The organism is Aeromonas sp. 600479, assembly GCF_049175515.1.
GTDB classification, from domain to species: domain Bacteria; phylum Pseudomonadota; class Gammaproteobacteria; order Enterobacterales; family Aeromonadaceae; genus Aeromonas; species Aeromonas veronii_A.
In genome coordinates this window covers 115,344-157,851 of sequence record NZ_JAAKVF010000010.1, presented here as the reverse complement: position 1 = coordinate 157,851, position 42,508 = coordinate 115,344, and the positions used below count along the sequence as shown (strand labels likewise).

The 42,508-nt window shown below is 58.3% G+C and carries 35 protein-coding genes and 1 pseudogene (1 of these 36 running past the window's edge); 19 read left to right on the top strand and 17 right to left on the bottom strand.

All coding sequences use genetic code 11. The features are described from left to right. Positions 1-191: 191 nt before the first annotated feature. A complete protein-coding gene (gene adhE, locus G5149_RS12470) occupies positions 192-2,858 on the bottom strand; it encodes a bifunctional acetaldehyde-CoA/alcohol dehydrogenase (protein WP_421212525.1) in 2,667 nt (888 codons plus the stop codon). Between the two features lie 754 nt (positions 2,859-3,612). Here adhE and G5149_RS12465 point away from each other — a divergent pair. From G5149_RS12465 to G5149_RS12435, 7 genes are all read left to right on the top strand, one after another. Next, positions 3,613-4,248 (top strand): YchE family NAAT transporter, encoded by a 636-nt coding sequence (locus G5149_RS12465; RefSeq protein ID WP_005337678.1) that lies wholly within the window; start codon positions 3,613-3,615, stop codon positions 4,246-4,248. 279 nt (positions 4,249-4,527) lie between these two features. Further along, complete coding sequence (locus tag G5149_RS12460) at positions 4,528-6,147, top strand: ABC transporter substrate-binding protein (RefSeq protein ID WP_216978442.1); 1,620 nt, start codon at positions 4,528-4,530, stop codon at positions 6,145-6,147. 98 nt (positions 6,148-6,245) lie between these two features. Further along, a complete protein-coding gene (oppB, locus tag G5149_RS12455) occupies positions 6,246-7,166 on the top strand; it encodes an oligopeptide ABC transporter permease OppB (RefSeq protein ID WP_069555437.1) in 921 nt (306 codons plus the stop codon). Positions 7,167-7,180: 14 nt separating this feature from the next. After that, positions 7,181-8,092: an oligopeptide ABC transporter permease OppC gene (gene oppC, locus G5149_RS12450; RefSeq protein WP_236345225.1), complete on the top strand. Its 912-nt coding sequence runs from the start codon at positions 7,181-7,183 to the stop codon at positions 8,090-8,092. 54 nt (positions 8,093-8,146) lie between these two features. Continuing rightward, positions 8,147-9,127 carry an ABC transporter ATP-binding protein gene (locus G5149_RS12445; protein ID WP_216978443.1) on the top strand — a complete coding sequence of 327 codons (981 nt, stop codon included), beginning with the start codon at positions 8,147-8,149 and terminating at the stop codon, positions 9,125-9,127. Continuing rightward, positions 9,128-10,123 carry a murein tripeptide/oligopeptide ABC transporter ATP binding protein OppF gene (gene oppF, locus G5149_RS12440; RefSeq protein WP_005337666.1) on the top strand — a complete coding sequence of 332 codons (996 nt, stop codon included), beginning with the start codon at positions 9,128-9,130 and terminating at the stop codon, positions 10,121-10,123. Between the two features lie 303 nt (positions 10,124-10,426). Next, on the top strand, positions 10,427-11,371 hold the full coding sequence (locus tag G5149_RS12435) for a TerC family protein (protein ID WP_005353134.1): 945 nt from the start codon (positions 10,427-10,429) through the stop codon (positions 11,369-11,371). 64 nt (positions 11,372-11,435) lie between these two features. Here G5149_RS12435 and alr read toward each other — a convergent pair whose 3' ends face one another. Beyond that, a complete protein-coding gene (gene alr / locus G5149_RS12430; protein WP_337072780.1) occupies positions 11,436-12,662 on the bottom strand; it encodes an alanine racemase in 1,227 nt (408 codons plus the stop codon). Between the two features lie 172 nt (positions 12,663-12,834). Between alr and G5149_RS12425 the strand changes: the two are divergent. Then, positions 12,835-13,284: pseudogene (locus G5149_RS12425) on the top strand (methyltransferase family protein). A 94-nt stretch (positions 13,285-13,378) separates the two neighbouring features. Here G5149_RS12425 and tapW read toward each other — a convergent pair. Together tapW and G5149_RS12415 are read right to left on the bottom strand one after the other, a co-directional pair. Next, positions 13,379-14,518, bottom strand: coding sequence for a type IVa pilus ATPase TapW (gene tapW / locus G5149_RS12420; protein WP_337072779.1), 1,140 nt, complete (start codon positions 14,516-14,518; stop codon positions 13,379-13,381). A gap of 58 nt (positions 14,519-14,576) precedes the next feature. Next, positions 14,577-14,933 carry a DMT family protein gene (locus tag G5149_RS12415; protein ID WP_005353120.1) on the bottom strand — a complete coding sequence of 119 codons (357 nt, stop codon included), beginning with the start codon at positions 14,931-14,933 and terminating at the stop codon, positions 14,577-14,579. Positions 14,934-15,045: 112 nt separating this feature from the next. On the opposite strand from G5149_RS12415, the gene G5149_RS12410 reads away from it, so the two are divergent. From G5149_RS12410 to G5149_RS12400, 3 genes are all read left to right on the top strand, one after another. Continuing rightward, positions 15,046-15,777, top strand: coding sequence for a substrate-binding periplasmic protein (locus tag G5149_RS12410; RefSeq protein WP_421212524.1), 732 nt, complete (start codon positions 15,046-15,048; stop codon positions 15,775-15,777). 99 nt (positions 15,778-15,876) lie between these two features. Then, positions 15,877-16,884, top strand: a complete 1,008-nt coding sequence (btuC, locus tag G5149_RS12405; protein WP_337072777.1) for a vitamin B12 ABC transporter permease BtuC — start codon at positions 15,877-15,879, stop codon at positions 16,882-16,884. 53 nt (positions 16,885-16,937) lie between these two features. Then, complete coding sequence (locus G5149_RS12400; protein ID WP_337072776.1) at positions 16,938-17,735, top strand: ATP-binding cassette domain-containing protein; 798 nt, start codon at positions 16,938-16,940, stop codon at positions 17,733-17,735. Between the two features lie 22 nt (positions 17,736-17,757). Here the strand turns inward: G5149_RS12400 and aac(6') are convergent, their stop codons facing one another. Together aac(6') and G5149_RS12390 are read right to left on the bottom strand one after the other, a co-directional pair. Then, on the bottom strand, positions 17,758-18,216 hold the full coding sequence (gene aac(6'), locus G5149_RS12395; RefSeq protein WP_139464053.1) for an aminoglycoside 6'-N-acetyltransferase: 459 nt from the start codon (positions 18,214-18,216) through the stop codon (positions 17,758-17,760). Positions 18,217-18,222: 6 nt separating this feature from the next. Then, positions 18,223-19,287, bottom strand: a complete 1,065-nt coding sequence (locus tag G5149_RS12390) for a 3-deoxy-7-phosphoheptulonate synthase (protein ID WP_337072775.1) — start codon at positions 19,285-19,287, stop codon at positions 18,223-18,225. 144 nt (positions 19,288-19,431) lie between these two features. Here G5149_RS12390 and G5149_RS12385 point away from each other — a divergent pair, with 144 nt between their 5' ends. After that, positions 19,432-19,812, top strand: coding sequence for a diacylglycerol kinase (locus G5149_RS12385; RefSeq protein ID WP_005337641.1), 381 nt, complete (start codon positions 19,432-19,434; stop codon positions 19,810-19,812). 80 nt (positions 19,813-19,892) lie between these two features. Here the strand turns inward: G5149_RS12385 and serA are convergent, their stop codons facing one another. The 4 genes from serA to G5149_RS12365 all read right to left on the bottom strand — a co-directional run bounded on the left by serA (position 19,893) and on the right by G5149_RS12365 (position 24,408). Beyond that, positions 19,893-21,125: a phosphoglycerate dehydrogenase gene (gene serA, locus G5149_RS12380; protein WP_005337639.1), complete on the bottom strand. Its 1,233-nt coding sequence runs from the start codon at positions 21,123-21,125 to the stop codon at positions 19,893-19,895. A 324-nt stretch (positions 21,126-21,449) separates the two neighbouring features. Continuing rightward, positions 21,450-22,103, bottom strand: coding sequence for a ribose-5-phosphate isomerase RpiA (gene rpiA / locus G5149_RS12375; RefSeq protein WP_005353106.1), 654 nt, complete (start codon positions 22,101-22,103; stop codon positions 21,450-21,452). Between the two features lie 161 nt (positions 22,104-22,264). Further along, a complete protein-coding gene (locus G5149_RS12370) occupies positions 22,265-22,861 on the bottom strand; it encodes a 5-formyltetrahydrofolate cyclo-ligase (RefSeq protein ID WP_337072774.1) in 597 nt (198 codons plus the stop codon). Positions 22,862-23,073: 212 nt separating this feature from the next. Further along, entirely contained in the window at positions 23,074-24,408 is a 1,335-nt protein-coding gene (locus G5149_RS12365; RefSeq protein WP_421212523.1) for a Na+/H+ antiporter NhaC family protein, read from the bottom strand. A 333-nt stretch (positions 24,409-24,741) separates the two neighbouring features. Here G5149_RS12365 and dapB point away from each other — a divergent pair, with 333 nt between their 5' ends. The 4 genes from dapB (at position 24,742) to G5149_RS12345 (ending at position 32,058) form a co-directional block, all read left to right on the top strand. Continuing rightward, positions 24,742-25,554, top strand: a complete 813-nt coding sequence (gene dapB / locus G5149_RS12360; RefSeq protein WP_005347132.1) for a 4-hydroxy-tetrahydrodipicolinate reductase — start codon at positions 24,742-24,744, stop codon at positions 25,552-25,554. A gap of 669 nt (positions 25,555-26,223) precedes the next feature. Next, on the top strand, positions 26,224-27,360 hold the full coding sequence (gene carA / locus G5149_RS12355) for a glutamine-hydrolyzing carbamoyl-phosphate synthase small subunit (RefSeq protein ID WP_031227689.1): 1,137 nt from the start codon (positions 26,224-26,226) through the stop codon (positions 27,358-27,360). 20 nt (positions 27,361-27,380) lie between these two features. Then, entirely contained in the window at positions 27,381-30,605 is a 3,225-nt protein-coding gene (gene carB / locus G5149_RS12350; protein ID WP_216961925.1) for a carbamoyl-phosphate synthase large subunit, read from the top strand. A 301-nt stretch (positions 30,606-30,906) separates the two neighbouring features. After that, positions 30,907-32,058, top strand: coding sequence for a DUF1615 domain-containing protein (locus tag G5149_RS12345; RefSeq protein WP_040067843.1), 1,152 nt, complete (start codon positions 30,907-30,909; stop codon positions 32,056-32,058). A 65-nt stretch (positions 32,059-32,123) separates the two neighbouring features. Here G5149_RS12345 and G5149_RS12340 read toward each other — a convergent pair whose 3' ends face one another. Then, complete coding sequence (locus G5149_RS12340) at positions 32,124-32,996, bottom strand: nuclease-related domain-containing protein (protein WP_111899528.1); 873 nt, start codon at positions 32,994-32,996, stop codon at positions 32,124-32,126. Positions 32,997-33,253: 257 nt separating this feature from the next. On the opposite strand from G5149_RS12340, the gene katG reads away from it, so the two are divergent. Then, a complete protein-coding gene (gene katG, locus G5149_RS12335; protein WP_421212522.1) occupies positions 33,254-35,440 on the top strand; it encodes a catalase/peroxidase HPI in 2,187 nt (728 codons plus the stop codon). A 106-nt stretch (positions 35,441-35,546) separates the two neighbouring features. Here the strand turns inward: katG and G5149_RS12330 are convergent, their stop codons facing one another. Continuing rightward, positions 35,547-36,464 carry an autotransporter domain-containing protein gene (locus G5149_RS12330; protein ID WP_227343024.1) on the bottom strand — a complete coding sequence of 306 codons (918 nt, stop codon included), beginning with the start codon at positions 36,462-36,464 and terminating at the stop codon, positions 35,547-35,549. 292 nt (positions 36,465-36,756) lie between these two features. Here G5149_RS12330 and G5149_RS12325 point away from each other — a divergent pair, with 292 nt between their 5' ends. Together G5149_RS12325 and G5149_RS12320 are read left to right on the top strand one after the other, a co-directional pair. Next, complete coding sequence (locus tag G5149_RS12325) at positions 36,757-38,730, top strand: methyl-accepting chemotaxis protein (protein WP_421212521.1); 1,974 nt, start codon at positions 36,757-36,759, stop codon at positions 38,728-38,730. Positions 38,731-38,798: 68 nt separating this feature from the next. Further along, positions 38,799-39,674 carry a flagellar protein MotY gene (locus G5149_RS12320; RefSeq protein ID WP_005337611.1) on the top strand — a complete coding sequence of 292 codons (876 nt, stop codon included), beginning with the start codon at positions 38,799-38,801 and terminating at the stop codon, positions 39,672-39,674. A gap of 84 nt (positions 39,675-39,758) precedes the next feature. Here the strand turns inward: G5149_RS12320 and gloA are convergent, their stop codons facing one another. The 5 genes in view from gloA to rsxD are tightly spaced (at most 56 nt apart) and all read right to left on the bottom strand, a layout consistent with a single transcriptional unit that may run on beyond the window. Beyond that, positions 39,759-40,172 (bottom strand): lactoylglutathione lyase, encoded by a 414-nt coding sequence (gene gloA / locus G5149_RS12315; RefSeq protein ID WP_421212520.1) that lies wholly within the window; start codon positions 40,170-40,172, stop codon positions 39,759-39,761. A gap of 56 nt (positions 40,173-40,228) precedes the next feature. Continuing rightward, positions 40,229-40,870, bottom strand: a complete 642-nt coding sequence (gene nth, locus G5149_RS12310; protein WP_005337609.1) for an endonuclease III — start codon at positions 40,868-40,870, stop codon at positions 40,229-40,231. A gap of 13 nt (positions 40,871-40,883) precedes the next feature. Continuing rightward, the gene (locus G5149_RS12305) at positions 40,884-41,645 is read right to left on the bottom strand and encodes an electron transport complex subunit E (protein WP_421212519.1); all 762 of its coding nucleotides are present in this window, start codon (positions 41,643-41,645) and stop codon (positions 40,884-40,886) included. A gap of 15 nt (positions 41,646-41,660) precedes the next feature. Then, positions 41,661-42,293, bottom strand: coding sequence for an electron transport complex subunit RsxG (rsxG, locus tag G5149_RS12300; RefSeq protein WP_335862891.1), 633 nt, complete (start codon positions 42,291-42,293; stop codon positions 41,661-41,663). 43 nt (positions 42,294-42,336) lie between these two features. Then, on the bottom strand, positions 42,337-42,508 hold the end of the coding sequence (gene rsxD, locus G5149_RS12295; protein WP_005337606.1) for an electron transport complex subunit RsxD. It continues 881 nt past the right edge of the window; 172 of the gene's 1,053 nt are visible here — the last part of the coding sequence; the start codon falls outside the window, past its right edge — the gene reads right to left on this strand; its stop codon occupies positions 42,337-42,339.

Genomic DNA, 42,508 nt, shown 5'->3' with positions numbered 1-42,508 from the left:
TTGGTTGGTTGGTTGGTTGGTTGGTTGGTTGGTTGGTTGGTTGGTTGGTTGGTTGGTTGGTTGGTTGGTTGGTTGGTCCGGAAGATAGGTGCTGCACTAGCGCAATCGGTTGGAGAGAGGAGAGCAGTGAATAAGTGGCAGATAAAAAAAAGCCCGCGCACTGCGCGGGCTTGTTATTTCAGGACTGATTATCAGGCCTTGGATTTCTTCTTGCCTTCAACCTTGGCTTCAACCGGGGCAGCAGTTACCGGAACGGCTTCGGTGAACGGACGACCGTAGTAGGAGTCCAGCAGAACCTGCTTCAGCTCGCTGATCAGCGGGTAGCGCGGGTTGGCGCCGGTGCACTGGTCATCGAAAGCTTCGATAGCCAGCTGGTCAACCTTGGCCAGGAAGTCAGCTTCAGTCACGCCAGCTTCGCGGATAGAGGCCGGGATACCCAGGGTCGCCTTCAGCTCGTCCAGCCAGGTCAGCAGCTTCTCGATCTTGGCGGCGGTGCGGTCACCGGCAGCAGTCAGACCCAGGTGGTCAGCGACTTCGGCGTAACGACGACGAGCCTGCGGACGGTCGTACTGGGAGAACGCAGTCTGCTTGGTCGGGTTGTCGTTCGCGTTGTAGCGGATGACGTTGCTGATCAGCAGGGCGTTAGCCAGACCGTGCGGAATGTGGAACTCGGCACCCAGTTTGTGAGCCATGGAGTGGCACACACCCAGGAAGGCGTTGGCGAACGCGATACCGGCGATAGTGGCAGCATTGTGCACCTTCTCGCGAGCGATCGGGTCGTTGGCACCGTTCTGGTAGCTGGACGGCAGATACTCTTTCAGCATTTTCAGGGCTTGCAGCGCCTGGCCGTCGGAGTACTCGTTAGCCAGTACGGAAACATAGGCTTCCATGGCGTGAGTCACGGCATCGATACCACCGAATGCACACAGGGACTTCGGCATACCCATGACCAGGTTGGCATCAACGATGGCCATGTTCGGGGTCAGCTCGTAGTCAGCCAGCGGATACTTCTGACCAGACACTTCATCGGTTACTACCGCAAACGGAGTGACTTCAGAGCCGGTACCGGAAGTGGTGGTGATACAGACCAGTTCGGCCTTCACGCCCATTTTCGGGAACTTGTAGATACGCTTGCGGATGTCCATGAAGCGCATGGCCAGATCTTCGAACGCAGTGTTCGGGTGCTCGTACATTACCCACATGATCTTGGCCGCATCCATCGGTGAACCACCGCCCAGCGCCAGGATAACGTCCGGTTTGAAGGAGTTGGCCATCTCGGCACCCTTGCGAACCACAGCCAGGGTCGGGTCAGCTTCTACTTCGTAGAACACTTCCACTTCCATATTCTGTGCTTTCAGCAGGCTGACCAGCTCATCGGCGTAGCCGTTGTTGAACAGGAAGCGGTCGGTCACGACCATGGCACGCTTTTTACCTTCCAGGTCGCTCAGAGCGATCGGCAGGGAACCACGACGGAAGTAGATGGATTTCGGAAGTTTGTGCCACAGCATGTTTTCTGCCCGTTTTGCGACTGTCTTCTTGTTGATCAGGTGCTTCGGACCCACGTTTTCGGAGATGGAGTTACCACTCCAGGAGCCGCAACCCAGGGTCAGGGACGGTGCCATTGCGAAGTTGTACAGGTCACCGATACCGCCTTGAGTAGACGGAGTGTTGATCAGGATACGCGCGGTCTTCATCTTGTCGCCGAAGTACTTGATGCGGTCAGCGTTGCGGTCCTGGTCGGTGTACAGACCTGAGGTGTGGCCGATACCACCGATGTTGACCATGTCACAGGCCATATCAACGGCGTTTTCGAAGCTGCTTGCACGGAACATACCGAGCAGCGGGGACAATTTCTCGTGAGCAAACTCGTCTTCTGCACACAGCTTGACGCCTTCACCGATCAGGATCTTGGTATCAGCCGGTACAGTCACGCCTGCCATCTCGGCAATCTTGGTCGCCGGCTGGCCAACGATGTTGGCATTCAGGGCACCGTTGATCAGGATGACTTTACGAACCTTGTCAGCATCTTCTTTGGAGAGTACGTGACCCTTGTGGGATGCAAAGCGCTCTTTAACCTGGTCGTAGATGGCATCAACAACGATGACTGCCTGCTCGGAAGCACAGACCACGCCGTTATCGAAGGTCTTGGACATCAGGATGGAGGCAACGGCACGCTTCACGTCGGCGGTTTCGTCGATAACGATAGGCACGTTACCGGCACCTACACCGATAGCAGGCTTACCGGAAGAGTAGGCTGCTTTCACCATGCCCGGGCCACCGGTGGCCAAGATCAGGTTGATGTCGTCGTGTTTCATCAGAGCGTTGGAGAGCTCAACAGACGGTTGGTCGATCCAGCCGATGATGTCTTTCGGTGCACCGGCGGCAACAGCTGCATCCAGTACCAGCTTGGCAGCGGTATTGGTGGAGTTCTTGGCACGGGGGTGCGGGGAGAAGATGATGGCGTTGCGGGTCTTGAGCGCGATCATGGATTTGAAGATCGCAGTAGAAGTCGGGTTGGTGGTCGGAACGATACCACAGATGATACCTACCGGCTCGGCGATGGTGATGGTGCCCATCTGAGTGTCTTCACTCAGAATGCCGCAGGTCTTCTCTTCTTTGTACTTGTTGTAGATATATTCGGAGGCGAAGTGGTTCTTGATAACCTTGTCTTCGATGATACCCATACCGGACTCTTCCACGGCCATCTGGGCCAGGGGGATACGGGCGTTGTTGGCGGCCAGGGCGGCGGCACGGAAGATCTTGTCTACCTGCTCTTGAGAGAAGCTGGCGAATTCACGCTGTGCTTCCTTAACGCGGGCGACCAGTGCATCCAGTTCAGCCAAATTGGTTACTGCCATGTTTATCTCCTGATTATTTGAAAACTGTTTAGTAAGACGTTGGCAATGCCCGGCAATTATAGTCACCCTGTCAAGGCGGTATCGTTGCAACAGCTTTTTCACATGCCTTACTAAATCGCTTTCTGAGTCGATTATAGAGCGGGGCTGACTCAGAAAAACTTGATCTGGATCATGTGTAACAAAAGAACAAAAGAAATTTTATTTCATGATCCATGTTTGATGGATGTTATCGGAATGTGCATCCTGAAGGAAGCAAAGTAGATTGTAAATAGACGGTAATAATCGCTTTGTATCAAATGGTTAAATAATCTTTAGCCAGCTTGCAGGAGGTGAAACAGGCGCTTCAGGTTATAAAACATGAATGTTGTGGTTACGAAGTCACCATTCAACCTCTCCTGAAACCCCATTTGTTACGAAATTGCATGTTGTTTTAATCCATGACTAATCCAATTGATGGCTGTGACAGCGATCTTTGGGGCATGGCTGCTGGCCGTTCGATGCCATCTTTGCCATCGCAGCAAAGACGATAAGCCAGAATATGGGCGCATAGACAAGTGTTGGGTGGCAATCGAGCCCTTCTGCGCAAGTTGGCACCGGTTTATGCCACGTTGCGACCATGCATTAGCGAAACTAACTAAAAAACCCTGTAAATGGTGAGATTATTTGATTGGTGCCCGCTCTGGCTATGATGTAAATTTACGCACGAAATTAATGGACTGGCCCGCTGGGCCCGAAACTCTATTGGAAGGCGCCTATGGCAGCAATTGACGTCTCGTTGTATCTGAAGTTTTTTGTCGGTTTGTTCGCAATCATTAACCCGCTTGGTCTGCTGCCAGTCTTTGTCAGCCTGACCAGCCACCATACCCAGGCCGAGCGGATGAAAACCAACACCACCGCCAATATCGCGGTGATGGTGATCTTGCTGGTCTCCATGTATATGGGGCAACTGATCCTCGATGGGTTTGGTATTTCGCTGGCGTCGTTCCGGATCGCCGGTGGGTCGCTGATTACCCTGATTGCCTGGTCAATGCTGCAGGGCAAGCTGGGCGAGGTGAAGCACAACAAACAGGAGAAGGGTGAACTGGCGGTGCGCGAGTCTATCGCCGTGGTTCCGCTGGCACTTCCATTGATGGCAGGCCCCGGTGCCATTTCCTCGGTGATTGTCTATGCCAGCCAGAGCCACTGGCAGCAACTGCTTGGCATGTCAGTGGTTGTCGTGGTCTTCTCCTTCTGCTCCTGGCTTATCTTCCGCGCCGCACCGCTGCTGTTCAAGATCATGGGTAACACCGGTATCAACGTGGTGACCCGTATCATGGGCCTTATCATGATGTCGCTGGGTATCGAGATCATGGTGGCCGGTATCAAGGGCGTTTTCCCCAGTCTGATGTGAGCCAGCTCCACTTTATGAAAGCCGGTCCTCGTGACCGGCTTTTTATTGGTTGCTTTTTACCCTGTCTTTTCTAGAATCGGTCGTTTGTGTGAAAAATGAGCGAGTTGCTGGTGTTTTAATACTGAAAAAACGCACGTTAGCTGATTTTTTAACCAGGAAATGACAGTTACCCTAACAATATCTGTTGCATTATCAGAATTGGCAGGGAATTATGCTGGGAGCGGGTTTTATCACCGTCACTTTAAAAAACGCATGGAATGTTCTTGTTGGAGTAGGGAAATGACTCATAAAAAAACAATGATTAACACATTGCTGATGGCTGCACTGTTTGGTGGCGTCAATGTGGCTCAGGCTGCCGATGTCCCGGCGGGAACCAAGCTGGCGGATGTCCAGCAGTTGGTAAAAGGCAACGGTTCCGAGCCTGCGACCTTGGACCCACAGAAAGTTGAAGGAACGCCTGAGTCTGCAATTTTGCGCGACCTGTTTGAAGGTCTCGTGACATCCGGTTCGAAAGGGGAGGTTGTTCCCGGTGTCGCAGAGTCTTGGGAAACCAAGGATAACAAGCACTACGTCTTCCACCTGCGCAAAGATGCCAAGTGGTCCAACGGTGAACCGGTCACCGCACATGACTTTGTATATGCTTTCCAACGTGCAGTTGACCCCAAGACAGCCTCTCCTTACTCCTGGTATCTGGAGATGCCAACTATTGCCAATGCTACAGAGATCATTGCTGGCAAGAAGCCGGCTGATACGCTGGGTGTGAAGGCGACCGACGACTACACCTTCGAAGTTCAGCTCGAGAAGGCCATCCCTTATTTCGTAACCATGCTCTCTCATACCACCACTTATCCGGTACCGAAGAAGGTGATCGAGAAGTATGGTGAAAAATGGACCCAGCCGGGCAATATGGTAGGTAATGGTGCCTACGTATTGAAGGAGTGGGTTGTTAATGAGCGAATTGGTTTGGAGCGTAATAAAAACTATTGGAATGATGCGAAAACGGTGATCAACAAGGTTACCTATCTTCCGATCCAGTCCACCAACGCGGAGCTAAATCGCTTTTTGGCTGGTGAGATCGACATGACATGGAATGTGCCGATCGAACGCTTTAAGCAGTTGAAGAAAGATTATCCCGCGGATCTGAAGGTTGAAGGTCTGGTTTCTACTTATTACTACCAGTTCAACATCAAGAAAAAGCCGTTTGATGACGTGCGAGTGCGAACTGCTCTCTCTTATGCTGTCAATCGTGACGTGATTGCAGATAAAGTCATGGGACAAGGGCAAAAACCCGCATATGGGTTGACGCCTGACTATGTTGATGGTTTTAAACCGGTTGCTCCGGAGTGGTCAAAAATGACCCAGGCTGAACGTGACGCCAAGGCCAAGGCGCTGCTTGAAGAGGCAGGTTTCGATGCCAGCAAGCCGCTGAAGTTCGAGCTGCTCTACAACACCGATGACAACCACAAGAAAGTAGCTGTGGCCGTTGCCTCCATGTGGAAAAAACTGGGGGCAGAGGTCAGCTTGGTGAACCAGGAGTGGAAAACTTACCTCGAAACCAAGAAGCAGGGACAGTTTGACGTGGGTCGTGCCGGCTGGAGCGCCGACTACAATGAAGCCTCATCCATGCTGGATCTGATGCAGACCACTCACGGCAACAACGATGGCAAGTACTCCAATCCGGTGTTTGACAAGTTGATGACCGATTCTCGTGATCAGGTTGATGCGGACGCTCGCAACAAGCTCTATGTCCAGGCGGAAGAGATCCTGGCCAAGGACATGCCGATCATCCCGATATACCAATATGTTCAACCTCGGATGGTCAAAGCTTATGTTGGGGGTTACCCAAGCAACCCGCTGGATAACCTCTACAGCAAAGATATGTACATCATTGCTCACTGATTTAAAGCAACAAGTCGCATAACAAGCAGGGCCCGCCAGACGGCGGGCCTTTATTACAACCGCGACCCTTTGGAAGCAGTACAGGACAGGAAATGTCTATGTTGAAATTCATTTTTAAACGGCTATTGGAAGCGATCCCGACTCTGCTGGTCTTGATCACCGTCTCTTTCTTCATGATGCGTTTCGCCCCGGGTAACCCCTTTACCAGCGAACGTTCACTCCCCCCCGAAGTAATGGCCAACATCGAAGCCAAATACGGCCTCGACAAGCCGATCGGCATGCAATATCTCACTTACCTGGGCAACCTGGTACAGGGTGATTTGGGGCCCTCTTTCAAATACAAGGATTTCACCGTCAATGATCTGGTGAGTCAGGCGTTGCCTGTCTCCGCCAAGATCGGGACCACGGCCTTCTTCTTCGCCGTGTTGCTGGGGGTCACCTTCGGCACCATAGCGGCACTGAAACAGAACACCATTATCGACTATCTGCTGATGTCGTCGGCCATGGCCGGGGTGGTGATCCCGGGCTTTGTGCTGGCGCCCTTGCTGGTGCTGTTTTTCAGTATTCATCTGGGCTGGTTCCCTGCCGGTGGCTGGCAGGGTGGTGGCATCCAGTTTATGGTGCTGCCTGTGTTCGGCATGATGATGTACTACATCTCCGCTATCTCGCGGATCATGCGGGGCAGCATGATCGAGACCATGAACTCCAACTTTATCCGTACCGCCCGTGCCAAGGGCTTGCCGCTGCGCCACATCATCCTGAAACACGCGCTGCGTCCGGCCATGCTGCCGGTGGTCTCCTATCTGGGCCCGGCTTTTGTCGGCATCATCACAGGTTCCGTGGTGATCGAGACCATCTTCGGCCTGCCGGGGATCGGTCAGCTGTTCGTCAACGGTGCCCTTAACCGTGATTACTCCATGGTGCTCGGTCTGACCATTCTGGTCGGCGCCCTCACCATCACCTTTAACGCTGTGGTCGATATTCTCTACGCCTTTATCGATCCCAAGATCCGTTACTAATTCGGGAGTTCATCATGGTTGTTTCAACTGAAAAACGGGATGCCGTCGAGGCGTTCGCGCAAAAAGTAGAGGTGGTGGAGGGGCGCTCCCTGTGGAAGGATGCCCGTCGCCGTTTCCTGCGCAACAAGGCTGCTCTGACCAGCCTGATTATCCTGACCATCATCGGTCTGGCGGTCATCGTCGGCCCTCATCTGTCCCAATACACCTTTGACGATCCGGACTGGGGGGCCATGCAGTCGCCGCCGGATATGGAAGCGGGTCACTACTTCGGTACCGACAGTCTGGGGCGCGATCTGTTCGTGCGCACCCTGCTGGGCGGTCGCATCTCCCTGATGGTCGGCATCATGGGGGCCATGGTGGCGGTCATCATCGGCACTCTGTATGGCGCTGCCTCCGGCTTTATCGGCGGGCGGGTCGACAGCCTGATGATGCGGGTCCTTGAGATCCTCAACGCCTTCCCCTTCATGTTCTTCGTGATCATGCTGGTGACCTTCTTCGGCCGCAACCTGGCGCTCATTTTCATCGCCATCGGCGCGGTTAGCTGGCTCGACATGGCGCGGATCGTGCGAGGCCAGACCCTCAGCCTCAAGAGCAAGGAGTTTATCGAGGCGGCTCACGTCTGCGGCGTCTCCAAGTGGAAGATCATCACCCGTCACATCGTACCCAACGTGCTGGGGATCGTGGCGGTCTACGCCACCCTGCTGGTGCCCGGGATGATCATGTTCGAATCCTTCCTGAGCTTCCTTGGCCTGGGCGTGCAAGAGCCCATGACCAGCTGGGGTGCTTTGCTGGATGAAGGCTCCAAGTCGATGGAAGTGGCCATCTGGCAACTGCTGTTCCCCGCCGGTTTCATGGTGGTGACCCTGTTTTGCTTCAACTTCCTCGGGGATGGTCTGCGTGACGCCCTCGATCCGAAAGATCGTTAATAGCGCCTCGGATCGACAGGAAAACGTCACGAAAGATCGAGAAGGAGTTTTTATATGAAGTTACTGGATGTGAAAGATCTGCGGGTCGAGTTCAAGACCCCGGACGGCAATGTGGTGGCGGTCAACGACCTCAACTTCTCCCTCGCTGCGGGTGAAACCCTGGGGATCGTCGGCGAGTCCGGCTCCGGCAAATCCCAGACGGCCTTTGCCATCATGGGGCTGCTGGCCAAAAATGGCATTATTACCGGTTCCGCCAAGTTTCAGGGGGAGGAGATCCTCAACCTGCCGGAGTCCAAGCTCAACAAGATCCGCTCCGAGAAGATCGCCATGATCTTCCAGGACCCCATGACCTCGCTCAACCCCTACATGAAGGTGCAGGATCAGCTGATGGAAGTGCTGATGCTGCACAAAGGGGTGAGCAAGGCGGAAGCGTTCGAAGAGTCGGTACGGATGCTCGATGCGGTCAAAATTCCTGAAGCACGCAAGCGGATGGGCATGTATCCCCACGAGTTCTCCGGCGGCATGCGTCAGCGGGTGATGATCGCCATGGCACTGCTCTGCCGGCCGCAACTGCTGATCGCCGACGAACCGACTACCGCACTCGACGTGACCGTTCAGGCCCAGATCATGACTCTGATGAACGAGCTCAAGCGCGAGTTCAACACCGCCATCATCATGATCACCCATGACCTTGGCGTGGTCGCCGGTATCTGCAACAAGGTGCTGGTGATGTATGCCGGTCGTACCATGGAGTACGGCAAGGTAGACGATATCTTCTATCGCCCGAGCCACCCCTACACCGAAGGCCTGCTGCGCGCCATTCCCCGCCTCGATACCGAAGGGGAAGTGCTGCCCACCATCCCGGGCAATCCGCCCAACCTGCTGCGTCTGCCCACCGGCTGCCCCTTCCAGGAGCGTTGCCACCGTGTGAGCGAGATTTGCGGCCAGCAGTCACCGATCCTGACCCCGTTCAACGACGGTCGGGAGCGCGCTTGCCACTGGGTTTCGGATGCCATGAACAAGGGGGCCAACTAAATGGGTGCCGACAAAAAATTGCTGTTGGAAGTGTCTGATCTCAAGGTCCACTTCAGTATCAAGAGTGGCAAGGCGTGGCCCTGGGCCAAACCGTCCGATCTCAAGGCGGTCGATGGCGTGACCTTGCGTCTCTATGAGGGTGAAACCCTCGGTGTGGTGGGGGAGTCCGGTTGCGGCAAATCGACCTTTGCCCGCGCCATCATCGGTCTGGTACCGGCCACCGATGGCAAGGTGGTATGGCTGGGTGACGATCTCACCAAGCTCGATCAGAATGCCCTGCGCGAGAAGCGTAAAGAGATCCAGATGATCTTCCAGGACCCGCTGGCTTCTCTGAACCCGCGCATGACCATCGGCGACATCATCGCCGAGCCGCTCATCACCTTCTATCCCAACCTGCCACGGGAAGAGGTGAAAGAGAAGGTGCGCGCCATGATGAGCAAGGTGGGGTTGTTGCCCAACCTGGTCAACCGCTATCCGCACGAGTTCTCCGGTGGCCAGTGCCAGCGGATCGGGATTGCCCGGGCGCTGATCCTCGAGCCCAAGATGATCATCTGCGACGAGCCGGTGTCGGCGCTCGACGTCTCCATTCAGGCGCAGGTGGTTAACCTGCTCAAATCCCTGCAAAAGGAGATGGGGCTGTCGCTTATCTTCATCGCCCACGACCTGTCGGTGGTCAAGCATATCTCCGATCGGGTGCTGGTGATGTATCTGGGCAACGCCGTTGAGCTGGGGACTCGCAAGGAGATCTTCGCCAACCCGTTGCACCCCTATACCAAGGCGCTGATGTCAGCGGTGCCGATCCCGGACCCTGAGCTGGAGCGCAACAAGGTGATCCAGATCCTGGAGGGCGACTTGCCCTCACCGATGAACCCGCCGTCCGGTTGCGTGTTCCGCACCCGCTGCCCGGTGGCTGGCCCCGAGTGCGCCAAGACCCGTCCTGTGCTTGAGGGGAACTTTGATCACGCGGTCTCCTGCCTCAAGGTCGACCCGCTCTGATGGGGATGTGTTGAACCTGTTTGCGGGGCTCCTTGATGGGGCCCCGATTTATTTCTGGCGGTAGTGAAGATGCCTCTTGGCGTTATCTTTTACCGCTGCTACTATCCGCGCAACAAGGGGAGTAATTTCTCGCCGGTTTGTCGTCATTACGGTGCACCCATTTCCTGCAGTGCACCCGGCAGCCGGGCAGTCGATGCAAATCAGCTGTAAGTGAGACCTTGCCGAGAGGCAAGGTGTATCTGCTCCAAACGCAAACCCACTGCCTCCCGGTCGTGGGTTTTGTCGTTTTTGGGAGAAGTGAACATGGGTGAATGGTGGATGTGGACCGGTTTCTTCAGCATAGTGCTGGTCCTGTTATGGATAGACATACGCTTTGTCGGTGGCGGCAAGTCACACAAGGTATCTCTCAAAGAGGCGGGCGTCTGGTCCCTCATATGGATCAGTGTTGCCCTGCTCTTCAACCTGGCTATCTGGCTCTGGCTGGATCACAGCGCGGGCCGTGAAATCGCCAACCAGAAGGGGTTGGAGTTCCTCACCGGCTACCTCATCGAGAAAGCGCTGGCAGTGGACAACGTCTTCGTCTGGCTGATGCTGTTCGGCTACTTTGCCATTCCGGCCGAGCTACAGCGCCGGGTGCTGCTCTACGGGGTACTGGGTGCCATCGTGATGCGTGCCGGTATGGTGTTCGCGGGCAGCTGGCTCATCGAGCAGTTCCACTGGATCCTCTACCTGTTCGGCGCTTTCTTGCTGCTGACCGGTGCCAAAATGCTGTGGGCGGCCGACAAGGAGCCGGATCTCGCCAATAACCCGCTGCTGGGCTGGATGCGCCGTCGCTTCAAGGTGACCGAGACCCTGGAGGGGGAGAAGTTTTTCGTCTGGCGTGACGGTGTGCGCTATGCCACCCCGCTGCTGCTCATTCTGGTGCTGGTGGAGGTGAGCGATCTCATCTTCGCGGTGGACAGTATCCCGGCCATCTTCGCGGTGACCACGGATCCCTTCATCGTGCTGACCTCCAACATCTTCGCCATCATGGGTCTGCGTGCCATGTACTTCCTGCTGGCGGGTGTGGCTGATCGCTTCGCCCTGCTCAAATACGGTCTGGCGCTGATCCTGATGTTTATCGGGGTCAAGATGCTGCTGCTGGATATCTTCAAGATCCCGACCGGCATAGCACTGGGCGTAGTCGCGTTGATCCTGCTGGCATCCATGGGGCTGAGTCTGTTTGTGACCCGTAAAAAGGCCGCTTAAACGCAACATTATTTAATACCAAACAACAAGGGCTCCCGCGGGAGCCCTTTTTCATATCGCGTGATCAGCGTTTGATCTTTTTGGGGTTGGTGTAGCCCCAGATGGTGTACATGTCCGCCAGCAGGGCGCCGTTGTACTCCTCCAGATCCGCCTGTTTCACTTCGGCGTCACCCTGACGGCCAAACAGCACCACCTCGTCACCGGGTTTCACACCCTTCAGGTCGGTCACGTCCACCATGATGGTGTTCATGGAGGTCTTGCCGACCACCGGTACCTTCTGACCCTGGATCAGCACATAGGCTTTGTTGCTGAGGGCGCGGCGATAGCCATCGGAGTAGCCCAGCGGCAGGTTGGCGAGCCAGGAGTCACGCTTGAGAGTAAAGGTGCGGTCATAACCGACGGTGTTACCCGCTGCATAGTGGTTGACCGAGGCGACCTGGGTCTTGAATGCCATCACCCGCTTGTATTCGGTGTGGGAGGGGATGGAGTCACCGTAGAGCAGGCCGCCCGGGCGCACCATGTCGAAGTAGGCGTCCGGCACGGCCAGAGTGGCGAAGGAGTTGGCGGCGTGGATGGTGATCTTGCTGCGATCCAGCTTGCCCGCTTCCAGCAGCCACTGGGAGTCCAGTTTGAACTGGGCCAGTCCCATCTTGACGTCCTCTTTCTCCTCAACCGGGAAGTGGGTCATGATGCCGACCGGGGTGATCCCCTTTAGCTTGAGCATGGCCAGCGCATCCTGCTTGGCATCGGCCAGACGCAGGTCGATGCCGTTGCGGCTCATGCCGGCGGAGTTGAGTGCAATATGCACCGGAATGGTGGTGTGGTGGCGCTGGGCGATATCGGCGATACCCTGGGCACTGACCAGACTGCCGATCAGCTCCTCCATCTTGTAGGGCAGGGCCTGCTCTACTTCATCCGGGGTGGCAGCACGCACCCGCATCAGACGGCCGGTAAAGCCCTTCTCGCGGGCGACGCGCGCCTCTTCGTTGCTGGCGATGCCGATGCAGGGGATATTGGCCTTGACCACGGAGGGGACCAGCAGGTCGATGCCATGACCATAAGCATCGGCCTTCATGATGGCGCAGATCTGCGGGCCCTTGTCGCCGAGGCGATCCTTGAGGGTCTGGATATTGTGTTCAAAGGCGCCCAGATCCACTTCCAGCCAGGCGTTGCTGGCGGCTTGCTCCTGACCGTTGCGATGATCCGTCGCAAGGGGCAGGTAGGGTGCCGCAACGGCTTGGCCCGCGAGAAGGCCGAGGATCAGGGTGGCCAATAGCGTTTTCTTGTGCATGGTGATTCCTTTTGTTGTTCGCGTTGGATAGTGTGGATGAGAGCACCAACATTGGCTGTGCTTTAACGACAACCTGTTGTTATTATTATGATCTTTGTCACTTCAAACCGTCGCAGATCGATTGCGAGTCTACCGCAACATGGGTTCGGCCGACACTCGTCAGGGGAAGAAAATGGTCAATCTTGAGTTACGTTTGCCACCCCCACTGATTTTCCTGTTTTGCGTGGGACTCATGTGGTGGCTGAGATCGGAGAGCCAGCCCGGCACTTGGGTGATGGCGCTGACGGCTGCGCTGATCGTGGTGGGGGCTATCATGGGTTTTGGTGCCCTGCAACGGTTTCGCCACCACCAGACCACGGTCAGCCCCACCCGACCCCAGCACACCAGCCATCTGGTGACCTGTGGCGTCTATCGCTTCAGCCGTAATCCCATGTATTTGGGATTGCTCTGCTGGCTGGCCGCCTAGGGCTGTTATCTCGGTAGTATATGGGTCTGGGTTGGGCCGATCGTGCTGGTGGCCTGGCTGACACGCTTCCAGATCATGCCGGAGGAGCGGCTGCTGCGCGCCCGTTTCGGCGACGAGTATGTGGCGTATTGCCAACGCGTTCGCCGTTGGTGCTGAATGGCAGTGACCTATGTGAGCTGAGGGATAAGTCGGGCTAGCCGTACGGGGTAAAGAGAACCTCGGGCTGGCCCGAGGTTCTAGAGGGACAGGTTTAGAAAAAATCGTCTTTCTCGTCCTTGGTGGGTTCGAGACTCCAGCCGGTGGCATCACTGCTGCTGGCGATCTGCCCCTTCTCCTTCCACAGTTTGATCTTGAGACGCAGGTTGTTGGCAGAATCGGCGTTCTTCACGGCCTCCTCCTCGTCGATCACGCCTTCTACCACCAGATCAAACAGGGCACTGTCGAAGGTGACCATGCCGAGGGCTTTGGATTTTTCCATCACCTCTTTGAGGCCGCCAAATTCACCGCGCTTGATCATGTCGCGGATGGTGTGGGTGCCGAGCATGATCTCCACTGCGGCCCGGCGGCCGCCATCGGTGGTTTTCACCAGTCGCTGGGAGACAAAGGCCTTGAGGTTGTTGCCAAGGTCGTTGAGCAGCTGGGGGCGGCGCTCCTCGGGGAAGAAGTTGATGATGCGATCCAGCGCCTGGTTGGCGTTGTTGGCGTGCAGGGTGGAGATTGCAAGGTGGCCGGTTTCGGAGAAGGCCAGCGCATGTTCCATGGTCTCGCGATCACGGATCTCGCCGATAAGAATGACGTCTGGCGCCTGACGCAGGGTGTTTTTCAGGGCCGCATGGAAGCTGCGGGTATCCACGCCAACCTCCCGCTGGTTGATGATGCTCTTGCGATGGCGATGAACGAACTCCACCGGATCCTCGATGGTGATGATGTGGCCGCCGCTGTTGCGGTTGCGATGGTCGATGAGGGCCGCGAGCGAGGTGGACTTGCCCGAGCCGGTACCGCCGACAAACAGCACTAGGCCACGTTTCTCCATGATGGTGTCGAGCAGCACAGGCGGGAGTTTGAGATCTTCAAAGCGGGGGATGTCGGTCTTGATGTTGCGGGCCACCAGAGAGACTTCGTTGCGCTGCTTGAAGATGTTGACCCGAAAGCGACCGATCTGGGGTAGGGAGATGGCGAGGTTCATCTCCAGATCCTTCTCGAACTGCTGCTTCTGCTCGCCATCCATGATCTCGGCGGCGATCCGCGCCACTTCACCCGGTTCCAGCGGCGTTTCGTTGAGGGGGCGCAGGCCGCCGTTAAATTTGGCGCAGGGGGGGGCGCCGGTCGACAGATAGAGGTCTGAGCCATCCTGCTTGGCCAGGATCTGTAACATGTCTCGCAATTCCATTTTTTTGCCTCGTCGATCAATGAGATGCCATGAGCGGGATGATATTGAGTGTACAGCCTCAGGCGCCGGTCAGTTTCTCGCGAAAGACAAAAAAGACCGCACCGAGAATGCAGAGCCCTGCCCAGAGATAGTCCCATTTCAGATCTTCTTTGAGATAGAAGATAGAGAAGGGGACGAATACGGTGAGTGTGATCACTTCTTGCAGGATTTTAAGTTGGCCCACGCTCATCACCGTATGGCCGATGCGGTTGGCGGGCACTTGCAGCAGGTATTCGAACAGGGCGATACCCCAGCTCACCAGGGCGGCAATGATCCAGGGTTTGTGGTTCATGCTCTTGAGGTGAGCGTACCAGGCGAAGGTCATAAAGACGTTGCTGCACAGCAGCAGACCGATACTAGCGAAAATCGGGTTCATAGGGTTCTCCTTGAAAATCCGGCGCATTTTATCCCTGAACCACCGGTTTTCATACGTGGTGCGGGAGGGTATTTTTAACCAACAGGATAAGCCGTGCGAGGTATGCGACGGGATGGGCAAGTTATGCGGGATTGTGTTGTTACTGTTATTTGCCATGCCGGTGCGAGCGACCCCGACGCTGACGGTGGCCACCGACCTGTGGCCGCCATTTCGCATCCTGCAAGCGGATGGCCGGTTGCAGGGGCTCGACATGGACATCCTGCGCCGGTTGCAACAGGCGAGCGGCATTGAGTTGCAGGTACGGCGGATGCCGTGGGGCAGGGCGCTCAAGCAGATGCAGACCGGTCAGGTCGATCTGATGATTGGCCTCGCCTATACCGCCGAGCGTGCGCAGTTCATCGACTATCTGCAGCCTGCCTACTACCAGTGCTGGCCCGCGTTTTATGGTCAGCCGGTCAATGTGGCCCGGATCCACCAATACCGCGATCTGCAGTGGGTGAAGGTGGGCTATGTGCTCAATTCCGCCTACTTTGAGCCCTTCAACTCTGACAGTCGCCTCGACAAGCACGGAGTACCCACCGAAGATCAGCTGCTGCGCATGGTGCAGCGCGGTCACCTGCCGCTGATGATTGGCACCGACTGTCAGGTGGACTATGCCCTGAGTCAGGGAAATGCCAGCCGGATAGGCAAGGCGGACTACCGCCCCGCCACGCCGGTGACCCTCTATCTGGGGATGAGCAAGCACTCACCTCATCAGTCGTTGCGCCAGCCCTTGCTGGTAGCGCTGCAAAATCTGGTGGCCAGCGGCGAGATAAGCGTGATGGCAAAGCGTTACCAGCCTTGACCTTGGGTGGCAAGCCACTGTTATCATGCCCTTTTCCTGCTTCCCCCAGGCGCTGCGACAGGGCTGGGGATGTAGCCTTGTTATTGTTGGGGATCCTCCTTGTACCTCTCCCTTATCGCCCGCCAGCGGCGCTGGCAGCGGCGCTGGCTCTGTGGCCTTACGCTGCTGACCTTGCTGCTGTTTCTCTTCTCCCTCGTCTGGGGCGAGTTTGTGCTGCTACCCTGGCAGCCCCTTGGCGATCTCGAACAGCGCATCCTGCTGGAGCTGCGCCTGCCCCGCGCCTTGCTGGCCCTCTTGGCTGGTGCAGCGCTTGCCTGTGGCGGTGCCGTGCTACAGGTGATGCTGCACAACCCGGTGGCGGAGCCCGGGCTGCTTGGTGTCTCAAGCGGGGCAGGACTGGCTGCCATGGTAGCGATGGCGGTAGCCAAATCCCTCGGTGTCTATCTGCCCGGCTGGGGGCTGTCACTGGCGGCCTTCGGTGGCGCCCTGCTGGTGACCATGCTGCTCATTCGGCTGGCTCGCCGGGCGCGTCTCGGCCATGCCCGCTTGCTACTGTTTGGGGTGGCTATCGGTATTCTCACCAATGCCGCCATGACCTGGCTGATGTACTTTGCCGACGACGGCTCCTTGCGTGAATTCATGTTCTGGATGATGGGCAGCCTCTCTTATGGCAGCCAGCAGTTTGCCTGGTGGTGGCTGCTGTTGCCGCTCACCCTGGGCTGGCTCTGCTGGCAGGGCAAGGCGCTGCAACAGTTGCTGCTGGGGGAGACCCAGGCCCGCCTGATGGGGATGGATGTCGACAGGATGCGAGTACGGCTGGTGCTGGCGGTCTGTCTGCTGACCGGGGTGGCGGTATCCCTGTGCGGGGTGATCGGTTTTGTCGGGCTGGTGGTGCCCCATCTGCTGCGGCTCTGTGGCGGTAGCGATCAGCGTTTCCTGCTGCCTGCGTCGGCGCTCGGTGGCGGGGCCCTGCTGCTGGCAGCCGATCTGGTTGCTCGATCCACCCTGAGCGCGGGGGAGTTGCCTATCGGGGTCATCACCGCCTCGGTGGGGGCGCCGCTCTTTATCTATCTGCTATTGAGGCAAACTGCTGATGGTTCTGCATGATTTGGTCGGGGCGCGCAGTCACCTTATTTACCCGTTGTTGAGGCAAGATGCCGATGTCGCCCGCTGATCACATGCCGGTTTCTTCTGGTGCTACTGCGCCGCTGCTGGAGGCGCGCGAGCTCGCCATTGCCGGACGGCTCTCTCCTCTCGATCTTCGCTGGCATGACGGCCAGCTGGTGGCGCTGCTCGGCCCCAATGGCAGTGGCAAGTCGACCCTGCTCGGTGCGTTGGCGGGGATTTTGCCCGCTAAAGGCACAGTACTGCTGAGGGGGGAAGTGCTTACTGACCTGAGTTGGCCCGAGCTTGCCAAACGGCGCGCTATGTTGCCCCAGCGTCAGCCCCAGCTGTTTCATATTCCGGTGTTTCAGGTGTTGAGCCTGGGGCTCGATGAGGCGGTTTCGCCCGCCAGGCAGAGCGAGGCGATAAATGCACTGTGCGAGGCATTGGAGCTGGAAGCCTTGTTGGCCCGGGACTTCAGCCGTTTGTCGGGGGGCGAGCAGCAGCGGGTGCTGATCGCCCGCACCCTGCTGCAGGTGTGGCCGAGCCTCAATCCGACCGGCAAGGTGCTGCTGCTGGACGAGCCGCTGGCGGGGCTCGACCTGCATCATCAGCTGGCGCTATTACGGCTGCTGAAAAAGCTGGCCGGGCAGGGATTGCTGGTGGTACTTGCCATCCACGATATCAATCTGGCTATCGACTGGGCCGACCGCATTCTCTGCCTGCAAGGGGGCGCTGTGGTGCGCGAAGGGGGTGTCGAGCTGGTGGATGAGGCACTGCTGGCGCAGGTATTCCAGATCAGCACCGATCGCATCGAAGCGGCAGGCCGGGTGTGGTTTATGCCCAGTTTGTGAGAAACAAGAAAGGCCCTTGGCGTCAGCCGAGGGCCTTTTTGAAGAATACGACTCGCTCCGTTTCGGCAAAGCCGAGTTGTTGGTGCATCTGCTGCGAGTCAAGATTGTCGATGGCGGCATCGGAGGCCAGTTCCCGGCAACCCAGCTCGCGGCCCCACTGCGCCACCTGAGCGATCAAGGCTTGGGCCACCCCACGCTGGCGCGAGGCCGGTTGCACATAGACCCCTTCCAGATACATCACAGGGCTGCTGTTGCAGCCATTCACGTAATCGTGGCGCAGGGCTGCATCGGCAAAGCCTACCGCTTGACTCTGTTCATCCAGCGCCAGAAAGGCGTTGAGATGTGCATTGGCCAACATCTCAACCCCTTCCTGCAGGTGGGCCGAAAGTGCGTGGTGCGGCCACAGCTGCTGGCGCAGGGTTGCCCACTGCGCCAGCAGCGTCTCGTCGAGGGGGACTATCTGCCAGCCGATATTCGTCATCGGGGCTCAGGCTTGCCGCTTGGCAAGGCGTACCAGTGCTGCCTCTGCCAGCATCGCCAGCAGGGTTTCGGTGTCGCTCCATGACAGGCAGGCATCAGTGATGCTCTGGCCGAAGGTGGCGGCGCAGCCGTTCTCTACATCCTGACGCCCTTCCACCAGGAAACTTTCGGCCATGATGCCGGCGATGCCGGTACGGCCGCGGCGTAGCTGATCGCAGATATCTTGCGCCACAAGCAGCTGACGGCGGTGATCCTTCATGCTGTTGCCGTGGCTGAAATCGACCACCAGACGCTCCGGCAGACCCACATCGGCCAGCGCTTCGCACGCTTCGTCGATGCTGGCGGTATCGTAGTTGGGGCGGTGGCCGCCACGCAGGATCACATGACCAAAGGGGTTGCCGGCGGTGCGGTAGATGGTCATCTTGCCGTCCTTGTCCGGCGAATAGAAGATGTGGCTGTGACGGGCGGCGCGCACCGCATCGATGGCGATGCGGGTGTTGCCGTCGGTGCCGTTCTTGAAGCCGACCGGGCAGGAGAGGGCGGAGGCCATCTCGCGGTGTACCTGGGATTCGGTGGTACGCGCGCCGATGGCGCCCCAGGTGATGAGGTCGGCAATGTACTGGCCGGTTACCATGTCGAGGAACTCGGTGGCGGTGGGCATGCCGAGCTCATTGATATCGACCAGCAGCTTGCGCGCCAGTTTCAGACCTTCGTTGACATCGAAGCTGCCATCGAGGCGCGGATCATTGATTAGCCCTTTCCAGCCGACGATGGTGCGCGGCTTCTCGAAGTAGGTGCGCATCACGATGCAGAGGCTCTCTTTATACTGCTCGCGCAGGGCGTTGAGGCGCTGGGCATACTCGCGAGCAGCAGCGGGATCATGGATGGAACAGGGGCCGACGATGACCAGCAGGCGCTGATCGTCTCCAGCCAGAATGGCTTCCACTTCGCGACGGGCATCCAGCAGATTCTGGGCAATGGTATCGGTGATCGGAAACGCGTGTGCAAGCTCGCTCGGAGTGATCAGTGACTCCAGGCGACGGGTGCGCAATTCATCTGTGTGAATGGACATACAACTCAAGTCTCGAGTGGGTGGTGTCAGCCGCAAGGGGCGAAAAAGCAAAGGGATAAAATAAAGCAAAAGTCCACCGATTGAAACCTTGGGGGGCTCTGATAGGATGTGAGGCCAAAATCGATTCCAAATGAGGTAGATAGCGTGGCAAAGCCAGGGGCAACCGGGGTCACCCGCATCATCAATGCAACCGGTTACAGCATGAAGGGGCTCAAGTCAGCCTGGATTAACGAGGCGGCGTTTCGGCAGGAGCTGATGCTGATCCTGTTGCTGATGCCGCTGGCCTTCTGGCTGGGGGATTCTCTCAACCAGATCCTGCTGCTTATCGTCATCAGCTGGCTGGTGGTGATCGTCGAGATCCTCAACTCCGCCATTGAAGCTGTGGTAGACAGGGTTGGCTCCGAGCATCACGAGCTCTCCGGTCGTGCCAAGGATCTGGGCTCCGCCGCCGTCTTTATTGCGCTGGCCCTGAACGCTCTGGTATGGGGCGCGCTGGTAGGCCGCAATCTGTTGGGGTGGTGGTAAGCCATCACGCTGCTTTGAGGTCTGCTTCATACAAAAGCCCGTCATCACGACGGGCTTTTTGCTGCGCAGATAAGGGTCTATCAGTGGAGGATGCGGGCGCGGATGGTGCCGTTGATCTCCTTGAGCTTGGCGAGCGCCTTCTCGCTGTGCTCGGTCTCCACGTCGATCACCACGTAACCTATATGGCTGCTGGTCTGCAGGTATTGACCGGCGATGTTGATCCCCTCTTCGGCGAAGATCTGGTTGATCTGGTTCATCACACCCGGCTGGTTGCGGTGAATGTGCAGCAGGCGGCTGGAGCCCTTGTGGCCCGGCAGCGACACTTCCGGGAAGTTGACGGCGGAGAGGGTGGAGCCATTGTCGGAGTATTTGACCAGCTTGTTGGCTACTTCCAGCCCGATGTTCTCCTGCGCCTCATGGGTGGTGCCACCGATGTGCGGGGTCAGGATGACGTTCTCCAGCCCACGCAGCGGGCTTTGGAACTCCTCGTCATTGGACTTGGGCTCGACCGGGAAGACGTCGATGGCGGCACCGGCAATATGGCCGCTCTTGATGACGTCAGCCAGCGCATCAATATCCACCACGGTACCGCGGGCGGCGTTGATAAAGATGGCGCCCGGTTTCATCATCCGCAGCTGCTCGGCTCCGATCATGTTCTTGGTGGAGGCGGTCTCCGGCACGTGCAGGCTGATGACGTCAGACATATTGAGCAGCTCGACCATGCTCGGCACCTGAATGGCGTTACCCAGCGAGAGCTTGTTCTCGATATCGTAGTAATAAACCTTCATGCCGATGCTCTCGGCGATGATGCCGAGCTGGGTACCGATGTGGCCGTAGCCGATGATGCCGAGCTTCTTGCCGCGCGCTTCCACCGAGCGGTTGGCCAGTTTTTCCCACACGCCGCGATGACACTTGGCGTTTTTCTCGGGGATGCCGCGCAGCAGCAGCAGGATCTCGCCCAGTACCAGCTCGGCGACCGAACGGGTGTTGGAGAAGGGGGCGTTGAAGACCGGAATACCGCGGATCTGGGCCGCTTCCAGCTCGACCTGGTTGGTACCGATGCAGAAGCAGCCGATGGCGACCAGCTTGTTGGCGGCGTCGAGGACTTTCTCGGTGATCTGGGTGCGGGAGCGCAGCCCGATGAAATGGACGTCGCGGATCTGCTCGATCAGCTCCTCTTCGGAGAGCGAGGTCTTGAGATACTCCACACTGGTGTAACCTGCGGCACGAAAGGTCTCTACGGTGTTGGGGTGAACCCCCTCCAGCAGCAGAACCTTGATTTTATCCTTGTCCAACGAAAACTTGGCAGTCATGACGATCCCTCTGTATGTGCAAACGTAAGTGCAGATTTGGTGTGCGAAGAAAACCGTAAAGTAGCAAAAACGTTTGGGAGAGGGAATATTTGTGACGAAAGTCAAATTCTTTGAAGTTATCAACGAATGTTGTAAACATCCGTATGCAACTTGTTGAGGGATAAATAAAAACGGCGCCATCAGGCGCCGTCATTTATTCACAGTGCAATGTTTGGGTCATATCCCATCCCGGGGCTCAATCAACGCCGCTGCTGCGTCAGGGCTGGCAGAGTGGCGCTAGCGTGCGAGGGAGGATGCCGCTGCACTGTGCTGCCGGTGTCGGGATTACTGGGTAATCACGCCGTCCGGCGTACCGATCAGGACCACATCGGCGCCGCGGGCTGCGAACAGGCCGTTGGTGACCACGCCAACGATGGCGTTCAGTCGTACTTCCAGCGCCTTGGCGTCGGTAATGGCCATGCCTTTTACATCCAGAATGTGGTTGCCGTTGTCGGTGACCACGCCTTCACGCCACACCGGGTTGCCACCCAGTTTGCGGATTTCACGGGCCACGTATTCGCGGGCCATCGGGATCACTTCCACCGGCAGCGGGAACTGGCCCAGCACGTCGACGGTTTTGGTGTTGTCGATGATGCAGATGAACTTGTCTGCGACGGCGGCAACGATCTTCTCGCGGGTCAGGGCTGCGCCACCGCCCTTGATCATGTCGCGGGTTGCGTTGATCTCGTCGGCGCCATCCACATAGACGGAGAGGGCGTCGATCTCGTTGAGATCATATACGGTGATGCCGAAGCCCTTGAGGCGCTCGGTAGAGGCCACGGAGCTGGATACCGCCCCCTTGATCTCGTCCTTCATGGTCGCCAGCGCGTCGATAAAGTGGTTGACGGTAGAGCCGGTGCCCACCCCGACGATGGTGCCGGGAACCACATACTTGAGCGCAGCCCAACCGGCCGCCTTCTTCATTTCATCTTGAGTCATGATCGTTCCTTAAGAAAAAAGCGGGCGCATTATATCCAACCCGGTACCCCGTCGCGACCTTGTTGCTCACGTTCCGGGGCAAAAAGAGGGACTTTGTAAATCGTTTGCCTGTTTATTCTGCGTTTGCGCGCACAAAGCCGGGATTGCCGGCCAAAAACGGCCTATTCAAAGCGCCAGCAGTGGCTCGGGGTGATGATCTGGGGCAGCGGCACATCCCACACCTCTTGCGGGACCGCGTCTACCTGCTGGCAGTCGTGGGCAATGCCGAGTGGCTTGGGGCCCAGCTTGTGCTCATGCCAGATGGCGAGGGTACGATCATAGTAGCCACCCCCCATGCCAAGGCGATTGCCCTCGGCATCAAAGGCGACCAGCGGGGTGCAGATAAGATCGAGCGTACTGTGGGGCACCACCTGCAGGATATCCAGCTCCGGCTCTTCGATACCGTAGCGGTTGCGCACCATGGGGCTGGTGGCGGTGTAGCGCAAAAAGAGCAAGTGACCCGGGGTAAAGGGGTGAAGCACCGGCAGGTAGACCTCTTTGTGCTGGGCCCACAGCCAATGGATGGTGGGCAAGGGATTGATTTCCCCGTCATTGGCCAGATAGAGGGCAATCCGTTTGGCGGCGAGGATCTCGGGGTGCTGCTTGAACTGGGCCAGTAGCTGCTGAGCCGCTTCTTGTTGCTCGGCCGGACTCAGATTTTTGCGGCGTTGACGAACCAGTTGGCGCAGGGATTGACGTTCGGGTTGGGACTCATGCATGGGGAACCTCTGGTATAGCTGCGCATCGATGGCTTGAATGCGCTCTACCTTAGCACATTCACTCTTGACGTTAAGGGGGACAGGGGAACTCCCGCCCCGGACGGCTGATGCCCGGGACGGTGGGGTAAATGCTGGCGGATCCGATAGTGAGTCAACAAGGGCCAGGGTGTGGCCCCTGTTGACGGCATGTCGGCGCGTCAGCCTCTGGTCTGTTACTTGTCAGCCTTGCCGCGCATCTGGTGCTTCACAAACACTGCAATGAGTGCCGCTACCGCGAGTGCCATCGGGTAGAAACTCATGCTCACTACCGCCAGCGGTGACAGGGCGAAGATGGATCCCAGCAGCAGCGCCTGTGCGCCCCAGGGGATCAGACCCTGTACCACGCAGGAGAAAATATCGAGCATGGAGGCTGCGCGGCGCGGGGTGACACCGTGGTGTTCGGCCAGATCCCGGGCCACCTTGCTCGCAACGATAATGGCGACGGTATTGTTGGCAGTGCAGAGGTTGGTGAGGCTCACCACCCCGGCGATGCCGAGCTCGGCGGCTTTCTCGTTCTGTTCACCATTGTGCTCGCGAGTGAAACGGGCAATCAGGGCGCTGATGCGCTCGCTGATCCAGGCCAGTCCACCCTGACGCTCCATCAGGGCGCCGAGACCGCCGATCAGCATGGAGAGCATGAAGATCTCCTGCATGCCGGTAAAGCCCTGATAGATATCCTTGCTGAACTGACCGATGGCGTAGCCGTTGATCATGCCCACCACTCCGGCGGCCAGAATGCCGATCCCCAGCACCACAAACACATTCACTCCGGCGAGCGCCAGCCCAAGGATCAGCAGATAAGGCATCACCTTGAACAGCTCGATGGCACTGCTGTTGGCCGGGGATTCACCCACTGAGCCCAGGGTCAGATAGAGCAGGATCACCGCGATGGCAGCTGGGGCCGCAATCTTGAAGTTTTCGCGGAACTTGTCCTTCATCTCGCACCCCTGACTGCGGGTGGCTGCTATGGTGGTGTCGGAGATGATGGAGAGGTTATCGCCAAACATGGCGCCGGAGAGAATGGTGCCTGCCATCAGTACCGGATCGATACCGGCCGCCTGCGCCACGCCCAGCGCGACCGGCGCCACGGCACCTATGGTGCCCATGGAGGTGCCCATAGCGGTAGCAATAAAGGCAGAGATGAGGAACAGTCCGGGCAACAGCGCCCAGCCGGGAATGAGGGAGAGACCCAGCGCCACGGTGGCATCAACGCCGCCGGTGGCCTTGGCCACGCTGGCAAAGGCGCCCGCCAGCAGATAGATAAGGCACATCGCCATGATATTGCTGTGGCCAACCCCCTTGAAGAAGGTCTCCAGATTGCTGTTGAAGCTCTCTTTGCCAAGCAGCAGGGCGAGCATCACCGCAGGCAAGGCTGCAACCGGAGCGGGCAGTTGATAGAAGGCGAACTCGACCCCCTGCAGGGTCAGCCAGGTACCGGTACCGATAAAGAGTGCGAGAAAAACCAGAAGTGGCAGCAAGGCCCTGGCACTGGGTTGAGTCTGGATCATGTGTTCCTCTGAAATTGAACAATGACCTCCTGTCATGAACTGCTTTGTGCCTGTATCGGATAGGGATAGGGGAAAAACAGGGCGGGCATCCTGCCGCATTGGGGGGCCCACAGTAGTGAGTCAATCCCTTAAGGTCAAGATAGACGTCCAGATGGATAGGTGTTTTTGTTTGGTGATTTTGTCTGTGTGATTAAATCCGTCAAATATTCTGATTTATCCAATATTTCCGTTTATATGTCGATGTGGTGTGGTGGCGCAGAGTGAGCTTTTCAAAGCGGGCGCGGGCTGGTAAAACGGTCTCTTTCCATAATTAAAAGAGATGAGAGGGTGGAGATGGACAATCCGATCCGTGTGGCCGTGATGGGCTGTAATGGTCGTATGGGCAAGGTGCTGCTGGAGGCCATCACCAACACCGATGGCGTGGTGGTCGGGGCTGCGCTGGAGCGGCCGGGCTCGGCGGTGATCGGTCTTGATGCCGGTGAGCTCAATGGGCTGGGCCATCTGGGCGTGGCCATCAGCGACAGTCTGGACAAGGTGCGCGATGAGTTTGACCTCATCATCGACTTTACCCGCCCCGAGGTGACGCTGGCCAATCTGGCCTTTGCGCTGGCCCACCACAAGCAGATGGTGATCGGCACCACCGGTTTTGACGATGCAGGCAAGGCCGCCCTGAAAGAGGCAGGCAAGCAGATCGGTATCGTGTTCGCCTCCAACTACTCGGTCGGGGTCAACCTGGTCTTCAAGCTGTTGGAGCAGGCCGCCAAGGTGATGGGGGATTACACCGACATCGAGATCATCGAGGGCCACCATCGCCACAAGGTGGATGCGCCATCCGGTACTGCGCTCTCCATGGGGGAGGTGGTCGCCAAAACCCTGGGCCGGGATCTGAAAGAGTGCGCCGTCTATGGCCGCGAGGGGATCACTGGCGAGCGGGATCGCAACACTATCGGCTTTGCCACCATTCGTGCCGGCGATCTGGTGGGGGAGCATACCGTCATGTTTGCCGATATAGGCGAGCGGGTGGAGATCAGCCACAAGGCTTCCAGCCGCCTGACCTTCGCCAACGGTGCTGTGCGGGCGGGCAAGTGGCTTGGTCAGCAGGGTGCCGGTCTTTATGACATGCAGGATGTGCTCAATCTCAAGTGATGCCTCTGTGCGGCACTTTCGTACTACTGCTACCCAGTGAAAAACCCCGGCTTGCCGGGGTTTTTGCTGTCAGTCAGCCAGAGTTTGTGTAAAAAGACACTCTATCGGCAATTTTTATCTGAATGCCTTATAAATCACACTATTGTGTTATCCACCAGATTTTCCCTTCCTGAATGTCATCACCAGGTAACAGATTTGAGCATCTTTATGGCGGATTAAGCCATTTTTTTACACGGAATCGGAAAGACTAAAAATTCAAACACTGAAAAACGTTTTCCATTTTTCACGTTCACTCTTGTCATCGTAAAAGCGTTAAATTTGTCATTAATGTTTTTTGTGTAAAAATAAAAGTCATTGTTTTAATTGCTTTTTTTGTTTATTTTTGTCGCTATTGCTGGCTTGGTGTCATCTTTTGGTGGTGGTTTTTCCTTTTCTTTCACGGGAGGGGGTTGCAAAGCGATTAAGTGCATAGATAATGTGTAATATTGCTTTTTTATTGAATTTAGATGCATTTCATCTGAGAAAAGACGTTGAAATGCCACTTTTTTTAAGTAGAATGCGCCCAATTTGCCAGAAATCTGCCGGGTTCGAGTCCTGTCCAAGACCGGAACCGAGCCCGCAACACCCAGGTAAATTGCTGAATTTAAAGCTAAATAACTGGAGGTTGTCTTGAATCACACTGCATTGCTAGTGCTGGAAGATGGAACTGTATTCAAAGGCGTGTCGATAGGCGCCGAGGGATGTTCCGTTGGTGAAGTGGTTTTCAATACGTCGATGACGGGCTATCAGGAAATCCTCACCGATCCCTCTTATTCCCGTCAGATAGTCACCCTCACTTACCCCCATATAGGCAACACCGGCACCAACAGCGAAGATGAAGAGTCCAGTCAGATCCATGCTCAGGGATTGATCATCCGGGACCTTCCGATACTTGCCTCCAATTTCCGCAATCAGCAATCCCTCTCCGAATACCTCAAGTCTCACAACATCGTTGGCATCGCCGACATCGACACCCGTAAACTGACCCGCATCCTGCGCGAGAAAGGCGCTCAGGCTGGCTGCATTTTGGCCGGGAAACAGGTCGATGAAGCCTATGCTCTCGAACAGGCCCGCGCCTTCCCCGGTCTGAAGGGGATGGATCTGGCCAAAGAGGTAACGGTTGGTGAAGCGTACAACTGGACCGAAGGGAGCTGGCAGCTTGGCAAGGGGCACGTCACCCCGGATGCCGACCAGCTGAAGTACCACGTGGTAGCCTATGACTTTGGCGTCAAGCGCAACATCCTGCGGATGCTGGTTGACCGTGGCTGCCGCCTGACCGTGGTACCGGCCAAGACCCCGGCCGCCGAGGTACTGGCGATGAACCCGGATGGCATCTTCCTCTCCAACGGCCCCGGCGACCCCGAGCCGTGCGACTACGCCATCGAGGCCATCAAGGCTTTCCTTAATACCAGCACGCCGGTATTCGGCATCTGTCTGGGTCACCAGCTGCTGGGTCTGGCCTCCGGTGCTAAGACCGTCAAGATGAAGTTTGGCCACCACGGCGCCAACCATCCGGTGAAGAGCCTTGATGACAACACCGTCATGATCACCGCTCAGAACCACGGCTTTGCGGTAGACGAGAACAGCCTGCCGGATTGCCTGCGCGCCACCCACGTCTCCCTGTTTGATGGTTCCCTGCAAGGTATCCATCGCACCGACCGTCCGGCCTTCAGCTTCCAGGGGCACCCCGAAGCGAGCCCGGGTCCGCACGACTGTGCCGGTCTTTTTGACCACTTTATTGAATTGATTAAGCAGTATCGCGCCTAAGAAATAGAGGAAAGAGTTTCATGCCAAAACGTAACGACCTTCAGAGCATCCTGATCCTCGGCGCCGGCCCCATCGTCATCGGCCAAGCCTGCGAATTTGACTACTCCGGCGCCCAGGCGTGCAAAGCCCTGCGCGAGGAGGGCTACCGCGTCATTCTGGTCAACTCCAACCCGGCCACTATCATGACCGACCCGGAGATGGCAGACGCCACCTACATCGAGCCCATCACCTGGGAAGTGGTGCGCGAAATCATCAAGAAAGAGCGCCCGGACGCCATCCTGCCCACTATGGGCGGCCAGACTGCGCTCAACTGCGCACTGGCGCTGGAGAAGCATGGCGTGCTGGCCGAGTTCGGTGTCGAGATGATCGGTGCCACCGCCGACGCCATCGACAAGGCCGAAGACCGCTCCCGCTTTGACAAGGCGATGCGCAGCATCGGCCTGGAGTGCCCGCGTGCCGGCATCGCCCACAACATGGAAGAGGCGTGGGGCGTGCAACAGATGGTTGGCTTCCCCTGCATCATCCGTCCCTCCTTTACCATGGGTGGCTCCGGTGGCGGCATCGCCTACAACACCGAAGAGTTCGTCGAGATCTGCGAGCGCGGTCTGGACTTGTCGCCGACCAAAGAGCTGCTCATCGACGAGTCGCTCATCGGCTGGAAAGAGTACGAGATGGAGGTGGTGCGGGATCGCAACGACAACTGCATCATCGTCTGCGCCATCGAAAACTTCGACCCCATGGGTATCCACACCGGTGACTCCATCACGGTCGCGCCAGCCCAGACGCTGACCGACAAGGAGTACCAGCTGATGCGCAACGCCTCCATGGCGGTGCTGCGCGAAATCGGTGTCGAGACCGGCGGCTCCAACGTCCAGTTCGGCATCAACCCGAAAGATGGCCGCATGGTCATCATCGAAATGAACCCGCGGGTGTCGCGCTCCTCTGCGCTGGCCTCCAAGGCGACCGGTTTCCCCATCGCCAAGATCGCAGCCAAGCTCGCCATCGGTTACACCCTCGACGAGCTGATGAACGACATCACCGGCGGTCGCACTCCGGCCTCCTTCGAGCCGGCCATCGACTACGTGGTGACCAAGGTGCCACGCTTCAACTTCGAGAAGTTCGCCGGTGCCAACGACCGTCTGACGACCCAGATGAAGTCGGTCGGTGAAGTGATGGCTATCGGCCGTAACTTCCAGGAGTCCCTGCACAAGGCGTTGCGCAGCCTCGAGACCGGTAAGACCGGCTTCGACCCCATGGTGGATCTGAACGCCCCGGACTCCCTGACCCGCATCCGTCACGAGCTGCAGGATGCCGGTAGCGACCGTATCTTCTACATCGCCGATGCATTCCGCGCCGGTCTCTCCATGGACGGCATCTTCAAGCTGACCAAGATTGACCCCTGGTTCCTGGTACAGATTGAAGATCTGGTGAAACTGGAAGAAGAGGTGAAAGAGCGCGGCATGGCCGGTCTCGATGCTGACTTCCTGCGCGCCCTGAAGCGCAAAGGCTTTGCCGATGCCCGTCTGGCCAAGATCCTCGGTGTGGCCGAAGGGGAAGTGCGCAAACTGCGTGCCCGCAACAACATCTTCCCGGTCTACAAGCGGGTCGATACCTGCGCCGCCGAGTTCGCCACCAACACCGCCTACATGTACTCCAGCTATGACGAGGAGTGCGAAGCGGCCCCGAGCAACCGCGACAAGATCATGATCATCGGCGGCGGCCCGAACCGTATCGGTCAGGGTATCGAGTTCGACTACTGCTGCGTGCACGCGGCGCTGGCCCTGCGCGAAGACGGTTATGAGACCATCATGGTCAACTGCAACCCGGAGACCGTCTCCACCGATTACGACACTTCTGACCGTCTCTACTTCGAGCCGGTGACCCTGGAAGATGTGCTGGAAATCGTGCGCATCGAAAAACCCAAGGGCGTGATTGTCCAGTACGGTGGCCAGACCCCGCTGAAACTGGCCCGTGCACTGGAAGCCAACGGCGTACCGATCATCGGTACCAGCCCGGATGCCATCGACCGCGCCGAAGACCGTGAACGCTTCCAGTCTGCCGTCGAGCGCCTCGGCCTCAAGCAGCCGGAAAACGGCACCGTCACCGCGCTGGAGCAGGCCGTGCTGCTGGCCGAGCGCATTACCTACCCGCTGGTGGTTCGTCCCTCCTACGTGCTGGGTGGCCGCGCCATGGAAATCGTCTATGACGAGCAGGATCTGCGTCGCTACTTCGCCGAGGCGGTGAGCGTCTCCAACGAATCGCCTGTACTGCTGGACCGCTTCCTGGACGATGCGACCGAGCTGGACGTGGATGCCATCTGCGACGGCACCGACGTGGTCATCGGCGGCATCATGGAGCACATCGAGCAGGCCGGTATTCACTCCGGTGACTCCGGTTGCTCCCTGCCTCCCTATACCTTGTCCAAGAAGATTCAGGACGAGATCCGCGAGCAGGTGCGCAAGCTGGCGCTGGAGCTCGGCGTTATCGGCCTGATGAACGTGCAGTTCGCGGTCAAGGGCGATGACATCTACCTTATCGAGGTGAACCCGCGTGCCGCCCGTACCGTGCCGTTTGTCTCCAAGGCGACCGGTGCTCCGCTGGCCAAGATTGCCGCCCGTGTTATGGCCGGTCAGTCGCTGCAAGAACAGGGCTTCACCAAAGAGATCATCCCGCCCTACTACTCGGTGAAAGAGGTGGTACTGCCGTTCGCCAAGTTCCCGGGGGTTGACCCGCTGCTGGGGCCGGAGATGCGCTCCACAGGTGAGGTAATGGGTGTGGGCAGCAGCTTTGCCGAGGCCTATGCCAAGGCGCAGCTGGGTGCCAACCACGCCGTACCGAAAGAGGGTCGTGCCCTCTTGTCAGTGCGTCACAGCGACAAGGCGCAGGTGGTCGACTTGGCCGCCAAGCTGCTGGAGCTGGGCTACGAGCTGGATGCCACTCACGGCACCGCCGTCGCGCTGGGTGAGGCGAGCATCAACCCGCGTCTGGTCAACAAGGTGCACGAAGGTCGCCCGCACATTCTCGACCGCATCAAGAATGGCGAGTACACCTACATCGTCAACACCGCCGAAGGGCGGGTGGCGATCCAGGACTCCAAGCAGCTGCGTCGCGCCGCCTTGCAAAACAAAGTGGCGTATACCACCACCATGAACGAGGCGTTTGCCACCTGCATGGCCATCAGTGTGGATGCCACCGCCAACGTCAACTCGGTGCAGGAGCTGCACCAGAAGGTGAAAAACCGCTAAGAGTTTGCAGCGGGCATCTGCCCGCCTTGCCAGACGACCAACCCCCGCCAGCGATGGCGGGGGTTTCTTTTTATCAGGCGCTCACCGTTCGGTTCGGGGCGGGTGAGCCATTGAGGAAGGTCATGAGTTCCGCATCGCAGACAACGGATGGCGCGTGGGGTGGCAAAAGCTGGCAAGGGGAGGGGATGCTGCGAGCGCGGGTTTCAACTGCAGCAGGCAATCCTCTACAATGGCCCCACTTTGCTTGTCAGTGCAGTGCCAGCAGCGCTGCCTGTAGGGCCTACAAAAAATGGACATGCTTATGACCGCTTTGCCTTCCTGTCGTCTTCTTGCCTTCTGCTCTGCCTTGTTGCTGGCCGGTTGTGCCAGTGATCCCGCCTCCGCGCCTGCCAAAGAGGCGAGCGTGAGCAACCCCAAAACGCCGCCTGCCATGCAGCCGCGCAAACCGGCGGATATGAAGAGCCGCATCGTGCGCTTCTTGCCCCGTCAGGTGCCGGACAAACAGGGGTGGGCCAACGACGTGGTGACGGCGCTCACCACCCAGGGGGTGACGGTGAATGATCACAATGTCTGTAGCGTGCTGGCGGTGGCGGAGCAGGAAGCCACTTATCAGGCCGACCCCGTGGTGCCGGGCCTTGGCAAGATCGCCTGGAAAGAGATCAACTCACGGGCCGCCAAGCTGCTGATCCCCGAATTTATGGTGCGGGCCGCGCTCTCCATCAACTCGCCCACCGGCAAGAGCTACGCCGAGCGCATCGACAAGTTGCGTACCGAGCGGGAGATGAGTGAAATCTTCGAAGACATGATCAGCATGCTGCCGATGGGCAAGACGCTGTTTGGCAACCTCAACCCGGTGCATACTGGTGGCCCGATGCAGGTGAGCATCGCCTTTGCCGAGGCCAACGCCCGTGGCTACCCCTATCCAATCAAGGATTCCATCCGCCACGAAGTCTTTACCCGTCGCGGCGGCATCTGGTTTGGCACCAAACATATCTTCGGTTATCCCGTCGACTACCCGGATACCCTCTACCGCTTTGCCGATTTCAACGCCGGCTGGTACGCCAGTCGCAATGCCGCCTTTCAGGCCGCCGTCAGCCGTTTGAGTGGCAAAACTCTGGCGCTGGACGGGGATCTGATCCGTTATGACTCGGATCTGCCGGGCAACACCGAGCTTGCCGTCTACACCCTCGCCAACCGGGTCAATATGAGCAAACAGGCGATCCACCAGAGCCTGCGCAAAGGGGATACCGCCGAGTTTGCCGAGACCGACCTCTACCATCGCATCTTTACCCTGGCCGACAAGCAAGCGGGCAAGCGACTGCCCCGCGCCATCCTGCCCGGCATACAGCTAAAGAGCCCGAAAATCACCCGAAACCTTACCACCGCCTGGTTTGCCAAGCGGGTGGATGACAGAGAGCAGCGATGTGTGCGGCAGATGGCGACGATTCGGTAAGAAGCATCAAGGGCGGCCAATTGGCCGCCCTTGATGTAAGAGTGAGTTTCCCCTTGTGTGGCAGTTCATGCCTTGCTGTTCCCCGTGAGATTTACAATGAATCTGCATTTGGGGTATCCACTGCATCCCCAAAACCGATTGCCTCGGTTATCCCCCCGTTTGGCGGTACGCAATACCATCGGGTTGCCGCATCTGGGACATAGTGGATTTGCTTGGGTGAGCGATTCGGTGATGGTTGGCGCGGCGTTCACCACCTGATTGACCACAGGCATTGCAGCTACGGATAAAGGCGGGCGGGGAACCTCGCTGTGACGGGCTTTCAACTGAGCCACATGCTGTTTATGGGTCTGCCAATTGGCGGCCAGTCGTCCCCGCTGGATGGTGTCGATCACTCTGGTGACTTCGGCAGGGGTCAGCACCTGAGTGGTTTTACTCTTGATATAGCGAATAAGCCCGCGGTTCATCACGTTATCCGGCATGGGGGTTTTAAAGGTGCAGTCGCCAATAAAGTAGATAATCGAATGGAGCTGATGATCAGCAAGGCCCAGCAAGGATTTGAGCGTCATCAGGTGCAGATAGTTTTGGCGCAGGGGATTTTGAAAGGTATGTCTGCGGCGATAGAGCTGCTGAGTCCAGCTCTTGTGGGCTGGATTGCCAAATATCCACCCCTTGATGTTCTTGGTCTCGATGACAAACAGCCCGAAGCGCGAGACGATCACATGATCGATCTGGGTAGTGCCCTGCGGGGTTGGCAGCGTCACATCCTTGAGCAGGTGGTACTCCTGCCTGTCGAGAAAAAGCCGGATGCCCAAGTTGATAAATGCTTCCCCAACCATCCCTTTGAACCTGGGCGTTTTGATCAGGGTGGCAATCAACAACAGGGGCAGCAGATACCAGAACTGGCCCAGCAGAACCGCAATAACGGGAGTGAAGTCCATTTCAACGCTGTCGTCTGATGTGCAATGGCAACATGTTAACAGTGGGTTCAACAAGCGTGTGTGATCTATGCCACTACTACTCTGCAAGCGCCTGCATTGTTCTGTTTGTTACCCGGTGACGAGATAGTTCAATCGCAAAACTAGATTGAATTGAACTTTTTTATTCGGTTTTTTAAGTGGCTAGTGGGGGGTAGGCTAGTCTCTACTGCGAAGCGAAGGGTTTCGCCGTCATTATGACCACAATGAGGATCTGATAGATGGACAAACACGCTAGCGGGGCCGGTCAGTGCCCCTTTGCCCACGGTGCCAATACCTCTGCCAGCCAGGAGCATCAAGTCTGGTGGCCCAATGCCCTCAACCTCGACATCCTGCACCAGCATGACAGCAAGACCAATCCGATGGATGAGACTTTCGATTATCCCGATGCCTTCAACAGCCTCGATTACGATGCCCTCAAGGCAGATCTGCATGCCCTGATGACCGACAGCCAGCCTTGGTGGCCGGCAGACTGGGGTCACTATGGCGGCCTGATGATCCGCATGGCCTGGCACTCCGCCGGCAGCTATCGCGCTACCGACGGGCGCGGCGGTGCCAACACCGGCAACCAGCGCTTCGCCCCCCTCAACAGTTGGCCTGACAACGGCAACCTCGACAAGGCACGCCGTCTGCTGTGGCCGATCAAACAGAAGTACGGCAACAAGATTTCCTGGGCTGACCTGATGATCCTGGCGGGCAACGTCGCCTATGAGTCCATGGGGCTCAAGACCTTCGGCTTTGCCGGTGGCCGCGAGGATATCTGGCATCCGGAAAAAGATGTCTACTGGGGTTCCGAGAAGGAGTGGCTGGCACCGAGCGGTAGCGAAGGGAGCCGTTACAGCGGCGAACGGGATCTGGAGAACCCGCTGGCCGCGGTGATGATGGGGCTGATTTACGTCAACCCGGAAGGGGTGGATGGCAATCCCGATCCCCTGAAAACCGCCCACGACATGCGCGTCACCTTTGCCCGTATGGGGATGAATGACGAAGAGACCGTCGCCCTCACCGCCGGTGGCCACACCGTCGGCAAGGCCCACGGCAACGGCAGCGCAGCCAAACTAGGACCAGCCCCCGAAGGGGCGGATGTGCACGAACAGGGGCTTGGCTGGATCAACCACGAGAGCCGCGGTATCGGCCGTGATACGGTGACCAGCGGGATCGAAGGTGCCTGGACCAGCAACCCGACCCGCTGGGACAACGGCTACTTCAAGATGCTGCTGGGCCACGACTGGTGGCTCAAGAAGAGCCCGGCCGGTGCTTGGCAGTGGGAGCCCGTCGCCATCAAGGAGGAAGATCGTCCGGTGGACGTGGAAGACCCCTCTATCCGCTGCAACCCCATCATGACCGATGCGGACATGGCGCTGCGTTTTGACCCCGTCTATCGGGAGATCTCCGAGCGCTTTGCCGCGGATCAAGCGCTCTTCTCCGACGCCTTTGCCCGCGCCTGGTTCAAGCTTACCCACCGCGACATGGGGCCGCGCAGCCGCTATCTGGGGCCAGAAGTGCCGAGCGAAGTCATGGTGTGGCAGGATCCGGTTCCGGCGGTGGATTACCAGCTCTCTGACAAAGAGGTGAGTGAGATCAAGGCCAAACTGCTGGCCTGCGGCGTGGCGCCAGCCGATTTGATCGCCACCGCATGGGACAGTGCCCGCACCTTCCGCGGCTCCGATTATCGCGGTGGTGCCAACGGTGCTCGCATCCGTCTCGCGCCGATGAAAGAGTGGGAAGGCAACGAGCCCGCTCGCCTCGAGAAGGTGCTCAACGCCCTGATCGCCCTGCAGGCCTCCCTGAGCAAGCCGGTCAGCATCGCCGACCTGATTGTGCTGGGGGGCAGTGCAGCGGTAGAGCAGGCGGCCAAGCTGGCCGGCGTTGATATCGTCGTTCCCTTTGCGCCGGGCCGCGGCGATGCCAGCGCCGAGCAGACCGATGCCGAGTCGTTCGCCTTCCTCGAGCCGGTGCACGACGGTTTCCGCAACTGGCAAAAGGGACATTACAAGGTGCAGCCGGAGGAGATGCTGCTCGACCGAGCCCAGTTGCTGGGGCTCACCGCCCGCGAGATGACAGTGCTGGTCGGCGGTATGCGGGTGCTTGGCACCAACCATGGCGGGTCGGCCCACGGCGTCTTTACCGACCGGGTCGGTGTGCTCAGCAACGACTTCTTCGTCAACCTGACCGACATGGCCTATAGCTGGCAGCCGACTGGCCGCAACAGTTACCAGATCGTGGATCGCCAGAGTGGTGCGGTGAAGTGGACTGCTACCCGGGTTGATCTGGTGTTTGGCTCCAACTCGGTGCTGCGTGCCTACGCCGAGGTCTATGCCCAGCAAGATGGCAAGGAGAAGTTCGTCCGAGACTTCGTCAAGGCCTGGGTCAAGGTGATGAACAATGACCGTTTCGATCTGAAATAAGTCGCTTCAACCCCTATGAGAACGCCAGCCGCAAGGCTGGCGTTTTTTATGGTGGCGGTGATAGCTGCATGGTGCGACTCGGAGGATGCCCCTCTGGCAGTCCGGGTTAGAAGCTCATGGCCAGCCCAATGGAATAACCGCTGGTGTTGTGGCTGAACATGTAGCGGGCAACCAGCCGGGTACGGGTGACAATGATGTCGTACTTGCTGCTATCCAGCTCCAGACCGGCGCCGATGGAGTTGAGGGAGTCAAAGCCAAGCAACCCCCGTTGTTCCCCCAGATATGCGGTATGGGCCCCCTCCAGTACATAGCGCACCGGTCTGTCGAGCAGGGTCCAGTGGAACAGCGGGGCGCGGCGGCGCAGATAGAGGCCGAGGTTCTCCGCCTCGGCGTGACCACGGACGCTGGTCGAGGTGCCGCCAAAGCTCTGCAGGTGCTGATAGGAGTAGCGCAGTTCGGCATCTATGTCCTGGGCCGGTGAAAAGAGTTCGTAATCGAGCATCAGCGAGCCACCCAGCCCGTACATATTGAGCTGACCCCCATCGAGAAAGTCCAGCGAGTAGCCCTTGGTACGATCAAGCAGCCAGTTGCCGATCCGCAGGTCGCTGGCCATGGTACCGAGCGAGACGTTGGCTATGGGGCGCAGCACCCAGTGGCCGCCACGCGGATCTTTGTGAAGGGTGACATCCCAGCCGATCCCGCCCGAAGCGGTCAGGCTATTCCACTTGGTCGGTATGGTGCGACTCTCGGTACCATTGCTTATCACAAACTGGGGGTCGTAGCGGCTGTAGCCCAGCGCCCCCTCCAGATAGATGGGCACGGCTTCGCTCAGGGTTGCGCCGCCTCCCAGTTGCCCCATGTTGAGCGCAGAAGATTGGCCAGTGCTGCTGCCGATGTCCAGGTTGCTGGCGGTGATGTCCGGCACCACGCTGAAAGTCATCAGCGAGATCACCGCATTGGCCCGTTTTTGCGCCCAGTCCTCCTCCTGATCGTCAAGGTTGTTACTGGCCGCGAGTGACGCCATGGGCAGGGTCGCCGCGAAGAGGGCGCAACCCAGACGGTAAAGCGGGCAGAGCGGGTGTTTCATGGCTGGATTCCCCAAACAAGCGACCTCCTGTCGCCCTGATCTACTGTAGCGAGTTTCTCTCTGGCTGTCTCGACCTGACCATTGGGCTGGGCTATGGGGGGGCTGCGTGGCCATCTACAGAAAATGGTTGATGCAGCTCATGGTTCTGGCCAATGGCAGATGTCGTCAGCGGCATAAGCGAGCAGGCCGGATATAATCAACGCGTTGATAAAAATGACAGGAGTGCGGGATGAACAGACTCGGATTGGCCGGCAAGATGTTGCTGGCAATTTGCCTGCCGTTATTGGCGCTGCTGTTTTTCGCCAGCCACTACGCATACGACAGATATCGGGTGACCCATGAGATGACGCAAGCCCTGCAGCAGCTGGCTGTGGTCGAACGCAGCGCCCAGTTGGTGCACGAGCTGCAAAAGGAGCGTGGCATGTCGGCGGGGGTTATCGGCTCTGAAGGGCGCAAATTTGCAGATGCCCTGCCACGTCAGCGGCAACAGGTTGATGAAGCCATTCATCGCTTTCAGGGGTTGGAGAGGGGGGTTGCCCACGAGCAGGTGGATCTGGCTTTGCGCGAGTTGATGGGGATCCGCAATCAGGTGGACAAACTGGCCATAGAGGTCCCGCGTCAGGTCGCCTTTTATAGCCAGTTGATTGCTTCTCTGCTCAAGGTCGTGGATGAGATTAGTCTGCGTAGCCAGGATGCCGCTATTGCCTTGCAGACCAATGCCTACGCCGCATTTTTGCAAAACAAGGAGCGTATGGGGATGGAGCGGGCGACCCTCAGCAATGTCTTTGCCAAAGGGAGTTTCACCCCGGCTACCTTGCAGCAATTTATGTCCCTGCTCGCTGCCCAGCAGAGCTATCTGGAGCGTTTTCGCGCCGTGGCAAGCGAGCCGCAGCGACGCCTGCTTGAGCAAATTGAGAAGAGTCCGGTGATGGCAGAGGTCGCGAAATATGAGCAGCTCGCCCTGGGCAAGATGACCGAGGGGAGCTTTGGCGTCGATCCGGAGCGCTGGTTTGCCGTGAGCACCGAGAAGATCGACCAGCTCAAACAGGGCGAAGATCAGCTCTTCCAGCAGTTGTTCGAACGGGTTGAGCAGATGCAGGGAGAGAGTCAGCGCAACTTCTGGTGGGGGGCTATGGCGGTGCTGTGCTGCCTGCTGTTGACTACCCTCATCAGTTGGAAGGTGCTGCGGGATGTGCATCTGGGCTTCGTCGCTCTGCATCGCACCTTTTCACGGCTCGTCAATGACAATGATCTGACGGTGAGGGTCAACTGGCAATCGGGTGACGAGCTTGGGGCATTGGCGCGGGATCTCAACCACTTTCTGCAGCATCTGGAAGGCTTGTTGCTGGAGGTGCGCCGCTCCTGTGAGATATTGACCCGTAGTGCCAGCAACTCCAGCGAGGTGATTGCCGAAGTGAATGAAGGTGTGGTGCGTGGCGTCGGTCAGGTTGAACTGGTTGCCACCGCCGCAACGGAAATGGCTTCGACGGTGGCCGAAATTGCTCGCAATGCGACCCAGACCTCACTGGCGACCCAGCAGGCCATTGGCCGTGCCCGGCAGGGGGACAAGGAGGTGGATCAGACTATCGCCGCCATCGAGCAGGTGGCCGGCACCCTCGACGAGACCCGGCTGTTGGTCAACAACCTGCATCAGGATACCGAGTCCGCCGTCGAGGCACTCAACCTCATCAAGCAGATCTCCGATCGCACCAATCTGTTGGCCCTCAATGCCGCCATTGAGGCAGCCCGTGCCGGTGAGTCGGGGCGCGGCTTTGCCGTGGTCGCCGATGAGGTACGTTCACTGGCTGCCCGTACCCAGCAGGCGGCAGATGATATCGAACAGATGCTCTCTCGTTTGCGGGCTGGAGCCCGTCAGGCGGTGGTGGCCATGCAGTCGGGCAGCGAGCAGGCGGGCCTCAGCGTCAGTGAAGCGCAGCGGGCGGGTCACGAGCTGACCGACATCGTCAATGAGGTGCGTAAGGTGAGTGACATGACGGCGCAGGTGGCTACCGCAACCGAGCAGCAGCGCTACGTAACGGACGATATCCAGCACAACGTAATGACCATCCGCGAAGTGTACGAGGCCCATCGCCAGCACTCGGTCACCCTGCAGCAGAATAGTGTCGAACTGGATCAGTTGGCACGGGAGCTGGCTGGACGAATTGCCAGCTTCAAGTTGATAGAGAGAGCCTCTCCCCACTGATCCATTTGCGCTAAAGCTTGTCCCTCCCTGGCCGATACCCCTTGTGAGATCGTGTGGAGGGCAAGCAATTGAACGCTTGGGTGTTGGGGTTGGTCAGCATATCCGTGAGTATGCAGTTACAGGCTGGGGTCACCGAATTTGGTGCCGGTCTGGATCAATCCGTCTGGCGTTTGACCTCCGATACCCAGATTGAGTGCCGCCTCGAGCATCCTATTCCCAACTGGGGAACGGGGGCTTTTGTCAGCCGCGCCGGGCGCAAGATCAACCTCGACTTCGAGCTCAAGGGCAAGCGGCCACAGGCCCAGACCCAGACGGTGAGTCTTGGCATCATGCCGCCGGTATGGCGCCCGGGGATAGCCGGGCGAGAAGTGAGTCAACTGCGTTTCTATCAACAGTTCGATGGGCTGGTGGAGGGGCAAACCGCCTGGACCATGCTCGACGAGCTGGAGGGGGGGCGGATGCCGACCTTCCAGTATCGGGACTGGTATCGCCAGAACCGCGCGGTGCGAGTGTCCCTCTCGTCGGTCAACTTTCGGGTGAAATATCAGGCATTTATCGACTGTCTGAGCGGGCTGTTGCCCTACAGCTTCAACGACATCGCCTTTAGCGTGCTCACCTACGACAAGAACAGCGATCAGCTCTCCATCCCCTCCAAGCGGCGGCTGGCGATGATCAGCGAGTTTATCAAGGCGGACAAGAGCATCGACGTGGTGGTGATCGACGCCTACAGCGACAGCTATGGCGGCCGCTGGCCGAACCTGAAACTCTCCGAGAAGCGGGCCGATGCCATCAAGAAGGTGTTTGTCGATCTGGGGATCGATCCCGGCAAGATCTCGGTGGAGGGGCATGGCGAGAAGCAGCACGTCGCCTCCAACGAAACGGAGCAGGGTCGTGCTAAGAACCGGCGGGTGGTGATCAGCATGGGGCGCAATGGCGAGATCTAGTGCTGTCCCCGGCAAAGAGGCATAAAAAAGAGCGCAGATGCGCTCTTTTTTGATCCTGCTATTCAGCAGCGGGATTAGGGCAGCTTAGAAGCTGTCACCCAGGCCGGTACCGGCATCTTTCTTGGCAATCAGTTCAATCTTGTAACCGTCCGGATCTTCGACGAAGGCGATGACGGTGGTGCCGCCTTTGACCGGGCCCGGCTCACGAGTGATCTTGGCACCGGCGGCGCGCAGTGCTTCGCAGGTGGCATAGATGTCGTCCGCTTCCAGCGCGATGTGGCCGTAGGCAGAGCCCAGTTCGTACTCGCTCACCCCCCAGTTGTAGGTCAGCTCGATCACCGCTTCATCCTTCTCGTCACCGTAGCCGACGAAGGCCAGGGTGTACTTGTACTCGCAGTTCTCGCTCTTGCGCAGCAGCTTCATGCCGAGGACGCGGGTGTAGAAGTCGATGGAGCGTTGCAGATCGCCGACACGCAGCATGGTATGCAGAATTCTCATTGCTCAGTTCTCCGGGTTGGTGATGTGTACTGCTTTCAATCTCGGTTGCGAGGCCATCAGCTTTCTGGATAGACCTTCTCTTTGTATTCGCACAAGTCCTCGATGATACAGGAACCACAACGGGGCTTGCGAGCCAGACAGGTGTAACGCCCGTGCAGGATCAGCCAGTGGTGAACATCCAGCTTGAACTCGGCGGGCACTACCTTGAGCAGCTTCTCCTCCACCTGATCCACGTTCTTGCCTACCGCAAAGCCGGTGCGGTTCGATACCCGGAAGATATGGGTATCGACGGCGATGGTGGGCCAGCCAAAGGCGGTGTTGAGTACCACGTTGGCGGTCTTGCGGCCGACGCCGGGCAGGGCTTCCAGCGCTTCGCGGTTCTCTGGCACCTCGCCTCCGTGGCGCTCCAGCAAGATGGCGCAGGTCTTGATGACGTTCTCGGCCTTGGTATTGAACAGGCCAATGGTCTTGATGTACTCCTTGAGCCCGTCCACCCCGAGATCCAGCATTGCTTGCGGGGTGTTGGCCACCGGATAGAGTTTGTCGGTCGCCTTGTTGACGCTGACATCGGTTGCCTGCGCCGAGAGCAGCACGGCGATCAACAGCTCGAATGGCGAGTTGAAATTGAGCTCTGTGGTGGGGTGGGGGTTGTTTTCCCGCAGTCGCTCGAGGATCTCTCTGCGTTTCTGGTTATTCATGCCTTGCGTCCGATCATAGTTCGGTCGCCCGGACGCGAGCCGGGGCAACGTTGCAGTGGACCACTGTGGATGCTTGTTTGCGGTCCCGCCAGTCGTTGATGGCGTTCTTGGCGGCGATCAGCAGTCCCAGCCCGATAAAACCGCCCGGCGGCAAAATCGCCAGCAGCAGACTGGCATCGGCGTGGAACAGCTCGATGCGCAGGGATTTGGCCCACTCGCCCAGCAGCAGCTCGGCGCCATCAAACAGAGTGCCCATGCCGATGATCTCGCGCATGCCGCCCAGTACCAGCAGCACCAGGGTAAAGCCAAGGCCCATCATCAGGCCATCGAGTGCCGCCAGCAGCGGCGGGTTCTTGGAGGCATAGGCCTCGGCGCGGCCGATGATGACGCAGTTGGTGACGATGAGGGCGATAAAGATGCCGAGCGCCTGATAGAGGCCATAGGTGTAGGCGTTCATCAGCAGCTGTACGCTGGTCACCAGCGAGGCGATGATCATCACATAGACCGGGATGCGAATATCCTTCGGCACCCAGTTGCGCACCAGCGAGACGGCGAGGTTTGAGCAGACCAGCACTGCCATGGTGGCAAGGCCCAGCCCTAGCGCATTGGTAAAGGTGGAGGAGACGGCGAGGGTCGGGCAGAGCCCCAGCACCTGCACCAGCGAGGGGTTGTTCTTCCACAGCCCCTGACTCATCAGCTCCTTGAGCTCGCCCTTGCGGCTTTCCAGCTCGGCAAGCGGGGTTGCGCCCGTTTCAATCTGTTCCATCTGGTTCATGATGGCTCGACTCCGTTAGTTCGCCGCCGGACAAGCCGGGGCGTTGCTGAGCAGTTCGGGTTGCTCCTGCTGCAGTTTAAGCAGGTTCTTCACCGCCTTGACCACGGCTCGCGGGGTGATGGTGGCGCCGGTAAAGGCATCGAACTCGCCGCCATCCTTCTTCACCGCCCACTGGGGCTCGTTGTCATGGGTCAGGAATTTTCCGGCAAAGCTGTTGATCCAGTCCGATTTCTTCAGCTCGATCTTGTCACCGAGGCCCGGGGTCTCGTTGTGAGCGAGCACGCGCACGGCTGTGATGGTGCCCTTGGCATCAAAGCCCGCCACGATGCGGATCGCCCCGCTGTAGCCATCCGGCGCGATCGCCTCCAGCGCATAGCCGGTTACCACGCCATTTTTGCTGGCGGTATAGAGGGCCTGGGGTTGATCACTGCCGAGATATTTCCTGCTGGTCACCTGCTTGCAGCTGGCCACCAGATCGTTGTCATAGCTTCCCTCCGGCAGCAATACCGAGAGGATCTGCTGTTTCTCCAGCTGCTGCTGGTGGGCGATTTTATCCTTGGTCAACTCGTTGGTCAGTACCACCAGCGCGGTACAGCCCAGCGCAAACATCGCCAGAATAAGGCCGTTCTTGCGCATGCTCTTTAACATGTCCGGGCTCCGTCTGCTGTGATGGGGGAAAAGGGCAGAAACATCATTGGCGACGAGCTCCATACACTTTCGGGCGAGTCAGGCTGTCTATAAACGGCACACAAAGGTTGGCCAGCAGCACGGCGAAGGCGAACGCATCCGGATAGCCGCCAAAGCGGCGAATGATGTAGACCAGCACCCCGATCAGCACGCCATAGACCAGTCGGCCACGCGGC

Excerpts from the sequence above, each read along its gene's own strand:
- G5149_RS12400 (WP_337072776.1), top strand. The coding sequence starts at position 16,938 with ATGTCGCCCGCTGATCACATGCCGGTTTCTTCTGGTGCTACTGCGCCG.
- G5149_RS12340 (WP_111899528.1), bottom strand. The coding sequence starts at position 32,996 with ATGGACTTCACTCCCGTTATTGCGGTTCTGCTGGGCCAGTTCTGGTAT.
- G5149_RS12330 (WP_227343024.1), bottom strand. The coding sequence starts at position 36,464 with ATGGCGTCACTCGCGGCCAGTAACAACCTTGACGATCAGGAGGAGGAC.
- serA (WP_005337639.1), bottom strand. The coding sequence starts at position 21,125 with ATGACTGCCAAGTTTTCGTTGGACAAGGATAAAATCAAGGTTCTGCTG.
- G5149_RS12435 (WP_005353134.1), top strand. The coding sequence starts at position 10,427 with ATGGGTGAATGGTGGATGTGGACCGGTTTCTTCAGCATAGTGCTGGTC.
- G5149_RS12445 (WP_216978443.1), top strand. The coding sequence starts at position 8,147 with ATGAAGTTACTGGATGTGAAAGATCTGCGGGTCGAGTTCAAGACCCCG.
- rpiA (WP_005353106.1), bottom strand. The coding sequence starts at position 22,103 with ATGACTCAAGATGAAATGAAGAAGGCGGCCGGTTGGGCTGCGCTCAAG.
- nth (WP_005337609.1), bottom strand. The coding sequence starts at position 40,870 with ATGAATAACCAGAAACGCAGAGAGATCCTCGAGCGACTGCGGGAAAAC.
- rsxG (WP_335862891.1), bottom strand. The coding sequence starts at position 42,293 with ATGTTAAAGAGCATGCGCAAGAACGGCCTTATTCTGGCGATGTTTGCG.
- carB (WP_216961925.1), top strand. The coding sequence starts at position 27,381 with ATGCCAAAACGTAACGACCTTCAGAGCATCCTGATCCTCGGCGCCGGC.
- G5149_RS12410 (WP_421212524.1), top strand. The coding sequence starts at position 15,046 with ATGGGCAAGTTATGCGGGATTGTGTTGTTACTGTTATTTGCCATGCCG.
- G5149_RS12370 (WP_337072774.1), bottom strand. The coding sequence starts at position 22,861 with ATGCATGAGTCCCAACCCGAACGTCAATCCCTGCGCCAACTGGTTCGT.
- G5149_RS12365 (WP_421212523.1), bottom strand. The coding sequence starts at position 24,408 with ATGATCCAGACTCAACCCAGTGCCAGGGCCTTGCTGCCACTTCTGGTT.
- alr (WP_337072780.1), bottom strand. The coding sequence starts at position 12,662 with ATGCACAAGAAAACGCTATTGGCCACCCTGATCCTCGGCCTTCTCGCG.
- G5149_RS12345 (WP_040067843.1), top strand. The coding sequence starts at position 30,907 with ATGACCGCTTTGCCTTCCTGTCGTCTTCTTGCCTTCTGCTCTGCCTTG.
- gloA (WP_421212520.1), bottom strand. The coding sequence starts at position 40,172 with ATGAGAATTCTGCATACCATGCTGCGTGTCGGCGATCTGCAACGCTCC.
- G5149_RS12465 (WP_005337678.1), top strand. The coding sequence starts at position 3,613 with ATGGCAGCAATTGACGTCTCGTTGTATCTGAAGTTTTTTGTCGGTTTG.
- G5149_RS12390 (WP_337072775.1), bottom strand. The coding sequence starts at position 19,287 with ATGTCCATTCACACAGATGAATTGCGCACCCGTCGCCTGGAGTCACTG.
- oppB (WP_069555437.1), top strand. The coding sequence starts at position 6,246 with ATGTTGAAATTCATTTTTAAACGGCTATTGGAAGCGATCCCGACTCTG.
- G5149_RS12460 (WP_216978442.1), top strand. The coding sequence starts at position 4,528 with ATGACTCATAAAAAAACAATGATTAACACATTGCTGATGGCTGCACTG.
- oppF (WP_005337666.1), top strand. The coding sequence starts at position 9,128 with ATGGGTGCCGACAAAAAATTGCTGTTGGAAGTGTCTGATCTCAAGGTC.
- G5149_RS12325 (WP_421212521.1), top strand. The coding sequence starts at position 36,757 with ATGAACAGACTCGGATTGGCCGGCAAGATGTTGCTGGCAATTTGCCTG.
- oppC (WP_236345225.1), top strand. The coding sequence starts at position 7,181 with ATGGTTGTTTCAACTGAAAAACGGGATGCCGTCGAGGCGTTCGCGCAA.
- G5149_RS12305 (WP_421212519.1), bottom strand. The coding sequence starts at position 41,645 with ATGAACCAGATGGAACAGATTGAAACGGGCGCAACCCCGCTTGCCGAG.
- tapW (WP_337072779.1), bottom strand. The coding sequence starts at position 14,518 with ATGGAATTGCGAGACATGTTACAGATCCTGGCCAAGCAGGATGGCTCA.
- katG (WP_421212522.1), top strand. The coding sequence starts at position 33,254 with ATGGACAAACACGCTAGCGGGGCCGGTCAGTGCCCCTTTGCCCACGGT.
- dapB (WP_005347132.1), top strand. The coding sequence starts at position 24,742 with ATGGACAATCCGATCCGTGTGGCCGTGATGGGCTGTAATGGTCGTATG.
- G5149_RS12415 (WP_005353120.1), bottom strand. The coding sequence starts at position 14,933 with ATGAACCCGATTTTCGCTAGTATCGGTCTGCTGCTGTGCAGCAACGTC.
- adhE (WP_421212525.1), bottom strand. The coding sequence starts at position 2,858 with ATGGCAGTAACCAATTTGGCTGAACTGGATGCACTGGTCGCCCGCGTT.